At 39.8% G+C, this 57,671-nt stretch carries 59 protein-coding genes (2 of these 59 only partly in view); 18 read left to right on the top strand and 41 right to left on the bottom strand.

From position 1 onward, the window contains the following. On the bottom strand, positions 1-2,419 hold the 5' portion of the coding sequence (locus tag BLQ18_RS03285) for a M14 family metallopeptidase (protein ID WP_217630560.1). Its footprint begins 323 nt before the window's first position; 2,419 of the gene's 2,742 nt are visible here — the first part of the coding sequence; it begins with the start codon at positions 2,417-2,419; its stop codon lies beyond the left edge, outside the window. A 148-nt stretch (positions 2,420-2,567) separates the two neighbouring features. Here BLQ18_RS03285 and hflX point away from each other — a divergent pair, with 148 nt between their 5' ends. Beyond that, positions 2,568-3,779, top strand: coding sequence for a GTPase HflX (gene hflX, locus BLQ18_RS03280; RefSeq protein WP_090292570.1), 1,212 nt, complete (start codon positions 2,568-2,570; stop codon positions 3,777-3,779). Between the two features lie 275 nt (positions 3,780-4,054). Here the strand turns inward: hflX and BLQ18_RS03275 are convergent, their stop codons facing one another. Next, positions 4,055-4,987: a DUF3078 domain-containing protein gene (locus BLQ18_RS03275; protein WP_090292568.1), complete on the bottom strand. Its 933-nt coding sequence runs from the start codon at positions 4,985-4,987 to the stop codon at positions 4,055-4,057. Between the two features lie 393 nt (positions 4,988-5,380). Here BLQ18_RS03275 and BLQ18_RS03270 point away from each other — a divergent pair, with 393 nt between their 5' ends. Continuing rightward, positions 5,381-6,925 carry an IPT/TIG domain-containing protein gene (locus BLQ18_RS03270; protein WP_090292566.1) on the top strand — a complete coding sequence of 515 codons (1,545 nt, stop codon included), beginning with the start codon at positions 5,381-5,383 and terminating at the stop codon, positions 6,923-6,925. Between the two features lie 59 nt (positions 6,926-6,984). On the opposite strand, the gene BLQ18_RS03265 is transcribed toward BLQ18_RS03270, so the two are convergent. The 9 genes from BLQ18_RS03265 to BLQ18_RS03225 form a co-directional block, all read right to left on the bottom strand. After that, positions 6,985-7,491, bottom strand: coding sequence for a DUF2480 family protein (locus tag BLQ18_RS03265; protein WP_090292563.1), 507 nt, complete (start codon positions 7,489-7,491; stop codon positions 6,985-6,987). A 26-nt stretch (positions 7,492-7,517) separates the two neighbouring features. Beyond that, complete coding sequence (locus BLQ18_RS03260) at positions 7,518-7,889, bottom strand: four helix bundle protein (RefSeq protein ID WP_090292561.1); 372 nt, start codon at positions 7,887-7,889, stop codon at positions 7,518-7,520. An 89-nt stretch (positions 7,890-7,978) separates the two neighbouring features. Beyond that, entirely contained in the window at positions 7,979-8,308 is a 330-nt protein-coding gene (locus BLQ18_RS03255; protein ID WP_090292558.1) for an SUF system Fe-S cluster assembly protein, read from the bottom strand. A gap of 5 nt (positions 8,309-8,313) precedes the next feature. Beyond that, on the bottom strand, positions 8,314-8,739 hold the full coding sequence (locus BLQ18_RS03250) for a SufE family protein (protein ID WP_090292557.1): 426 nt from the start codon (positions 8,737-8,739) through the stop codon (positions 8,314-8,316). 73 nt (positions 8,740-8,812) lie between these two features. Then, entirely contained in the window at positions 8,813-10,039 is a 1,227-nt protein-coding gene (locus BLQ18_RS03245) for an aminotransferase class V-fold PLP-dependent enzyme (protein WP_090292554.1), read from the bottom strand. Between the two features lie 18 nt (positions 10,040-10,057). Further along, the gene (gene sufD, locus BLQ18_RS03240; RefSeq protein ID WP_090292551.1) at positions 10,058-11,374 is read right to left on the bottom strand and encodes a Fe-S cluster assembly protein SufD; all 1,317 of its coding nucleotides are present in this window, start codon (positions 11,372-11,374) and stop codon (positions 10,058-10,060) included. Positions 11,375-11,443: 69 nt separating this feature from the next. Next, positions 11,444-12,196 carry a Fe-S cluster assembly ATPase SufC gene (sufC, locus tag BLQ18_RS03235; protein WP_090292549.1) on the bottom strand — a complete coding sequence of 251 codons (753 nt, stop codon included), beginning with the start codon at positions 12,194-12,196 and terminating at the stop codon, positions 11,444-11,446. A gap of 41 nt (positions 12,197-12,237) precedes the next feature. Continuing rightward, entirely contained in the window at positions 12,238-13,683 is a 1,446-nt protein-coding gene (gene sufB / locus BLQ18_RS03230) for a Fe-S cluster assembly protein SufB (protein ID WP_090292547.1), read from the bottom strand. 46 nt (positions 13,684-13,729) lie between these two features. Beyond that, the gene (locus tag BLQ18_RS03225; protein ID WP_090292545.1) at positions 13,730-14,059 is read right to left on the bottom strand and encodes a HesB/IscA family protein; all 330 of its coding nucleotides are present in this window, start codon (positions 14,057-14,059) and stop codon (positions 13,730-13,732) included. Positions 14,060-14,306: 247 nt separating this feature from the next. Here BLQ18_RS03225 and thiL point away from each other — a divergent pair, with 247 nt between their 5' ends. Beyond that, a complete protein-coding gene (gene thiL, locus BLQ18_RS03220; protein WP_090292542.1) occupies positions 14,307-15,353 on the top strand; it encodes a thiamine-phosphate kinase in 1,047 nt (348 codons plus the stop codon). Positions 15,354-15,474: 121 nt separating this feature from the next. Here the strand turns inward: thiL and BLQ18_RS03215 are convergent, their stop codons facing one another. Continuing rightward, positions 15,475-15,729: a hypothetical protein gene (locus BLQ18_RS03215; protein WP_090292540.1), complete on the bottom strand. Its 255-nt coding sequence runs from the start codon at positions 15,727-15,729 to the stop codon at positions 15,475-15,477. A 266-nt stretch (positions 15,730-15,995) separates the two neighbouring features. On the opposite strand from BLQ18_RS03215, the gene brnQ reads away from it, so the two are divergent. Then, positions 15,996-17,279: a branched-chain amino acid transport system II carrier protein gene (gene brnQ / locus BLQ18_RS03210; protein WP_090292538.1), complete on the top strand. Its 1,284-nt coding sequence runs from the start codon at positions 15,996-15,998 to the stop codon at positions 17,277-17,279. A gap of 493 nt (positions 17,280-17,772) precedes the next feature. On the opposite strand, the gene BLQ18_RS16865 is transcribed toward brnQ, so the two are convergent. The 7 genes from BLQ18_RS16865 to BLQ18_RS03180 all read right to left on the bottom strand — a co-directional run bounded on the left by BLQ18_RS16865 (position 17,773) and on the right by BLQ18_RS03180 (position 24,230). After that, positions 17,773-19,227: an FISUMP domain-containing protein gene (locus BLQ18_RS16865; RefSeq protein ID WP_139150353.1), complete on the bottom strand. Its 1,455-nt coding sequence runs from the start codon at positions 19,225-19,227 to the stop codon at positions 17,773-17,775. A gap of 141 nt (positions 19,228-19,368) precedes the next feature. Beyond that, positions 19,369-19,977, bottom strand: a complete 609-nt coding sequence (locus BLQ18_RS03200) for a class I SAM-dependent methyltransferase (protein WP_090292536.1) — start codon at positions 19,975-19,977, stop codon at positions 19,369-19,371. Positions 19,978-19,988: 11 nt separating this feature from the next. Continuing rightward, positions 19,989-21,221 (bottom strand): alpha/beta fold hydrolase, encoded by a 1,233-nt coding sequence (locus BLQ18_RS03195; RefSeq protein WP_245668056.1) that lies wholly within the window; start codon positions 21,219-21,221, stop codon positions 19,989-19,991. 91 nt (positions 21,222-21,312) lie between these two features. Continuing rightward, positions 21,313-22,404, bottom strand: coding sequence for a serine hydrolase domain-containing protein (locus BLQ18_RS03190; protein ID WP_090292533.1), 1,092 nt, complete (start codon positions 22,402-22,404; stop codon positions 21,313-21,315). A gap of 59 nt (positions 22,405-22,463) precedes the next feature. Then, positions 22,464-22,733, bottom strand: a complete 270-nt coding sequence (locus BLQ18_RS03185; protein WP_090292531.1) for a hypothetical protein — start codon at positions 22,731-22,733, stop codon at positions 22,464-22,466. Between the two features lie 21 nt (positions 22,734-22,754). Then, positions 22,755-22,931, bottom strand: a complete 177-nt coding sequence (locus BLQ18_RS16960; RefSeq protein ID WP_175443709.1) for a hypothetical protein — start codon at positions 22,929-22,931, stop codon at positions 22,755-22,757. Between the two features lie 6 nt (positions 22,932-22,937). Continuing rightward, positions 22,938-24,230: an aminopeptidase P family protein gene (locus tag BLQ18_RS03180; RefSeq protein ID WP_090292529.1), complete on the bottom strand. Its 1,293-nt coding sequence runs from the start codon at positions 24,228-24,230 to the stop codon at positions 22,938-22,940. A gap of 79 nt (positions 24,231-24,309) precedes the next feature. On the opposite strand from BLQ18_RS03180, the gene BLQ18_RS03175 reads away from it, so the two are divergent. Continuing rightward, positions 24,310-24,699, top strand: coding sequence for a DUF2721 domain-containing protein (locus BLQ18_RS03175; protein WP_090292527.1), 390 nt, complete (start codon positions 24,310-24,312; stop codon positions 24,697-24,699). A gap of 11 nt (positions 24,700-24,710) precedes the next feature. Here the strand turns inward: BLQ18_RS03175 and BLQ18_RS03170 are convergent, their stop codons facing one another. Beyond that, positions 24,711-25,601: an ATP-grasp domain-containing protein gene (locus BLQ18_RS03170; RefSeq protein ID WP_090293655.1), complete on the bottom strand. Its 891-nt coding sequence runs from the start codon at positions 25,599-25,601 to the stop codon at positions 24,711-24,713. 218 nt (positions 25,602-25,819) lie between these two features. On the opposite strand from BLQ18_RS03170, the gene BLQ18_RS03165 reads away from it, so the two are divergent. The 4 genes from BLQ18_RS03165 (at position 25,820) to BLQ18_RS03150 (ending at position 29,797) form a co-directional block, all read left to right on the top strand. Next, entirely contained in the window at positions 25,820-26,488 is a 669-nt protein-coding gene (locus tag BLQ18_RS03165) for a succinate dehydrogenase cytochrome b subunit (protein WP_090292525.1), read from the top strand. Between the two features lie 2 nt (positions 26,489-26,490). After that, positions 26,491-28,494 (top strand): fumarate reductase/succinate dehydrogenase flavoprotein subunit, encoded by a 2,004-nt coding sequence (locus BLQ18_RS03160; protein ID WP_090292523.1) that lies wholly within the window; start codon positions 26,491-26,493, stop codon positions 28,492-28,494. A gap of 6 nt (positions 28,495-28,500) precedes the next feature. Continuing rightward, positions 28,501-29,247: a succinate dehydrogenase/fumarate reductase iron-sulfur subunit gene (locus BLQ18_RS03155; RefSeq protein WP_090292521.1), complete on the top strand. Its 747-nt coding sequence runs from the start codon at positions 28,501-28,503 to the stop codon at positions 29,245-29,247. Between the two features lie 70 nt (positions 29,248-29,317). Beyond that, entirely contained in the window at positions 29,318-29,797 is a 480-nt protein-coding gene (locus BLQ18_RS03150) for a very short patch repair endonuclease (protein WP_090292519.1), read from the top strand. Here the strand turns inward: BLQ18_RS03150 and BLQ18_RS03145 are convergent. Then, entirely contained in the window at positions 29,781-30,485 is a 705-nt protein-coding gene (locus BLQ18_RS03145) for an XRE family transcriptional regulator (RefSeq protein ID WP_090292517.1), read from the bottom strand. The genes BLQ18_RS03150 and BLQ18_RS03145 overlap by 17 nt on opposite strands. Before the next feature lie 141 nt (positions 30,486-30,626). On the opposite strand from BLQ18_RS03145, the gene BLQ18_RS03140 reads away from it, so the two are divergent. Further along, positions 30,627-30,953 carry a hypothetical protein gene (locus BLQ18_RS03140; RefSeq protein ID WP_090292515.1) on the top strand — a complete coding sequence of 109 codons (327 nt, stop codon included), beginning with the start codon at positions 30,627-30,629 and terminating at the stop codon, positions 30,951-30,953. On the opposite strand, the gene BLQ18_RS03135 is transcribed toward BLQ18_RS03140, so the two are convergent. From BLQ18_RS03135 to trhO, 8 genes are all read right to left on the bottom strand, one after another. Beyond that, positions 30,915-31,448, bottom strand: coding sequence for a GNAT family N-acetyltransferase (locus BLQ18_RS03135; protein WP_090292513.1), 534 nt, complete (start codon positions 31,446-31,448; stop codon positions 30,915-30,917). The genes BLQ18_RS03140 and BLQ18_RS03135 overlap by 39 nt on opposite strands. A 320-nt stretch (positions 31,449-31,768) precedes the next feature. Then, a complete protein-coding gene (locus BLQ18_RS03130) occupies positions 31,769-32,422 on the bottom strand; it encodes a 3-oxoacid CoA-transferase subunit B (RefSeq protein WP_090292511.1) in 654 nt (217 codons plus the stop codon). Positions 32,423-32,458: 36 nt separating this feature from the next. Continuing rightward, positions 32,459-32,815 (bottom strand): four helix bundle protein, encoded by a 357-nt coding sequence (locus tag BLQ18_RS03125; protein ID WP_090292509.1) that lies wholly within the window; start codon positions 32,813-32,815, stop codon positions 32,459-32,461. Between the two features lie 10 nt (positions 32,816-32,825). Further along, the gene (locus tag BLQ18_RS03120) at positions 32,826-33,533 is read right to left on the bottom strand and encodes a CoA transferase subunit A (protein WP_090292508.1); all 708 of its coding nucleotides are present in this window, start codon (positions 33,531-33,533) and stop codon (positions 32,826-32,828) included. A 100-nt stretch (positions 33,534-33,633) separates the two neighbouring features. Continuing rightward, positions 33,634-35,961, bottom strand: a complete 2,328-nt coding sequence (locus BLQ18_RS03115; protein WP_090292506.1) for a penicillin-binding protein 1A — start codon at positions 35,959-35,961, stop codon at positions 33,634-33,636. A 2-nt stretch (positions 35,962-35,963) separates the two neighbouring features. Further along, complete coding sequence (locus BLQ18_RS03110) at positions 35,964-36,452, bottom strand: gliding motility lipoprotein GldH (protein WP_090292505.1); 489 nt, start codon at positions 36,450-36,452, stop codon at positions 35,964-35,966. Then, complete coding sequence (locus BLQ18_RS03105) at positions 36,442-37,608, bottom strand: PSP1 domain-containing protein (RefSeq protein WP_090292503.1); 1,167 nt, start codon at positions 37,606-37,608, stop codon at positions 36,442-36,444. Before BLQ18_RS03105 ends, BLQ18_RS03110 begins: the two co-directional genes overlap by 11 nt. 195 nt (positions 37,609-37,803) lie before the next feature. Next, on the bottom strand, positions 37,804-38,835 hold the full coding sequence (trhO, locus tag BLQ18_RS03100; protein ID WP_090292501.1) for an oxygen-dependent tRNA uridine(34) hydroxylase TrhO: 1,032 nt from the start codon (positions 38,833-38,835) through the stop codon (positions 37,804-37,806). Positions 38,836-39,115: 280 nt separating this feature from the next. On the opposite strand from trhO, the gene recA reads away from it, so the two are divergent. The 5 genes from recA (at position 39,116) to BLQ18_RS03075 (ending at position 43,976) form a co-directional block, all read left to right on the top strand. Next, entirely contained in the window at positions 39,116-40,123 is a 1,008-nt protein-coding gene (gene recA, locus BLQ18_RS03095; protein WP_090292499.1) for a recombinase RecA, read from the top strand. A gap of 99 nt (positions 40,124-40,222) precedes the next feature. Further along, a complete protein-coding gene (locus BLQ18_RS03090; protein WP_090292497.1) occupies positions 40,223-40,657 on the top strand; it encodes a hypothetical protein in 435 nt (144 codons plus the stop codon). Between the two features lie 37 nt (positions 40,658-40,694). Further along, on the top strand, positions 40,695-41,225 hold the full coding sequence (locus tag BLQ18_RS03085; protein ID WP_090292496.1) for an RNA polymerase sigma factor: 531 nt from the start codon (positions 40,695-40,697) through the stop codon (positions 41,223-41,225). A gap of 10 nt (positions 41,226-41,235) precedes the next feature. Next, positions 41,236-42,663: an outer membrane beta-barrel protein gene (locus BLQ18_RS03080; RefSeq protein WP_139150352.1), complete on the top strand. Its 1,428-nt coding sequence runs from the start codon at positions 41,236-41,238 to the stop codon at positions 42,661-42,663. Between the two features lie 188 nt (positions 42,664-42,851). Then, entirely contained in the window at positions 42,852-43,976 is a 1,125-nt protein-coding gene (locus BLQ18_RS03075) for a histidine kinase (RefSeq protein ID WP_175443708.1), read from the top strand. On the opposite strand, the gene BLQ18_RS03070 is transcribed toward BLQ18_RS03075, so the two are convergent. Next, positions 43,973-44,740 carry a lysophospholipid acyltransferase family protein gene (locus BLQ18_RS03070; protein ID WP_090292490.1) on the bottom strand — a complete coding sequence of 256 codons (768 nt, stop codon included), beginning with the start codon at positions 44,738-44,740 and terminating at the stop codon, positions 43,973-43,975. The genes BLQ18_RS03075 and BLQ18_RS03070 overlap by 4 nt on opposite strands. A 179-nt stretch (positions 44,741-44,919) precedes the next feature. Here BLQ18_RS03070 and trpS point away from each other — a divergent pair, with 179 nt between their 5' ends. Further along, the gene (gene trpS, locus BLQ18_RS03065) at positions 44,920-45,888 is read left to right on the top strand and encodes a tryptophan--tRNA ligase (protein ID WP_090292487.1); all 969 of its coding nucleotides are present in this window, start codon (positions 44,920-44,922) and stop codon (positions 45,886-45,888) included. 258 nt (positions 45,889-46,146) lie between these two features. Here the strand turns inward: trpS and BLQ18_RS03060 are convergent, their stop codons facing one another. Together BLQ18_RS03060 and dprA are read right to left on the bottom strand one after the other, a co-directional pair. Next, entirely contained in the window at positions 46,147-46,449 is a 303-nt protein-coding gene (locus BLQ18_RS03060; RefSeq protein WP_090292485.1) for a GIY-YIG nuclease family protein, read from the bottom strand. Between the two features lie 184 nt (positions 46,450-46,633). Then, positions 46,634-47,740 (bottom strand): DNA-processing protein DprA, encoded by a 1,107-nt coding sequence (gene dprA, locus BLQ18_RS03055; protein WP_090292483.1) that lies wholly within the window; start codon positions 47,738-47,740, stop codon positions 46,634-46,636. A gap of 105 nt (positions 47,741-47,845) precedes the next feature. On the opposite strand from dprA, the gene BLQ18_RS03050 reads away from it, so the two are divergent. Together BLQ18_RS03050 and BLQ18_RS03045 are read left to right on the top strand one after the other, a co-directional pair. Then, positions 47,846-48,790 (top strand): HU domain-containing protein, encoded by a 945-nt coding sequence (locus BLQ18_RS03050; RefSeq protein WP_090292482.1) that lies wholly within the window; start codon positions 47,846-47,848, stop codon positions 48,788-48,790. A 57-nt stretch (positions 48,791-48,847) separates the two neighbouring features. Next, the gene (locus tag BLQ18_RS03045; protein ID WP_090292480.1) at positions 48,848-49,360 is read left to right on the top strand and encodes an acyl-CoA thioesterase; all 513 of its coding nucleotides are present in this window, start codon (positions 48,848-48,850) and stop codon (positions 49,358-49,360) included. A 104-nt stretch (positions 49,361-49,464) separates the two neighbouring features. Here BLQ18_RS03045 and BLQ18_RS03040 read toward each other — a convergent pair whose 3' ends face one another. From BLQ18_RS03040 to atpA, 9 genes are all read right to left on the bottom strand, one after another. Further along, on the bottom strand, positions 49,465-50,301 hold the full coding sequence (locus BLQ18_RS03040) for an aldo/keto reductase (RefSeq protein WP_090292478.1): 837 nt from the start codon (positions 50,299-50,301) through the stop codon (positions 49,465-49,467). Between the two features lie 3 nt (positions 50,302-50,304). Then, positions 50,305-51,495: a murein hydrolase activator EnvC family protein gene (locus tag BLQ18_RS03035; protein ID WP_090292476.1), complete on the bottom strand. Its 1,191-nt coding sequence runs from the start codon at positions 51,493-51,495 to the stop codon at positions 50,305-50,307. A 37-nt stretch (positions 51,496-51,532) separates the two neighbouring features. After that, positions 51,533-52,315 (bottom strand): lipoprotein insertase outer membrane protein LolB1, encoded by a 783-nt coding sequence (gene lolB1 / locus BLQ18_RS03030; RefSeq protein ID WP_090292474.1) that lies wholly within the window; start codon positions 52,313-52,315, stop codon positions 51,533-51,535. Beyond that, complete coding sequence (locus BLQ18_RS03025; protein ID WP_175443707.1) at positions 52,315-53,235, bottom strand: tetratricopeptide repeat protein; 921 nt, start codon at positions 53,233-53,235, stop codon at positions 52,315-52,317. The genes lolB1 and BLQ18_RS03025 overlap by 1 nt, the downstream gene beginning before the upstream one ends. A gap of 40 nt (positions 53,236-53,275) precedes the next feature. Further along, positions 53,276-54,292 (bottom strand): sugar phosphate nucleotidyltransferase, encoded by a 1,017-nt coding sequence (locus BLQ18_RS03020; RefSeq protein ID WP_090292469.1) that lies wholly within the window; start codon positions 54,290-54,292, stop codon positions 53,276-53,278. 80 nt (positions 54,293-54,372) lie between these two features. Continuing rightward, positions 54,373-54,807 (bottom strand): dUTP diphosphatase, encoded by a 435-nt coding sequence (gene dut / locus BLQ18_RS03015; protein ID WP_090292467.1) that lies wholly within the window; start codon positions 54,805-54,807, stop codon positions 54,373-54,375. Further along, entirely contained in the window at positions 54,797-56,266 is a 1,470-nt protein-coding gene (locus BLQ18_RS03010) for a lipopolysaccharide biosynthesis protein (RefSeq protein ID WP_090292465.1), read from the bottom strand. The genes dut and BLQ18_RS03010 overlap by 11 nt, the downstream gene beginning before the upstream one ends. 127 nt (positions 56,267-56,393) lie before the next feature. After that, a complete protein-coding gene (atpG, locus tag BLQ18_RS03005; RefSeq protein WP_090292463.1) occupies positions 56,394-57,251 on the bottom strand; it encodes an ATP synthase F1 subunit gamma in 858 nt (285 codons plus the stop codon). 81 nt (positions 57,252-57,332) lie between these two features. After that, positions 57,333-57,671, bottom strand: partial view of a F0F1 ATP synthase subunit alpha gene (atpA, locus tag BLQ18_RS03000; RefSeq protein WP_090292461.1) — the final stretch only. 1,242 nt of this gene lie beyond the right edge of the window; only the last 339 of its 1,581 coding nucleotides appear in the window; the start codon falls outside the window, past its right edge; the stop codon is at positions 57,333-57,335.

The following is a 57,671-nucleotide window of genomic DNA, read 5'->3' as shown; positions in this document are numbered from 1 at the left end:
GACTGTTATACACAAATACATTGGCTTTATCCATCATTCCCGCCATTACAGGATGACTTGGATTGGTGTTGACTTGCACAATAGATCCTCCAGTAAAGAATTTAGCCCTGCTTACTTTATCCACCACATTGGTTACTGGCAAATGCAAAGCTTTAATTGTATAATCGGAGCTGCGGTTCAAACTGATCAATGTTCCTCCTTCTTCCACAAAGTTATTTAGGTTTCTAGATCCAAGTTCACCCAATCCGCCTGTATATTCTGCAGGTGCAGAACCTGGTTCAATCCCATTTTCGATAGATCCTGGCCATTCAGAACCAAAAACAATCACATCAAAACGGTCTTTTAAGTTTCCTGATTTAAAATCAGTATCTCGAAGTGAGGCATAATCAAACCCAAAATTATCCAGTAACCAACGGGTCCAACCCATATCCATACTGGCTGTCCAAGGACGATACACACCAATTCGCGTTTTCACTTTTGCGGAATTTGATCCAGAACCTTGCACACCATTTATGGCATAATCTCTCACCCATTGTTGTTTCTTGGCAGTACTTGCGCCTTGGACCCCATATTTTTTGGTTTTGGCATCATAAACAACAGACATTCCAGCGGATTTTGTAGCCTCAGCCAATACACGGAAAATATTATTTTCAGCAGGATCTAACCATAACGTGCTACCTCCTCCTTTTAAAGTGCCAGGCAAAGGTTTGATTCCAGCAGCAGTGGCATCCGTATCAAATCCTACTCCTGGAGCAAAATCATTTTTGTTTAAATCTTCAGTTTCATCATCGGTGGTTTCCAGCGGTGTTCCCTCAACTGGTTTTAGTGCAGCTCTAAAATCATCCGACAAAGGCACCATTCCTGTTACCACATTCACCTCCATCTGAAAAGGGAGCGTCCAACCAGCCGCATCGTACGGTTGTTCCAAAGGTCCATCGGGAGATTCCCTTAAATCAGGATACACTTGCACATCCAACACCTGTCTTGCCATTTCCGCAAACTCTTGGTCCATCGGAATTACCCAAGTTCCTTTAGGATAGGTAACTCCGGAGTATGCCATCGGTTGGTCCAATTGCGCAATTTCAATCCCATTAAAAGCCAACCGCTTCAACAATTCAACAGGACGAACCGGATCTCGTTGCTTTTGTGGAATGATGTACGCATAAGGTGCTTCATTCTTATATTTTTCAATGGTGGTAATCGCTGCCTGATATTTATTGAAAAGCAGTGTTTCCTTATACTTAGCCGAATAATCCAACACAGCAATCGAAGCGGTTTGCATATACTGCATGGCATCACTTAATCGCCACCAGCCCCCTTTCCAAGGGCTGTTGTACAAAGATTCCACTCTTAAATCTCTTCGACTTTCTGGAAAATCCCGAATGGTATAAAAATAGGGCGTTGCATATCGGTACAATGCTGTTTCCGTCCAAAAAGATGGAATATTTTGCATGGCAGGCAAGTAATCAATGTATCCTGGATACCAAGCATCAAAGCCTTTTCCCATGTGAACTGCACCCGGCAACCCTTCCGATTCCAATTCTTGGGCCATTGCCATTCCGATCATGTTAGTTTCACGAGCAACGATCGGGGGCGTTTGTGGTGCAATAGGCTCCGCAAAGGGCGGCAACCAAATCCGAGTTGGGAATGGGGAGGACTGATGGTGCACATGGATCACATTAGGCTCCCACTCACGCCATGTTCTTCCAACAACACGAGATTCCAACATATTGAGCATGTAAGCATCCCTATTATTATCGTGTCCCACATATTTTTGATATAACCAAGGGGTTCTCGCCGTTTCATAAGGAGTTCCTACGTTGGACATATACCAATTGGCGATGATATCCTGACCATCAGGGTTTAAAGATGGCCATAGTACCAAAATCACATCATCCAAAATAGGTTTGAATTTTTTGGTATCGGCCTCACTGATAATTTGATGTGCCAAGGTTATAATATGTTGCGCTCCTGCCACTTCCGAAGCGTGCAATCCGCCACTTAAATCGACAATGGCCTTGCCCTCCTCAGCTAATTTTTTCGCTTCCTCTTTACTCAAACCTTTAGGATGGGCCAACTTTTGGGAAATTTCTTTGTAATGCTTAATCTTGGCCAGATTTTCTTTGGAAGAAATCAACACATAATACCATGTTCTCCCTTCGGAAGTTTTTCCAGTCTCTCGCATCTCTACCAAATCACTAGCAGCATCCAATTTTTTAAAATATTCGATGGATTGTTCGTAGGTAGCCAAATGAAAATCAGAACCCACTTCGAAACCAATGACATCTTCGGGTTTTGGAATAGTGGAATTTTGGGCTTGGAGTCCCAAACACATCAAACTAAAAAGGGATAAAAATCGAAGTTTCAAAAAGGAAAAACCACTAAGTTTTCCCTTGGGGGAGTTAGGTAAACGGAGCATTGTATTGAGTTAGGTTGAATTACGGCTTCAAGATAGGAAACAATCTGTTGTCATCGTACTGTTTTCCTGTGTTCATCGTGCTTTAAAAGGCAAAAAGCAGATTTTTGCTTGCAAAACATTGTGTAGATTTGCACTTTAAAACTTTTTGATGCTAGAAAAGAAGTCGATAGATTATGAAAAGGCGGTACTCATTGGGATCATCAACCAAGCGCAAGATGAAACCAAAGTTACTGAGTACTTGGATGAATTGGAATTTTTGACCTACACTGCAGGTGGCGAGGTGGAGAAACGATTTGTGCAACGTATTGATGTGCCCAATCCCAAAACCTATATCGGAAGTGGGAAGATGGAAGAGGTGCAGCAATATGTTAAAGAGAACGAAATTGGCTCCGTTATTTTTGATGATGAGCTTACGCCTGCCCAACAAAATAATATTGAAAAAATTCTTCGCTGCAAGATTCTGGATAGAACGGGGCTTATTTTGGACATTTTTGCCCAACGAGCCCAAACCAGTTATGCCCGTACCCAAGTTGAACTGGCGCAATATGAATATTTATTGCCTCGATTAACGGGTCTTTGGACGCACTTGGAGCGTCAACGAGGGGGTATTGGAATGCGTGGTCCTGGTGAAACGGAAATTGAAACGGATAGACGTATTGTTCGAGACCGAATTTCTTTGTTGAAAAAGAAATTGACCAAAATCGACCGTCAAATGGAAACCCAAAGGGGTAACCGTGGCGCATTGGTTCGCGTTGCCCTTGTCGGATATACCAACGTGGGAAAATCTACTTTGATGAATGTAATCAGTAAAAGCGAAGTGTTTGCTGAAAACAAGCTTTTTGCCACCCTAGACACTACAGTTCGAAAAGTGGTGATTGGAAATCTTCCTTTTTTGTTGAGTGATACGGTTGGGTTCATTCGCAAATTGCCCACTCAATTGGTGGAAAGTTTTAAAAGTACCTTGGACGAGGTGCGCGAAGCTGATTTATTGCTTCATGTGGTCGATATTTCACACCCGAATTTTGAAGAGCATATTGCTTCTGTGAATCAAATTTTGGATGAAATTGATAGTTCGGGTAAACCGTGTATTATGGTATTCAATAAAATTGATCAATACCAACCTGAAATTATCGAAGAAGATGATTTGGTGACCGAGAGAACAAGTGCCCATTTCACCTTAGAGGAATGGAAAAAAACATGGTTCAATAAAATAGGCGACAATGCTCTTTTCATCTCTGCTTTGAACAAGGAAAACATGGACGATTTTCGCAAGAAAGTTTACGATGCCGTTCGTGAAATTCATGTGACTCGATTCCCGTACAACAACTTTTTGTACCCAGAACACTTGGATGAATACTAGATAGCACTAGACAAAGTGTTCTCAATTTCCGATAAGATGTTTTCCTATTCAGACTTTACCACAATTTAAAGTAGGTTCACAACAAAAATTTAGGAAAAGACCACAGATGACCTAGATTCACATTGTTTTTAAGTCGTTTAGTGTCCAACCTCGATCTAACTGATCTTAACCTACTTTGGCCATGGTCTTAAAAACATTAGAAAATATTTTTCACCCCACAAAAACGCCCTCCAATTGAAGGGCGTTTTTTGTTTGTATTATAAATTGTAATTCTTTTAAAACTTATAACTCAATCCAAGAGTCCAATACGTCTGCAATTCATTATCAATATTATCAAAAGTAGCATTTGGGTCTGGAGTAGGAGCATTGTTCAAAACATAATTCAATGTTTCTTGTTTGTTGCTTCTCAACCCAAAATCAAAACCTACTCCGATCATTTTCCAAAGGGTGTAAGAGAATGAGTTCGTCCACGTCCAGTTGCTGTAATCACTGCTCTTGTAACTTTGGAACATGGAAAGGTTACTTTTAAAGCTGATGTCACCGAATTTCTTGGTGTAATCTGCTACAATTTTGGCACCCATGGAAGATTCAAAAATATCATCCCCACTGCTGAACACAAAGTTGTAGTTCAAAGGATGGATTACCACAACCAAATCTGGAATAGGGGTCCAGGTACCACCAACACCCAAATCAAGGTATCCAGGATCATTGAAGTTGTCCAAAATTGTGGTTCTATATTCACCAAGAGCGGAAATCGCGAAGCTTTCGGTCAATTTCCAGCCATAAAGCGAGGAAATATTGAAAACATCTGTAGTTGGTCTAAAGCTATCATCATCATTAGGGTCATCCTTATCATCCAGCTTTACCCAGGAAAGGTGAAGATTGGCTGCATTTCTCCAAAAGTATTTTTCCTCTTTAAGATTGGCATAAGCATTTACTGTAAAACCGAAGTTTCCTGATGAGTTGTTCGGGATTCCTTGAGAAAACCAATTGTTGAATTGGGAAAGACTACCCCCTATAGTTCCGAATGCACCGATTTTCCACCCTGGAAGTGCATCCAATTGGGCTTGTAAGGCGTCTACCCTTTTTTGAATAGCGGCGATGGAATCTTTCTTTGGCCCCATTTCGGCCTTGATTTCTTCTTCGGTCTGTGCCGAGGCAAAAGACCACACGAAAATGGCCATGGTGGCCAAAAGCAATTTTTTCATAGTATGGAGTTTACTGTTTAGAACCCCAAAAGTAAGAAATGTCACTGTGATGTTGATATTGGGCTAGCTTTTTGACCTCAATCTTGTTGAGATTCGCCTATTTTTCTGGTAAGGTTGATTCTTAGATTATTGGATTGTTGGATTTCTGGACGTCCCTTAAAACCGATTAAGAATAACTCGAAATAATATGCCTTATTTCCAATTGAGGAGCATAGCTACGATTGAGAAATCTCTTTTAGATGTTTTAGATTTCTCACCTCTGTTCGAAATGACATGGTCATTCTTGATTATAATACGCACCATCCGTCAACCCAAATAGGGCATTCATCAATTAGCTCACCCCATGCTCTACTTTTTCCCCTTACTTGATGCATAAACCAAATTTTACACATCATGAAAAGATTACTACTTAATGCTTTATGCATTTTAACTACTTGCCTATTGGTAATTTCCTGTGGTAAGGATGAAGAACAAACTCCTGTTGCTGGAGGGCCAAAAATGAATAGTTTTAGTCCTCTTTCTGGGTCTGTGGGGACAGAAATATGGATTACAGGACAAAACTTTGGGGCAACCAAAGCCGATAACATCGTTAAAATTGGATCTACCACGGCCCCAATCACAAGTGCTTCCACCACAGAAATCTTTGTAACCGTTCCCGAAGGGGCAACCACAGGAAAAGTAAGTGTCACTGTAGATGGAAAAACAATAACTGGTGGGACTTTTACTGTTTTGGAGGAAACTGAAAAAGCAGGTATAACCCTGAACAAAAGCACCTTTGATCTATTTAGCTTGGACAGCGAAACAATTACTGTCACGCTTACAGGAAATGTGAGTGCCGAAGATATTGTTTGGAGTTCGGACGATGAAAGTGTGGTGATTGTAGATGAAAATGGAATGATCACTGGGGTTTCGGAAGGAAGTACACTCGTAACTGCATTTATAAATGAAGAGGTTAGCACCAATTGTATAGTTAACGTAAGCCATAGTGTTTTTGCTGTTGGTTATGAGGAAATAAACGGAATCCCAGTGGCCAAAGTTTGGAAAAATGGTGTGGCTACCAATTTAACCGATGGTTCTTCTTTTGGAGCTGCAACATCTATATATGTTGATGGAACTGATATTTATGCATGTGGTATTGTAGACAAAGGTCTTCCTGCTGCTGTAGTTTGGAAAAATGGTGATATCCTTTACGAATTGACCGATGGCAGTAAATATGCCAATGCGCAATCTATTAATATATATAATGGTGATGTATATGTAATTGGAAATGAAGAGTTGGGCGTCGACAATATTTCAAACGCTACTATTTGGAAAAATGGGGATAGCTTTGCTACCCTTACCGATGGTTTAAATGTAAATGAAAGATCATCAGGCGAAGACATCTTTGTAAACGAAACTGGTATCTATGCGGTCGGTTATGAAGAAAGTGAACTACATATAAATGGAACCCCTAAATTATGGGAAAACAGCACACAAATTAATTTAACAGATGAAGCCTTTCACGGACGAGCATATTCCGTTTATGCCGTAGGTTCAGATGTATACGCAGCTGGTTATGAAGAAAATGAAAATGGAATTTGGGTGGCCAAGTATTGGGAAAATGGTGAGGTCACCAGCTTATCAGATGGTTTACAAAATGCCGAAGCACAATCCATATTTGTATTAGGCAATGATGTTTATGCAGCCGGTAGTTATTATGATGGACAAGGTGAATTGCAACAAGCCGTTGTTTGGAAAAATGGCACACCAACCAATCAGGCAGCTATGGGTTCTGGAGCTTCTTCAGTATATGTTGATGGTGGAGATGTTTATGTAGGTGGTTTAATTTCTGAAGGGGAATTGTCAAAAGCCACAGTCTGGAAAAATGGAGAGGCCATGAACCTAGAACTAACAGAAGGCGCTGGTAGTTCAGTAGTTTTCTCGATTTTTATAAAATAAAGGAAGAAAGTCTTTAAACAAAAAGCCCTGATTTTTAAAATCGGGGCTTTTCTTATTAATTATCTCTTCTTAAAAATCGGCACCGAAGAGCAGGCCTCGCCGTACATCACACTTTTGGCCACATGTTGAATCTTGGCAACAGCCATAATGTAAGCGTTTTCAGGAACAGGTTTGTTAGAACAACCTTTTATGATGACAGGTTTATCGGCAAACTCGGTAACATCCAATTGCCCCAAAATGGTTTGGTATAAAGAGGTTTCCAACGCCTCCAAGTCTCCCACCACCACTTTTTTAGCGTATGGTAATAATCTTGAAGACACCAACATATAGGCCCATCCCGGAATAATCGCATCTGAGGAACAATGTAAAGCCACAAAACAATCTTGGTAAGCAGACCAATCCTCTGCTTCTACATGGGCTCTAAACTCCTTTTCACGCAGGATAAAACCCTCGTACAGCCAATCTTTGATGTCCAATACTTTGCGTTCTCCTTTAGGATAATACTCCTCAAGGTCGAAAGTCATCAATTTACTTTGCGCTACTCTGTTTACGATTTCTTTTTCCATATTAGCTAGATATCAGTTTTCGGATTTCAGATATCAGATTGTTTCTTTTCAAGATGCTTAATTAATCCATGAATGGTTTTAGATATATCATCACAAAGAGAATAGAGCGTTTTAAAAATTTCTTCATCCAAATATTGAATATCTGTAGCCAAATATAATTGTGACTTAACTTCGTAACAAGATGCTTGGGCAACATTCAAAAAATAAACGAACTCTTTGCTGGATTTTCTTCCATATCCCTCGGCTATATTGGATGAAATTGAAATGGATGCTCTCCGAATTTGATCTCGCAAAGCAAAATCTCTTCTAAAACCCTTGTCCGATGTAACTTTATAAATTTCTTTGTTTAGCTGACGTGCTTTTTTCCACGAAACTATTTGTTCAAACCCCTTTTCCATACAATTATAGAGTTGGTATCGGGGGTTCGATACTGTATATAATTTAAAAATCTAACTGACTTCTGATATCAGAGGTCTGAAAACTTATTTTATAATAAACCAAGCTCCAACTTCGCCTCCTCGCTCATCAGTTCTTGGGTCCAAGGAGGATCAAAAGTGATTTCTACTTCCACATCTTTGAGCATGTCGATGGATTTTACTTTTTCCTCGACTTCCACTGGCAAAGTTTCGGCTACTGGGCAGTTTGGAGAGGTTAGTGTCATCAATATTTTGACTTCATTCTCCTCGTTTATGAACACATCGTAAATTAGTCCCAACTCGTAAATGTCCACTGGAATTTCTGGATCGTAGATGGTCTTTAAAACCTTTACTATTTTTTCGCCCAGTTCTTGTGTATCTATGGTAATTTCTTCGCTCATCGTTTCTATTTTAACTGTGTTTGATAGGCCACGGCGTACAATTTCAATTGTTTGATCATACTTACCAAGCCATTGGCTCGTGTCGGAGACAAATGCTCTTTCAAACCAATTTCATCAATAAATTCCGTATCGGCATCAATAATATCCTGTGGTTTTTGGTTGCTGAAAGCTCTGATCAAAATAGCAATGATTCCTTTGGTAATAATTGCATCACTATCCGCCGTAAAAACTAATTTGTCGTCCTCCAATTCGGCATGTACCCAAACCTTGCTTTGACATCCTTTAATAAGGTTGTCGTCGGTTTTGTATTGGTCGTCTATCAATGGAAGGGATTTTCCGAGCTCGATCATGTATTCGTACCGTTGCATCCAATCGTCGAACATGGAAAACTCGTCAATAATCTCTTCTTGTATATCTTTTATGCTAGCCATTCGTCAGTTTTATTCAAATGTACAACTCGGGATGTTGCGATTCAAGTCTTTAAGATAAAGATAACGGCTGGTACTATACAAGCATGTTTTTGGCCCTCTTTACCCCAGCTACCAAAACGTCAACTTCTTCTTTGGTGTTGTAAAAGCTAAAACTGGCCCTTACCGTTCCAGGAATTTTATAAAAATCCATGATGGGTTGTGCACAATGGTGCCCAGTTCTTACAGCGATTCCCAATTTGTCTAAAATGGTGCCTATATCGTAAGGGTGAATCCCCTCAATATTAAATGAAATTACCGAAGTTTTATTCTTGGCCGTCCCATAAATTCGTAACCCCTCAATGGAAAGCAATTGTTCAGTGGCGTATTGCATCAACCCGTCTTCGTAATGCGCGATGGCATCAAATCCGATGTTGTTCATGTAGTCCAAAGCTGCACCAAAGGCAATTCCTCCACAAATATTCGGTGTTCCTGCTTCAAATTTATGGGGCAAATCGGCATAGGTGGTCTTTTCAAAAGTCACCTCAGCAATCATTTCGCCACCACCTTGGTAGGGTGGCAATTTTTTCAGCCACTCCTGTTTTCCATACAGCATTCCCACACCAGTTGGGCCACACATTTTATGTGCAGATACGGTATAGAAGTCCACATCCAAAGCTTGCAAATCGGCTTTGATATGGGCTGCTGCTTGAGCGCCATCAATCAAAACCGCCGCACCTACTTTATGGGCCGCTTCAATAATTTCTTCAATGGGATTTACCGTACCCAATGCGTTTGAAACATGGTTGCAGAACACCAATTTGGTCTTATCAGAAAGCAAATCGTGATAAGCATCCATCACCAATTCGCCCTCCTGATTCATTGGAATTACTTTAAGGACAGCTCCTGTTCTTTCGCACAGCATTTGCCAAGGCACGATATTGGAATGGTGCTCCATGGCCGAAACTACGATCTCATCTCCTTTCTTGAGAAAGGAAGTAAATCCTGTGGCCACCAAATTGATACCATGGGTAGTTCCCGAAGTGAAAATCACTTCATAGGAATGAGCAATATTGAAATGCTTCTGGATTTTCTGGCGCGCAATTTCGTACGCATCTGTTGCCTCTTGTGAAAGCGTATGCACTCCCCGATGGATATTGGCATTGTACCCATGATAGTAATCCACAATAGTGTTTACTACCTGATCTGGTGTTTGCGAGGTTGCCGCATTATCCAAATACACCAAAGGCTGCCCATTGACCTGTCTTTGGAGAATGGGAAAGTCCTTTCGAATGGCCTGAATGTCCAATGAGGTTTCCATCATGGTTAATATAGTTCTTGATTAAAGGTCGAAACCTACGCGAACACCCAATTTATCGGCAATCAACTTATTGATTCTAGCTTTAAGCTCCGGAATGCGAACACTCTCCAAAACGTTGTTGGCAAAAGCATACATCAATAAGGCTTTGGCTTCTTTTTGAGGAATACCTCTTGATCTTAGGTAGAAAAGTGCATCCTCATCCAACTGACCAATGGTACAACCGTGTGAACATTTTACATCATCCGCAAAAATCTCCAACTGCGGCTTTGAGTTGATGGTCGCCTTATCGCTCAACAAAATATTGTTGTTCTGCTGGAAAGCATCGGTTTTTTGGGCAATCTTGTCCACAATGATCTTACCATTGAACACTCCTGTTGAACTATCCCCAAAAATACCTTTGTAATCTTGATGGCTCTCACAATTAGGCTGTGCATGGTGCACCAAGGTATGATGATCTACATGTTGTTTGTCACCCAAAATGGTAACTCCTTTTAAGGTAGAATCGATACGCTCCCCGTTTTGGTAAAAGTTCAGGTTGTTTCTGATCAATTTACCTCCTAGAGAGAATGTATGTACGCGAACTACGCTGCTATCTTTTTGTGAAATATACGTATTGTCCACCAAGGAAGCTGTTGAAGCATCGTTTTGCACTTTGTAGTAATCCACAATCGCATCCTTACCTGCAAAAATTTCGGTTACGGAATTGGTGAACACTTCATTATCGGTCAAACTTTGGTGGCGCTCTATAATCTGCACCTCGGCATTGTCCTCTGCCACCACCAAGTTTCTAGGCTGCAACATCAATGCTGCCTCATTGCCCGTTGCCAAATGCAAGATTTGAATGGGCTTTTTAGGCATTTTGTTCTTTGGAATGTAGATATAAGCACCCTCTTTACTGAAAGCGGTATTCAAAGAAGTCAAAGATTCATCTTTGGAAGCTGCTTTGTTGAAATACACCTCAATCACCTGACGGAACATGGGTTTGCTGAAAGCTGAGCTCATCAAACAAACATCCACACCATCGTGAGTGGTTTCGGAAAGGTAAGAGCTGTAGACTCCATCTACGAAAACAATTTTGTAGGTATCGATCTCATGAAGAAAATACTTCTTGATATCCTTGTATTCCAAAGCGGTTTCTTTCTTTGGGAAAATGCTGAAATCAACCTTTTGAATACTGTTTAGGGATGTATATTTCCAAGCTTCCTCTTTTTTGGATGGAAAGCCCTTTTCCTCAAAATTCTTAATGGCAGCCGATCTTACTTCATGCACTGGATTATCCAAATCCAAGCCATCTTCAAAAGCCAAAAAGGAGGAGACTAATTTTTCCTTTAAATCCATATTTTTTTCAGTTTTCAGTCGTCAGTTTTCAGTGCTCTGAAATCTGATATCTGAAGTCTTACATCTATTTTAAACTGTAGCTTCTTGCTTTAACCAATCGTACCCTTTCTCTTCCAACTCCAAAGCCAATTCCTTGGTGCCAGATTTTACGATTTTTCCATTGTACAATACATGTACATAATCAGGTACGATGTATTCCAATAATCTTTGGTAGTGAGTAATTACCACGATGGCATTATCCTTGTTTCGCAACTTATTCACACCATTGGCCACAATTCTTAGGGCATCGATATCCAAACCTGAATCGGTCTCATCCAAAATGGCCAATTTGGGTTCCATCATCGCCATTTGGAAAATCTCGTTACGCTTTTTCTCCCCACCAGAGAAGCCTTCGTTCAAGGAACGGGACAAAAACTTACGATCCATTTCCAACAATTCGGATTTTTCACGAATCATCTTCAACATTTCGTTGGCTGGCATATCTTCCAAACCTCTCGCTTTTCTGGATTCGTTGATGGCCGTTTTCACAAAATTGGTCACCGAAACACCAGGAATCTCAACAGGGTATTGGAACGAAAGGAAAATTCCTTTGTGTGCTCTTTCTTCTGGAGAAAGCTCTTCCAAGTCTTCACCTTCCAAAATAATGCTACCTTCTTCTACTTCAAATTCTTCCTTCCCTGCAATTACGGAAGCCAAGGTACTTTTACCTGAACCGTTGGGGCCCATAATGGCGTGCACCTCTCCTGCATTCACCTTAAGGTCGATTCCCTTTAGGATTTCTTTATCGTCTATGTTGGCGTGTAAGTTCTTTATTTCTAACATGCTGTTCTTTTTCAAATATTACTTTACGATGATGTTTTTTGTTATCCCACAGAGCCTTCAAGGCTGATTTCCAATAGTTTTTGTGCTTCTACGGCAAATTCCATTGGGAGTTTGTTCAATACTTCTTTACTAAAACCATTTACGATCAATGCAATGGCCTTTTCGGTATCTATCCCCCTTTGGTTGCAATAGAAAATCTGGTCCTCTCCAATTTTACTGGTGGTGGCCTCGTGCTCTATTTGTGCGGATTTGTTTTTTACTTCGATATATGGGAAGGTGTGTGCCCCACAACGGTTACCCATCAACAGGGAATCACATTGTGAAAAGTTTCTGGCATTGTCTGCCCTACTGCTTACCTGCACCAATCCTCGGTAACTGTTTTGTGACTGACCCGCAGAAATACCTTTGGAAATAATGGTACTCTTGGTGTTTTTACCCAAGTGAATCATTTTGGTTCCTGTATCGGCCTGCTGAAAGTTATTGGTTACTGCAATGGAATAAAATTCTCCGATAGAGTTATCCCCTTTCAACACACATGATGGATATTTCCAAGTTACGGCTGAACCTGTTTCTACCTGTGTCCAAGAAATTTTGGCGTTCTTTTCGCAAAGACCACGCTTGGTCACAAAGTTGAAAACTCCGCCTTTGCCCTCTTTATCTCCAGGGAACCAGTTTTGTACGGTTGAGTACTTGATCTCGGCATCATCCATGGCAATCAACTCTACCACTGCTGCGTGCAATTGGTTTTCATCACGGGATGGAGCGGTACAGCCTTCCAAATAACTTACATAACTGCCTTCATCGGCAACCACCAAAGTTCTTTCAAACTGACCTGTTCCTGCTTGGTTTATTCGGAAATAGGTGGAAAGCTCCATTGGGCAACGCACTCCTTTCGGAATGTAGCAGAACGACCCATCAGAAAAAACTGCTGAGTTCAAGGCTGCATAAAAGTTGTCTTTTTTAGGCACTACAGTTCCTAGATGCTTCTTCACCAATTCTGGATGTTCTTGAATCGCTTCAGAAATAGAGCAGAAAATGATTCCTTTTTCGGCCAAGGTTTTCTTGAACGTAGTGGCAACAGAAACGGAGTCCATTACTATATCCACGGCAACACCTGCCAATTTCTTTTGCTCATCGATGGAAATTCCCAACTTTTTGAACGTATCCAGCAATTCTGGATCTACCTCATCCAAGCTATTGTACTTGGGCTTTTTATTCGGTGCCGAGTAATAGGAAATATCTTGGAAGTTCGGTTTTTTGTAGGTCACATTCGCCCACTCGGGTTCCTCCATTTCTTGCCAAGCACGAAAAGCTTCCAATCGCCATTCCGTCATCCATTCCGGTTCGTTCTTCTTTTTGGAAATAGCGATCACGATATCCTCGTTCAACCCTTTGGGGAGGGTATCCGATTCAATATCCGTGTAGAAACCGTACTCGTACTCTTTGGTTTCCAGTTCTTTTTTTAATTCTTCTTCAGTATACGCCATACGTTCTCAATTTGTCAATCAACAATCATCAATCGACAGTTTTATTTTAAAGTGAAAAACTTTCTCCACATCCACAGGTTCTTTGGGCATTGGGGTTGTTAAAAACAAAACCCTTACCGTTTAAACCTCCTGAATATTCCAAAGTTGTTCCCACTAGGTACAGAAAACTCTTTTTATCTACTACAATGCGAACATTATTATCCTCAAAAAGTTTATCTGTATCCGCAACGGAATTGTCAAATTTCAACTCATAAGACAATCCACTGCATCCCCCGCTCTTTACGCCAACTCTAACAAAATCGGTAGTCGCATCAAAACCTTCTTCGGTCATGAGCGTCACTACTTTTTGCTTAGCAGTTTCCGAAACTTTAATCATCTTAATTGAATTTAATCTAAATAGCCCACAAATATACTGTATAAGAAGGGTTTTACCATAGCATCTAACATTATAATAACGAATGCCTCAATAGGAGAATCTTATGGAAAAACAGGACATTTTCCCAAAACACTTGAATAGCCTTAACTTTCAGAGATTATGCGACTTCGCCTAGGAAAATTTTAGTTGAAGAAATTTATCTCACTCCCTACCAAACAATTACAATTATCCTGTTTATTTTTGCAAAATGTTAGAAGACAAGAATCAACAACGCACCTCATTGGAAGCATTGGGCGAATTTGGCCTGATCGACCACCTTACCCAAAACTTTAAATTGAAACAGCCTTCATCCCTCGTTGGGGTGGGCGACGATGCCGCTGTAATGGATTACAAGGGCCAAAAAACTGTGGTTTCCACGGATATGTTGGTGGAAGGTGTTCATTTTGACTTGAGCTACATGCCCCTAAAGCATTTAGGGTACAAATCTGTGATGGTGAACCTTTCCGATATTTATGCCATGAACGCGATTGCTACCCAGGTGACGGTTTCGTTGGCAGTTTCGAACAGGTTTCCTTTGGAAGCTTTGGAGGAATTTTATGAAGGAGTTGCCCTTGCTTGTGAATTGTACAAGGTTGATTTGGTAGGTGGAGATACCACCTCTTCCAACAAGGGATTGATCATTAGCGTAACCGCAATCGGTGCTGCTGATGAAAATGATATTGTTTACCGAAAAGGAAGCAAACCCAATGATCTTTTGGTGGTTACTGGAGATGTGGGGGGAGCTTATCTGGGTCTTCAGGTTTTGGAGCGCGAGAAAGAAGTGTTCAAAGTGAATCCGAACAGTCAACCCGATCTAGAACCTTATTCTTATATCGTGGAGCGACAATTAAAGCCAGAATCTAGAAAAGATATGGTGGAATTGCTTCAAAAATTGGAAGTAAAACCAACTGCCATGATTGATATCAGTGATGGGCTTTCTTCCGAAATCTTGCACTTGTGCAAACAAAGTGAGGTGGGTTGCAATTTGTTTGAAGATAAAATTCCATTGGATCCCACAGTAATTTCTACTTGTGAGGAATTTAAAATGGACAGCACCATGGTGGCTTTAAGTGGCGGAGAGGATTATGAACTTTTATTCACGATAGATCAAGCTGATTTTCCAAAAATTAAAGCCAATCCGAATTTAACAGTAATTGGCCATATGACCCAACAAAGTGAGGGAGTTCATTTGATTACTCGTGCAGAAACCAAGATTCCGATTACGGCACAGGGTTGGAATTCGTTCAACGAATAAAAAAATCCCGAAAAAAAAGGGCATCCCTACTTCATGGTCTTGGGGCACGCGACCGATAGCTGCAGGCAATTACTTAAGTTTCCGGGATAAGATTTGGGTCTCTTAAAAACTAAATAAAGGGTTAGGCCACTTGGTGCACTACCCTACTTCTTCTTTTACGGTACATATCTTCCAATGTACTGTTAATGTCTTGCATTTGTGGAGTCAATGCGGATAGTTTACCGCTTACGTCCGTTGTTACTTGTTTTTGGCAATGAATACATTTGTATTCTTTAATGTGTTGTGTCACTTTCTTGGAAACCACATAATGGTGACCGAATAAATTGCAGAAAAAGGAAGTGAATTTGTTGCCATGGTGGATGGTAGAAGTCTTCATAGGCCAGTGTTGTTTTGATAATGCATCAGTACGATTTGGGGTATCGATAAATGCTGTAAATTGGTTGCTGTAATTTTTTGTTATACTCGAATCTTTTAGTTGTACGTTTTTTTAATGTGAACGGATGTTAATAACTTTTTATTTTCGGACATTCCATATTTTATTGTTTTTTCGATGAAATGCAGCATTATCGACAAAAAGTCACGTAAATCCGTTGAAAAGCTCTAGGGCAATATAGAACTTTAACAAGAAATTATCAACAACCCATGGATAAAAAATCGCTCTCGGTTACCGCTTTTGCCCTTTTTTCTCTCTTTTTTGGAGCTGGAAATTTGATTTTACCCCCACTTTTGGGATTCAATGCTGGAAATTTGTGGTGGTTGGTCGCGTTGGGATTTTGCCTATCTGGAGTTTTGATTCCTGTTTTAGGGATCTTGGCCCATGCAAAATTGCAGGGTACTATGTTCGATTTTGCCAAAAAAGTGTCTCCGATTTTTAGTACCATTTATTGTTTTGTGGTCTATGCTATTGCCATTGCATTACCGTCCCCTAGAACAGCATCGGTGACGCACGAAATGGCCATTCAGCCTAATTGGGATTCTTCCTATTTGCTCACGAGTTTTATCTATTTTGCATTGGTTTTTGTTTTCGTCATTAACCGATCAAAGGTGTTGGACATTCTGGGTAAGATTTTAACTCCTGCCATTTTGTTGATTTTATTGATGATCATTGCCACGGCAATTTTTACCTTGGATTTTAATTTTTCACCTTCCCAGATGACCAACCCGTTCAGTGCTGGGATTTTGGAAGGCTACCAAACCTTTGATGCCATTGGGGCTGTTGTAGTGGGTGCGGTGATCATTATTTCCATCAATTTAAAAGAAAAGAATGCCAGTTTTGAAGATAAACGAAAGCTCATTGTAAAAGCTGGTTTGTGGGCTGGACTTGGTCTCTTGTTGGTTTATGGCGGACTTATTTTAACAGGGGCTCTTTTTGCCGACACCTTTGATGCTGAAATTACAAGAACCGAATTATTGAGAGGCATCAGTACCCAAACTTTGGGAAGTACTGCTAACTTGTTTTTGAGCATTTTGGTAAGCTTGGCCTGTTTTACCACCGCGGTGGGTATTGTGACAGGAACTGCGGATTTTGTCCGAGGACAATACAGCGATTCCAATCTGGCCTATAAAATCACAGCTTTGCTGGGGTGTTCGTTGGGCGTATTAATGGGCCAGTTTAATGTCGGTTATATTATTGCCGTGGCATTACCTGCCTTAATGTTTATTTATCCCATCACCATTGTTTTGATTCTTTTAAATGTATCACCAGACAAATGGACCTCGCCCAAAGTATTCCGATGGGTGGTTGTGGCAACCATACTATTTAGTGTACCCGATTTTTTGGGAAGCATCGGGTTGGCCGAATCTTTAGATTGGTTTTTTAAATGGATACCCTTAAACCAACACCAACTGGGATGGGTGTTGCCTTCTTTGGTTACTTTTTTTGTCTCGAACCTATTATTAAAGCAAGATCTTAAGCGCGCTTCTTAAAACCATCTAACATCATGCTGAACTCGTTTCCGCATCTTATTAGGCTTGACTCAAATCTCGCGAATGGCTCGAATGGCGCAAACGATTCTTAGTCATTTCGAAATGAGGAACGGAGAGACGATTGAGAAATCTTGTTCTATTTTAAGATTTCTCACTTCGATTTCGACTACGCTCAATCTGACAGTTCGAAATGACAATTGGCTGTTTTCAATTCTGATATCAGATACCAGACTTCTGAACTCTGACTTCCAAAATTGATGAGATTCCGAAACGAATACGGAATGACGCATCCGAACCATCCAATCTCTAAGAGCTGACATCTCAATACTCTCTTCTAAAAAAAAGAGATTCCCTGCCTGACGGCAAGGCGGGCTCGTCGCTGCGCTCTGTCAGAATGACGTTAGGTATAAACCAAAAAACACCCCATAAAAAAAGCGGAGGCCATGGCCTCCGCTATCTATATATAAGTAAAATGTGTTGTGTTTATTGTTGACTAATCTTTTATAGCTCTTATATAAACATAGGCATCACCACCCTGAACGGATAAGCCTGATGATTGATTTTCAATACTAAAAAAATTAGCTGCATCATTTTCATTTTCATTAAGATGCCAGAGAGCAATTAAACCAATACCTCCATAAGGAGCATTAAAGTATCCTCCATAAAGCGCTTCAAATCCTGAAGAACCTCCTACTTTCATGGCGTCGCCAGCTACATCATAACCTCCCAGTTCGGCTGCCAGGGCATCAATTTCTGCAGGGGTGGGTAAATGCCAACCTTGCGGTACAGCATTTTGTTTGTATTCAATATCGTATATGGCACCATAGGTATCGCAATTGGCTGGGTCATCATCGTAACAATAGTAGATTACATCTTCACCTTGGTAGTTCAAATTTTCTGCAAACCAAATTTGGTCGCCGATCTTTGTCAATTTATAGGTTTGGCCATCGCGGTCGTCTATAAACGATGCCAAATTCTCTGCCAATACACCATAGGTGGTGGTACAATCATTGTCATCCTTAATGGTCACCGTATAGTTTTGTTGCTCCAAATCGGAGAAGGTGCCACTTTCTTGGAAGTTTTCACCATTAATGCTATAGGAATAAGGTGCCTTTCCTCCAGAACCCGTGGCCACAATTTCAAAAGCAGCTGCGGTTACGCTAAGCTCCAGGCCAGAGTCTTCACAGGTCACGGAAACGTCGGTGGTACTGGTACAACCATTGGCATCTTTTACGGTAACCGTATAATCTCCCATAACCTGACTGTCGAACACACCACTTTCTTGAAAATTGGTGCCATCTACACTATAAGTATAAGGGGCTGTTCCTTCCGAACCTACGGCGGTAATAACATAATTGGCTACCGTAACATCAACCTTTAACGTGCTACCCAAACATGGATCTACAATGGCAGCTACGGAAACCTCGGTCTCGGCTGTACAACCGTTTGCATCTTTAACGGTTACGGTATAGTCTCCCGCATCTTGGTCAGTAAACTCATTGCTCTCTTGGAAGTTGGTACCATCCAAACTATAGGTATAGGGTTCGGTACCTTCGGATGCGGTGGCGGTAATGGTATTACTTTCCGCAGTGGCTTCCACGGCCAAGGTGCTATCGGTACATGGATCCGCTACAGTTGCCTTGAGGAAATCGATACAATCGTTGGCGTCCTTAACGGTCACCGTGTACTCCTTTGGGTCCAAGTTAGAAAAGGTACCCGAGCTTTGAAAAGCACCATTATCCAATTGAAAGGTATATGGAGCCTCTCCGCCCGCTGCGGTAGCCGTAATGGTCGAACCTTGGATGGTCACCGCAATGGCCAACAAGGGCGTGGTATTACAAGGATCTATTGGGGTAGGTGGTGCATCATCTTTGCCACAGGAAATAACTCCGAGCAGGACAAAAAACAACATGCTTTTTCGAATAAGATTTGGGTGTAAAATTTTCATGATCAATAATTTAATTTTTTGAGAAAAATAAATTTGATCATTATTCGTGTTACTACCTTACCCTAATTGACGGATGCCCTATCTGAGTCCATGTATGCCTGTTTTAAATTGATACGATTTTTAAAAATGTGTAGAAATGCCTTAGTCTTTCTTCCTAAAACTGCAAAAAATAAAATTCTGTGTAGTGCCGAACGGCGTAGTGTGGTCCACAGTTTTGCATTCCAATTTTTGAAATGTTTTTTGGAAATTGGTTCCCATCTTTTCTTCGGAATATCGAGTGATGTCCAAACCACTACATTTTTTAGGTCCTTGTTCTGAGAATGTGCCCAAAACCAGAAAACCTTTTACCGCTTTTTCCGTCAATTTTACATAGTTGGAAATCTGTTCGGGTTCGGTAAGAAAATGAAAGGCAGCACGATCATGCCACAGTTCGTATTGTTCTGTGGGTTCAAATTGGGTTATGTCGCTCACCACCCAGTTGACTTTTTTAGCCTTTTCGCCCAATCGGGATTGGGCTCTTTCCAAAGCTTTGGCAGAAATATCGAGCACGGTGATGTTTTCAAAACCTTCCTCCAACAGAAAATCGACCAACGTGCTATCGCCACCACCAATATCAATGATATTGGCCCTCTTCTCTAAATTAAAGGAATGGATAAAATCCAGTGAGGTTTGTGGCTTTTCTTGTGTCCAACTTACCTCATCTGGATTTTTAGTATTATAAACGGTTTCCCAATGTTCTTTTCTATCCAAAAAATTGAATTTTAATAAAAAACAGAATCAAAAAAAGATTTCATTTCCTCGGCATAAGGAATACCATATTTGGCAAATGTGGCCCTGGTCTGTGCATCGGGTTTCCAATCGAAAAAGGCATGGCCCGCATCTTGTACTTCAAAATATTCAACGGTTTGTCCCTCTTTTTTTAGAACATCCACATAGGCTTGTACAATTTCCTTAGGAATTAAAGGGTCTTCTGTTCCCCTAACGATAAAGTGAGGAATCGCCCGATCCCCAATATTAGGCACATGTTTTATTGGAGATACGGCATCGTAATAGGCCTGATCGGTCTGTTTCATAAACTGCTTAAAGTTGGCTGCATCAACTGGTCCATAACTAGGTGCGGCCACTTTAATAGCATCCGTGATTTCCCGTTTTACGGTTTCAACCGTTTTTCCGTGAGGCATATAGGAAGGCATAAATTCGTAAACGCCATTGGTACCACTAAAACCTCTATCTCCGATCATAGTGCTCAGCAGAGCTGCAGATGCTGATAAATGTCCTCCAGCACTATCACCCGTTACAGCGATTTGTGTTGGGTCACCCCCATATTCGGCTGCATGTTCTTGAATGTGGGCGATAGCTCCAAAAACATCTTCAATTAAATTGTGCATGGAATTTGGGGTTTCATCTCCGTCCAAATTGTTCACCCATCTGTAATCAATGCTAAAAACAACATAGTGGTTATCGGTCAAAAGTTCACGAGCCAGACCCCTCATAATATCTTCGTTGTTGGAAGACCATCCACCTCCGTGAACGATGACAACAATAGGTAAATCTTTTGCTCCTTTGGGAGAATACACATCATACTTTAAAGGCTTAACACCTGGTTGGGCATATACTACATCGTGGGTCACATTAAGATTTTCAACCAAATTGCTTTCTACAAACACTGCTCCAACAGACATGTCCTTATCTACAGTTATTTTCATAGTTGGCGTAAAACCCTCAACGCTGGTTGTGCCCCACATTCCACCTTTAAAGGTGTAATAAACGGCATCCAAACTATAGCCTGAAGCTGGTGTTGCGGTAATGGTAATTTCTGTTCCTGCTGCTACCATTCCATCTTCGGGAATTTCTGGGGCAACAGTATATGAACCGTTTACAGGTGCAACGGTGGTAACTTTAAACATTTCTTGTGTTTTTTTGTGGGTAGTATTGGCCGAAGTTGCAGAAATGGCCAATAGCATCATAGCGAATACAATTGTCTTTTTAATCATGATTTATGTGCTTAGTTTGTGATTTTATCTTTTTGAAAGATAATAAGTAATTCGCTACTTGGAGTGCCTTTTTTGTTGTGGAAACAACTTTTTAGTTGCTGGAAACTTGGTCTGCCAAAACCAAATGGGCAATTTCCCTTGTAACTTGAGTGGGTGAATTGCAATCGCAATTACTTAATCCGATAACATAAATATCCTGTTCGGGCAAATAAACCCCCATGGATTTGAATCCAAAAATAGAGCCGCCGTGCTCATAGCCTTTCACATCATTTTCAGAGGTAATGTGCCAACCATATCCATAATTGATGGGATTTCCGTTGTTCAATTTATAGTTGGTAAAGATTTTTTGAGTGCTTGCTGCATTAATCAACGTGTGATTTTTAATGGCTTCATTCCATTTTAATAAGTCCTCGACAGTAGACATTAATGATCCTGAGGCATAGGGCAAGGAATAACTGATCTGCCTTGAGTTGATATAGCCATCCCTTTTATGATATCCAGATGCTCTATTTATTATCAACTTACTATGGCTTGCATATCTGGAAGAATTCATTCCCAATTTTTTAAAAATGTGCTGTTCTACATAATCAGCATAAGACATCCCAGATACTTTTTCAATAATATATCCCAATAGCACATACCCCGAATTGTTGTATTTAAACTGCTCTCCTGGAGCAAAATCCATGGGTTCCTTTTTAAAAAAATCTATGAGTTCCATGGGTTCCATATCCTTTGTGGCAATCTCATTTAGCCCTTTCACACTAGTAAAACTTTTGATGCCCGAAGTATGTGTCAATAAATGGTGGATCGTGATTTTATAACCTAGGGTTGGATAGTCTGGTATGTATTGGGTAATCTCATCATCCAAGTTGAGTTTATCTTCTTCCATCAACATTAAAATTGAAATGGCAGTAAACTGCTTGGTCATAGATCCTATTTCGAACACATTAGCTGTTCGCATGGGCACTTGAAGCTCCAAATTTGCCATCCCAAAGGCATTTTTATATAGAATTTCACCTTCTTTCGCCACAAGGAAAACAGCTCCTGGCCCACTTTCTTCAAAACTATCATTGATCTTTTCATCAATTAAGGACTCTAGACTTTGACCATAGACAAAAGTTTGAAGATTGAATGCAATGAGCGTTAAAAATAGGAGTGTCCTTAATTCTCTTTTAATGTTCATTTACCCAACGTTTTTTGATTTGTTAGGTAGGACGTAAGTTTGATAAAAGAGGTTACATTTTAGGCAAAATCCTTGACCATAAGATCAATTTTATCGAAGAGTTCTGCCACTCCCAAGGCGGTCCAAAGAATTAATAAAGCGAGAATTACTTTAATCCATATGGGAATTACAACACCTGTTTTTTTGGCCAAAAAATCGGTGGCTGGTTTAAAAAATACGGAAGACGCAAGGATGTCAAAAATACCATAGCCCGGGTCATTGCCCCAAAAGGTATTGATCAGGCCAATGGCCAAAATCAACAAGGCAAATATCCAACCAGCTATTCTCATTGTCTTTCTATTTTAAATTCATTATTCCGAACCTCGTCGTTTTTTATTGTAATGATAAATGGCATAAGCAATGCCTGCCAAGACCACAAAAGGCAAGTAACTCCCGATCACCACCCCTATTTCGTAGGCGCTATCGGGAGCTTCTTGAATCTTTTTTTCAATGTTGGATTGTTGAACTAAGAAAATTAAAAGTTTCATTCAATTTTATTTATTCATCAACTCCTCTATCTCTTCAATTTCAATTGGAATGTTGCGCATCAAATTAAAGGGTTCTCCTTTTTCTTGGATCACAACATCATCCTCCAAACGAATTCCCATGCCTTCTGCTGGAATATAAATTCCAGGTTCAACGGTAAAAACCATGTTCGCTTTCATCGGAGTTTTTAACTCGCCATAATCGTGGGTGTTCAAACCAATGTGGTGACTGGTTCCGTGCATGAAGTATTTTTTGTACGCAGGCCAATCTGGGTTTTCATTTTGAACATCGGCTTTATCCAACAATCCCAAACCTAATAACTCAGAGGTCATTATTTTACCCACTTCTTTGTGATATTCGGCCCAAATAGTTCCGGGAACCAACATTTTTGTGGCTTCATCCTTAACACGAAGTACTGCACTGTACACCTCTTTTTGTCTTGCGGTGAATTTTCCATTACCAGGAATGGTTCGGGTCATGTCGCTGGAATAATTGGCGTATTCGGCAGCCAAATCCAACAAAATCATGTCACCATCCTTAACTTCCTTATTGTTTTCCAAATAGTGGAGTACATTGGCATTGTTTCCTGAAGCGATGATAGGGCTATATGCGTAACCTTTAGAACGGTTTCGAACAAATTCGTGCAAAAATTCAGCTTCAATTTCATACTCCCAAACGCCCGGCTGCACAAATTCCAAGATTCTTCTAAAACCTTTTTCAGTAATATCACAGGCCGTTTGCATCAACGCAATTTCTTCAGGCTCTTTTACCCCGCGAATATTTTGTAGGATAGGATTGCTCTTAGCCCATTGATGTGCGGGATATTCCTTTTTTACCTTTTCAATAAAACGAGCCTCTCTAGTTTGGGTTTCCACCGCTTGGCGATAATGTTCGTTGGTATTGAAATAGATCGTTTCCGCCTCCGTCATCAAATCAAAGAAAATCTTATCGAAATCTGTTAGCCAATAAATGGTCTGAATCCCAGAAACCTCAGTTGCTTTTTCTTTCGTCAATTTAGCTCCCTCCCAAACTGCAATATGGTCGTTGGTTTCCCGTACAAACAAAATTTCACGGTGTTTGGCATCCATGGCATCTGGAAACAACAATAAAATGGTTTCTTCCTGATCGGCACCACTCAAATAAAAAATATCGCGGTCCTGTTCAAAAGGTAATGTGCTGTCCGCACCAATGGGATAAATATCGTTGGAGTTGAAAACGGCAATACTTTTCGGCCTCATATAGGCCATAAATTTCTTGCGGTTTTTTACAAAAAGATTGCTGTCTATCTGCGTGTACTTCATATATCAATTTGATTTGTTTCAAAAGTAGTTAATTGCGTTAGCGATGACAAATGATTACCTTCCATATTAAATTGAAATCATGCAACTCACCCTAGGTATTCCCGCACTACTTTTCCCTGCCATTTCGTTGACCATGTTGGCCTATAACGCAAGATATTTGGCCATTGCCGCTTTGATCCGACAATTGCACAAACAGTTTGAAGAAACTTCTGCCCAACCTTTAAAACAACAGATCAACCAATTGCGCACCCGATTGGGCATCATCAAAAATATGCAGGCATCCGCGATTGTGAGTTTTTTATTGGCGGCCGTGACCATGTTTTTGATCTATGTGGAAATGAATGTTTGGGCCAATGCCATTTTTGGCATCAGTTTGGTTTTTTTGATGATTTCTTTGATTCTGTCCCTTTTGGAAGTACAACTCTCTACCAAGGCATTGGGAATCCAATTGGAAAATATGGAAAAGTAGATTTTGATGATCTATTTGATAGGGCGAAGCGCATTTTTTTCCACAAACTGAACAATGTGTCCTGCCACATTGATGCCTGTTGCCGCTTCAATTCCTTTTAAGCCAGGAGAAGCATTTACTTCAATCAACAAAGGACCATTTTTGGAACGAATCAAATCCACTCCAGCCACACCAAGTCCCAAATGTTTAGTCGCATTTAGAGCGATAAATTTTTCTCGAGGGGTCAGTTCCACGGCTTCAACATCGGCACCGCGATGCACATTGGATCTAAAATCATCCAATCCACTCGTACGTTTCATGGCGGCTACAATTTTATTGCCCACTACGATGATGCGAAGGTCTTCTCCATTGGCCTCAGTAATATATTCCTGCAACAAAATGCTGGTATTCATATTATACAGCGTATCGATCACCGATTTAGCCGATTTTTTGCTTTCCGCCAAGATCACACCCTTTCCCTGGGTGCCTTCTTGCAATTTGATAATTACGGGAGCTCCGCCCAAAAGCTCAATTTGATCCTCCACATTGTAGGGGTTGATGGAAAAAACGGTTTTAGGAATTGGGATTCCTTTTTTGGACATCAATTGTAAAGTCGAAACTTTATTTCTTGCGCGAAGAATGCCTTGTGATTTTGCCGTGCTGAAGACATGGTTCAATTCAAACTGTTTTACAATGGCAACACCATGTCGCGTAACGGTCGTGCCAATTCTGGGAACAATGGCATCAAACTCGTCGGTAATATCGTCTGTTCCAAAAAAAATACGTGGTTTGTCGGCACCCAACTGAACGGAACATTTAGTGTGATCTATATGCTCCACATAATGTCCTGCTTTTTCAAATTCCTCTGCAATTCGCGCCGTTGAATATACATTTAGGCTCACAGATAAAACGGCAATATCCATTTTAAAGGGTTGGTTAGAATTCTTCTCCAATATCGGGTAAATTTCCCAAAATCAGGCTTGGGCAATTCTAATTCTTTCAAAAGCCTCCCTTTGTCTTAAATTATCAAATACATAATTATATGGGGTAGCTTATAATGAATCTAAATAAACAGCTTTCCAATGTTGAAAGCTTGTTAAAAACTTGCCCGTACCTTAAATTTGTCTCAAAACCAGCGCTAATGAGTGGATTGATTAAATCTTCGCTTGCCCGAAAATATGTCATGGCACTTTCGGGTCTTTTTTTGGTCATTTTCTTAATACTTCACGTGACCATTAACCTTGCTTCGGTATTCTCACCGGATTTCTTTAATGAAGCATCCCATTTTATGGGATACAACCCCCTAGTTCAATTCATAATGCAGCCAATCCTTATTGTTGGTGTAATTGTGCATTTTGTTATGGGATTTGTTTTGGAAATTCAGAATAAGAAAGCCAGAAGCATCTCTTATGTAAAATACAAGGGCAGTGCCAATGCTCCTTGGGTATCCAGAAACATGATTTATTCCGGATTGGTGATTTTGGCCTTTTTGGCTCTTCACTTTTACGATTTTTGGGTACATGAAATTACATACAAGTATGTTGAGGCCAGTCCAGAAAACCCAACTCGATACTATTTTGAAACCGTAGAAAAGTTCGCTCCATTTTGGAGAACCATTCTTTATGTGGTTTCCTTTGGTCTTCTTGGATTGCACTTGTGGCATGGATTCGCTTCTTCATTACAATCTATGGGAGCAAACAATAAGTACACAGTAGGCTTCAAAAAATTTGCAAAAATATTCGCAGTTGTGGTGCCATTGGCATTTGCATTCATTGCTTTGTACCACCACTTTAACCCAATAATTCATTAAATATGGGCATATTGGATTCAAAAATTCCATCTGGGCCATTGGCCGACAAATGGACCAAACATAAAAATGACATTAACCTTGTTAACCCTGCCAATAAACGAAACATCGATGTTATCGTGGTAGGTACTGGACTTGCTGGTGGAGCTGCTGCAGCTACCTTGGCCGAGTTGGGATACAACGTTAAGACATTCTGTTATCAAGATTCTCCACGAAGAGCACACTCTATTGCAGCTCAAGGAGGTATCAACGCAGCTAAAAATTATCAAGGGGATGGTGATAGTAATTACCGTCTTTTCTACGATACGATCAAAGGGGGTGACTACCGTTCCCGTGAAGCCAACGTGTACCGTTTGGCAGAAGTTTCAGGAAACATTATCGACCAATGTGTGGCTCAAGGAGTTCCTTTTGCCCGTGAATATGGCGGTATGTTGGACAACCGTTCCTTTGGAGGGGTTTTAGTTTCCAGAACTTTCTACGCTAAAGGACAAACAGGTCAGCAGTTACTTTTGGGAGCTTATGCTGCCATGAACCGACAAATCAACCGTGGAAAGATTCAGTCATATACCCGTCATGAAATGATGGATTTGGTATTGGTCGATGGAAAAGCACGTGGAATTATTGCCCGTAACTTGGTTACCGGAGAAATCGAAAGACATAGCGGTCACGCCGTAGTTTTGGCCACTGGAGGATACGGAAACGTTTTCTTCCTTTCTACCAATGCCATGGGAAGTAATGTGATGGCAGCTTGGAGAGCACACCGTAAAGGAGCTTTCTTCGCAAACCCTTGTTATACGCAAATTCACCCAACCTGTATTCCAGTTTCTGGTGAGCATCAATCCAAATTGACATTGATGTCCGAATCACTTCGTAATGATGGACGCATTTGGGTGCCCAAGAAAATGGAAGATGCCGTTGCCATCCGTGAGGGCAAATTGAAACCAACTCAGCTTGCCGAAGAAGATCGTGACTACTATTTGGAAAGAAGATATCCTGCGTTCGGTAACCTTGTACCTCGTGATGTGGCATCCAGAGCAGCCAAAGAACGTTGTGATGCTGGTTTTGGTGTAAACAAAACAGGAGAAGCTGTTTTCTTGGATTTTGCTTCAGCCATTAAGCGATACGGAAAAGAAAAAGCACTGACTTCTGGACTTAAAAATCCAGATGAAGCGACCATCATAAAATTGGGAGAGGAAGTTATCGAAGCAAAATACGGTAACCTTTTCCAAATGTATGAAAAAATTGTGGATGAGAATCCATATAAAACCCCAATGATGATTTATCCAGCGGTGCACTACACCATGGGAGGTCTTTGGGTAGATTACAACTTGCAAACCACTATTCCTGGTTGCTACGCAGCTGGAGAAGCCAACTTTAGCGACCACGGTGCAAACCGTTTGGGAGCTTCTGCATTGATGCAAGGTTTGGCCGATGGGTATTTTGTATTGCCTTACACCATTGGGGATTATCTTTCCGATGATATCCGTACAGGTAAAATCCCAACTGATTCACCAGAATTTGAGGAAGCAGAAAAGCAAGTTCGTGATCGTATGGCAAAATTGACTTCTGGTTCTGGCATCCACTCCGTAGATTATTACCACAAGAAATTAGGTAAGATCATGTGGAACAAGTGTGGTATGGCCCGTAACGCAAAAGAATTGGAAGAAGCCATCAAAGAAATCTCTGACCTTAGAAAAGATTTCTGGGAAAATGTAAAAGTTACAGGAACCATCGATTCTAAAAATCAGGAATTGGAAAAAGCTGGTCGAGTGGCCGACTTCTTAGAATTGGGTGAGCTTTTTGCCAAAGATGCATTGCACAGAAACGAATCTTGTGGAGGTCACTTTAGAGAAGAGTACCAAACTGAGGAAGGTGAAGCACTTAGAGATGACAAAAACTTTAAGTACGTAGCCGCTTGGGAATACAAAGGAGAACCCAAAGATGCTGAATTGCACAAAGAAGATTTGGTTTACGAAAACATTGAATTGAAGACAAGATCCTACAAATAAGAAGCTATGAAATTATATCTAAAAATATGGCGTCAAAAAGACGCATCTTCACCAGGTAAAATAGTTGATTATACCCTTGATGGTGTAGAAGGTGATATGTCTTTCTTGGAAATGTTGGACATTTTGAACGAAGAGTTGGTCTCCAAAGGAGAAGAGCCTGTGGAGTTTGACCACGATTGTAGGGAAGGTATCTGCGGAACTTGTTCCTTACAGATCAACGGAGAGCCTCATGGTCCAGACCGTTTGGTTACTACGTGCCAATTGCACATGCGTAAGTTCAATGATGGAGACACCATTGTAATTGAGCCTTTCCGTGCCACTGCATTTCCTGTCATAAAGGATTTGATTGTGGATAGAAGTGCTTTTGAACGCATTCAGCAAGCTGGCGGATATATTTCCGTGAACACTTCTGGTAACACAGTTGATGCCAACAGTATTCCAATTAACAAACACGATGCGGATGAGGCAATGGACGCTGCCACCTGTATTGGTTGTGGCGCCTGTGTTGCCGCTTGTAAAAATGCCAGTGCCATGTTGTTTACCTCAGCAAAAGTTTCCCAATTTGCTTTGTTGCCACAAGGTAAGGTGGAAGCTGTAGAACGTGTTCAAAACATGGTTCGCCAAATGGACTTGGAAGGTTTTGGTAACTGTACCAACACTGGAGCTTGCGAAGTGGAATGTCCTAAAGGTATTTCCTTAACGAATATCGCACGTATGAACCGCGAATATTTATCTGCTACTTTAAAGGGATAAAACGCTATCCAAAAACTATATTAAGAACCCAAACTTCGAGAGGAGTTTGGGTTTTTTGTTATCTTATCGTATGCCCAAAGAATATTCACAGGAACGTATTAAAGTACCCCGATTTAACGAGGAAAGTGGATTTTACACCACTCCCGAACGTTCCAAGATCATGGGAAAGATTCGAGGTAAAAACACGAAACCAGAACTTGCCTTTAGAAAAGCGTTATGGCAAGAAGGGTATCGTTACCGCATAGATTACAAAAAACTCATTGGAAAGCCCGATATCGCCCTTAAAAAGTATAAGACCGTTATTTTTATTGATGGTGAATTCTGGCATGGTTATAATTGGGTAGAACGCAAGGAAAAGATAAAAACCAATCGTGAATTCTGGATTCCTAAAATTGAACGCAATATTCAAAGAGATGAAGAGGTAAACCTAGCATTGGATGAAATGGGATACAAAGTGTTCCGTTTTTGGGAAACAGAAGTGAAGAAAAACCTCCACGATTGTCTTGAACAGGTTCTAGACCATTTAAATGAAATTAAATCTGTTTCTTAACCAATTTGAAGACTTGGAGTACTTCTTCTAAAGGCAATTCAAAATCTTGATATTCTGGTGATGTATTTAAATTATGGCAAGTAAGCGTTTTTTTCTTCTTGTTATATCCTGTAAGGCACTTACAGATAACGCGATTCGCAGTTACAATCACATAGGGCAAATTCCAAGATGTTTCATTACTTCGGACAAAACTTTCTTTTTTTATTTCCAACCCTAAAACAAAAGTGCCATTTGGAATGGCATCAATTTTTCCATCATTCATGGAATCACCAGAAACTTCAAATATTCTGTGGGGATTATCTGCTAAAAAATCAATCACAAATCCAGCTTGAAAGGGATTGGAAATTTTATCCTCCTTTACATTTTGAATATACTTTTCTTGATGTTCCACCAAAACCAAAGGCGCCATAACTAGGTGTTTTCCTTGATCTAGTGGATAAAATACGCTGTTGTGTTTGGTAAAAGGTTGCCTTTTGGTATAGGCCTCGCCCATATCGTTTACCTCACGCATATAAAGTTCGGCAATTGTGAGTCCAAAAAACTCAGCTATCTTGGTAAGGTTCTTTATGGGAATATTGGCGTCTTTTCTTTCGTAGAGCTGAATGGTCCTCAAACTCACACCGATTTGTTCGCCCAATTCAGTTTGACTAATATTTTTTTTACGCCTTAATTGCTTTATTGTATACATTAATTATTATATTGTGTAATATTGTTACGCAATACACGCTTTCCGCAGCAATTTCCTTAGTTTTCTGTAATTGGGTTACAACCCAAATATAGAAAATAGGATCTGACCCCAACATATAAATCTTTAAATACCAATTATTTTATGGGATCAATCAAAGGAATGCCCCCCGAAATCAACGTTGCACTTATTTTTTCCAAAGAGGATTATGGAAGTCCAATTAGCGAACGACTCTCTGAAGTACTTCGAAGAAACTTGACCAAAAACGACTTTGCCAACGTGGCCATTCGCAGTGGAATTAGTTTTTCCACCATTCGCGATGTGGTGTACCGCACAAACAGTTTAACCAAATCGAATGCCACTGCAATTTCTCTATTGATGCATGCAGCATTTGAAAATTCGATAGCCTATAAGTTTCGAGCTGAGGGTGATCTAATGTTCTTGGGGAAAATCCTTGAGCCTTATTCGTAGTAACCAATCCGTTTGTTTGTCATCCCCAATAAAATAGGGATGCTCATCAAACTTTTGAAATCCATGTCGTTGGTAAAACCGAATGGCATTGGTATTGTGTTCCCATACCCCTAACCAAATGAATGTTTTTTCCATTTTATGGGCAAGGGAAATGATTTCTTGAAGCATCCAGGCTCCTATTTTTTTGCCTTGATGCTCCTTTAACACATAAATACGTTCTATTTCCAATGCAGTAGGGTCATGAACATCGGTTTGGGCGCTTTCTGTATTCAACTTAAAATAGCCAACTAGAGTATTATCATCAAATACGAAATAAAAATGACTGTTTGGGTTCTTTAATTCTGTTGTTATTTTTTTAATGGAAAAGGCTTGCTGAATGTAATTCTGAAAGTCAACAGGATTGTTATCCTTTTCAAAGGCATCGATAAATGTTTCTTTGGAAACTTTGGTCAAAATTTCCAAGTCCGAAATTGTACATTTCCTGTAGGAAAGCATTTGATAGTTTTTCTTAAATCTAGGTCAAAAAAAAGAGCCTCACAATGTGTTGGCTCCAATTTTTTAAGGGGGATTTAATTTGGTCTAAAGCATGAAAAGCTTTTTGATCAATAGCATAAATCCTGTGAAAAAGTCGTTTCTGTAAACTTGAACATTTTCGTCCATAGTTGTGTTAGATTTAAGTGCCATGGTGAATTCTATTTAAGTGGTTAATTTGGGTAAAAAATTCGATATAACCAAATGTAAATTCGATGAATGGCAAATAAAAACTTATGTTGTGAATTGCTTTTATTTTGTTGTAAAAAAACGTCCAATAATTATTAAATATTCATTTCTGGAATTTCCCCTTCAACCAAAAGCGTTCCTTCAGTCGCTCCTACAATATCTTGCACAGAAACACCAGGGGCTCTTTCCAACAATTTAAAGCCTTCGGAAGTTACCTCTATTACTGCCATGTTGGTCACAATCTTTTTGACGCAACCGACTCCTGTCAATGGCAGGGTACATCGCTTCAATAATTTTGATTCACCTGCCCTATTGGTATGCATCATGGCAACGATTATATTTTCTGCAGAAGCCACCAAGTCCATCGCGCCTCCCATTCCTTTCACCATTTTACCTGGAATCTTCCAATTAGCTATATCACCATTTTCAGCGACTTCCATCGCTCCCAAAATAGTTAGATCCACGTGCTTGCCCCTAATCATCCCAAAGCTTGTTGCTGAATCAAAAAAAGAAGCCCCAGGTAGGGTGGTTATGGTTTGTTTACCAGCATTGATGATATCGGCATCCTCTTCGCCTTCAAAAGGAAAAGGACCCATGCCCAAAACGCCATTCTCACTTTGAAATTCCACACTTATATCGTCACGCACAAAATTCGCAACTAAAGTCGGGATTCCTATCCCAAGGTTTACGTAGTAACCGTCTTTTACTTCTTTTGCGATGCGTTTTGCAATTCCGTTCTTATCTAACATAAAATAATTTACTAATGTGTTTAATACAGCAATGAATCAATTTTTTAGATTCCTTTTGCTTGTACTTATAATCTTATACATGATTAGTCCTAATTCATTTATACTATCCCTTAATCTGGCTTCAAATGGATAACTTTCTGCTTTTTCACAAAGGGTCAACCAATATTTTGCTTCTTCAAGTTCTTTTAGCGCAATTTTTACTTTATGAATAAAATCCGCTCTGCTTTCTGCATTTTGTGCTTCATGAATATTAGCCCCAATACTTGTTCCAGATTTAAGTAATTGATTGGCGACCACAAATTTGCGTTCCTTCTCTAGAGTTTCACAAAAATCAATTATCATTAAGGCAAAATCTACGGATTTGGTAACGATTACATTTTCCCTTTTTATCATTGATTAATTTTTACATTGATTCCAATTTTCGAACAGTTCTTTGTTCAATTCGCTTCTCATATTTTTCTCCTTGGAAAATTCGACTCACAAATATTCCTGGAATATGAATTTCATTGGGATCTAAACTTCCAGCTGGAAGCAACTCCTCTACCTCAGCCACTGTAATGGTAGCCGCCCCACACATACAGGGATTAAAATTGCGTGCTGTGCCCTTAAAAATTAAATTGCCTGCCTCATCTCCCTTCCATGCTTTTACAAAAGCGAAATCGGCCTTAAAAGCAGGTTCCAAAACATACATTTTACCATCGAACTCCCTCGTTTCTTTTCCTTCTGAAACTTCGGTACCATAGCCTGCAGGAGTATAAAAAGCAGGAAACCCAGCTTGTGCAGCTCTGCACTTTTCTGCCAAAGTGCCTTGAGGGGTAAGTTCCACCTCCAATTCACCACTTAGCATTTGCCTTTCAAACTCTTCGTTTTCCCCAACATAGGAGGAAATCATTTTTTTTATCTGATGTTTTTGAAGCAACAAGCCCAATCCAAAATCATCTACTCCCGCATTGTTTGAAATACAGGTAATATCCTTAATGCCCAATCGCACCAATTCGGCAATAGCATTTTCAGGAATACCGCAAAGACCAAAACCACCTAACATAAAAGTCATCCCGTCCTTAACTCCATCTACCGCTTCTTGGACATTTGCAACTGTTTTTCTAATCATTATTTCTTATTTATGATTGACTGAAATTACGATATTAATAAAAAAGCCCCAAGCAAATTTCGATATGCTTGGGGCTTTATTTAATCGTTTTAGAATTGAATTAGAAATCCAAATCGTCCAAATCATCTTCCGTTTCTATTTTTTCCTCTTCAGCCTGTTGCGTACAATCTAAGTTAATAGACATATCTTCAGGCACTTCAAATGCATCTTTAGAAACTCCAATTTCTTCATTCGCATAGTTCTTTTTCATGTACGTTCCCCAAATAGGTAACGCCATGGCTGCACCTTGACCTTCTGTTATACTGCGAAAGTGAATGGAACGATCTTCTCCACCGACCCAAACACCTGTAACCAAGTTGGGCACCATACCCATAAACCAACCATCACTTTGGTTTTGTGTGGTTCCTGTTTTTCCTGCAATTGGATTGGTAAAGTTGTATGGATAACCTGTTATTACTCTTTTATAAAAAGCATTGTTCTTATTATAGTCGTTTCGTAATCGGACACCCGAACCCGATAGTGTCACCCCTTCCAAAAGATTGACCATGGCATAGGCCACCTCCTTACTCAACACATCTTTGGTTTCTGGAGTGTATTCATAAAGCACACTTCCATTTTTGTCTTCGATTCGGGTTACCATAACTGGTTTTACATACACCCCTTGATTGGCATAGGTACCAAAAGCCCCAACCATATCATAAACACTTACATCTGCCACACCCAATGCGATAGAGGGCACTGCTGGGATTTCCTTTTTAATGCCCATGTTTTTTGCCAATGCAACTACAGCTCCAGGTCCAACGCGATCTATTAGCTGCGCTGTGATGGTATTTACCGAATTAGCCAATGCATTTTTCAAGGTCATATTTTCACCTGAATATTCACCTACTGAATTTTTTGGGGTCCAGGCCTCCATATTCCCATGTTTTCCAGGTTCAATACTGTATTGGTTGTCTGGTAATGTAAAGCAAGGGGAATACCGCAATTGATCAATAGCCGCAGCATAAACAAATGGCTTGAATAAAGATCCTGCCTGACGCGCTCCCTGAATTACATTATCGTATTGAAAATGTTTATAATCGATTCCCCCGACCCATGCTTTTACATGTCCTGTTTGGGGTTCCATTGACATCATAGACGTTCTAAGGAAAGTTTTATAGTAACGGATGGAATCCATCGGGGTCATGATGGTGTCCTTCTCATAAGAATCACTGTTCCAATCGAACACGGTCATTTCCGTTTTTTTGTGAAAAGTAGCTTCAATATCCTTTTCTGATAATCCTTCACGTTTTAATACTCGCCATCTAGGAGATGCTTTCATCGCGCGTTCCATGATGGTATCAATTGCGCCCCTGGAAATATCCAAAAAGGGTGCTGTAGCATTTTGCTTGGGTGTATTTTGTCTGAAAAACTCCGCTTGGAGGTTCTTCATATGTTCTTGCACTGCTTCTTCTGCATTTTTCTGCATTCTGGAATCCACCGTAGTGTACACCTTTAGTCCGTCCAAGTAAATATTATAGTTTTCACCATCTGGTTTTGGATTTTCCTTCACCCAATTGTTCAACCAGCGTTGCATGTACATCCTAAAATAGGTGGCCAAACCTTCTCTGTGTGATTCTGGATTAAAATTGATCTTCATCTCCAAAGCCTGCAAAGAGTCCTTTTCTTGTTCTGTGATGTAATCGTACTTTGCCATTTGCCCAAGAACGGTGTTTCTTCGATTGAACACCAACTCTTCCCTGCGCATTGGATTGTAATAAGAAGAATTCTTCAGCATGCCCACCAAAACTGCAGATTCTTCTGTCCGAAGTTCATGTGGTTCTTTTCCGAAATAAATTCTTGCTGCAGAACGAATACCATCGGCATTGTAATTGAAATCATAAATGTTCAAATACATGGAAATGATTTCCTCCTTGGTATAATTACGTTCCAAACGAGTGGCAATCACCCATTCCTGGATTTTTTGAAGAATGGCATTGGTTGTACTTTCTTTATCCCTTACACCAATAAACAATTGTCTGGCCAGCTGTTGCGAAATGGTACTTGCTCCACCTCTTTTTCCCAAATAGGCCAAAGCTCTTATAAATCCTCTTGCATCAATTCCTGAATGGTCGTAATATCTGGCATCTTCGGTTGCTACCAAAGCATCAACCAGATTTTGGGGCAATTCATCGTAGGAAACTGGAGTTCGGTTATCGTCCAAATATAATTTACCCAAAGTTTCACCATCCGAAGAGATAAATTCGGTAGCTAGATTGGTTTCTGGGTTTTCCAATCGTTCGAATGTGGGCATTTCGCCAAACATGCCCCACGAGGCCAATAAAAAAACGAGCACTGCACCAAGTACTCCTGTTCCGAATAAAATCCAGAACCATTTAATAAACGGGGTAAAATTTTGCTGCTGTTTTTTTTGAACTTTTTTTGCCATTATTAATTGGGGACTTTTTCAATTTCCAAACCAACATCTGTTATTCCTTCCAAAATGTGAAGGCCTTCCACTTCGCCATTTTTACGCATGGCGTGCGAAACATTTACCTTATATACGCCAGAATCTTTAAAATCGATGTTTTCCTTGAACCACAATTTGTTTTCCTTTACTCCTCCCGTACCTTTTCCAAGCCATTCACCAGTCGGTTCTGCCATCTTATATTCCAAAGTATCCTTTATGGTATTTCCTTCAGGATATTCTAACTCCGTAATTAAAAATAAATTGCTGAACTGGAAAGAATCGTCATTCCGAACGTTGATAAACATGTTGTAAGTGGCTGTTGAATCCAGTCCTGAAAATTCGAAATGAACAGGATTATCAATTTCCCATTTTCCATCTGTAATGGGTTCATATTCTGAATAGATCAACAAATCGTTACAAGATGCCAACGTAAACACGGCAGCCAGTAGGATTAAAAAACTATTTCGCATTGGAAGATGCTTTAGGATTTGGCTTTCTACGTTTTTTGTTCCTTCTTTTTTTCTTTTTGGGACGATCAAATCGGGTAAGGCTATCTTGACCCACCACATTTTCAAATGCCATTTTCTCCTCATCCACATCCACATTGTCAGAGGCATATTCCTCTAGGCTTTCTATTTTTTCATTTTTCTTGTTCAACTCCAAAATTTCCAGCACTTGGTCTTTGGTCAATGTGTGCCAATTGGCTGGTTCATCTTTGTATGAAAACCAAAGAGTTTCCTTGAAAATATCTGCCTTTTGGCAAAAAGCAATTCCTTTTTTGGTTTTGAGTTTGCTGTCTGATGGAGGAAAGTTTTTCAAAGCCTCCATGTACATATCGAGCTCATAGTTGAGGCAACATTTTAATTTACCACATTGCCCAGCTAATTTTTGAGGATTCAAAGCCAATTGTTGGTAACGGGCCGAAGCTGTGCTTACCGATCTAAAATCGGTCAACCAAGTAGAACAACACAATTCACGTCCACAGGAACCAATTCCTCCCAAACGTTGGGCTTCTTGACGATATCCGATTTGGCGCATTTCTATTCGGATGCCGAAAGCTTTGGCCATATCCTTGATCAATTGCCTAAAATCAACGCGATCTTCCGCAGTGTAGTAAAAGGTTGCTTTGGATCCATCACCTTGAAATTCAACATCGCTCAATTTCATTTCGAGTTTAAGTGAAATGGCAATCTCCCGGGAACGTTTTTTGATTTCCTCTTCGCGATCACGGCATTTTTGCCAGATATCAATATCACGTTGGGTCGCTTTTCGGTAAATTTTTGGAAGTTCCTTATCGTCTGGAGAAACTTTCTTTCGCTTCATTTGAATGCGAACCAACTCTCCAGTAAGCGTAACCATGCCCACGTCGTGACCTGATTTGGCTTGCACGGCCACTACATCACCGATGGATAAGGATAATCCTTCCGCATTTCTATAAAATTCCTTTCTGCTATTTTTGAAACGTACCTCAACACAATCAAAAGTTTTTTGACCGTTGGGCAACGACATATTGGAAAGCCAGTCAAAGACTGTCAGCTTGTTACAACCATCAGTGCCGCAAGTACCATTGTTCTTGCAACCACGCGGTTGTCCATCCTTGCCGGTTGAACAACTGCTACACGCCATATTTCGTATCTTGATTGAGATTCTTCAAAAGATGATGTCAGTTCGAGCGCAGTCGAGAACATCTGAATCTTAATGCACATCTCGACTGCGCTCGATGTGACAATTAAAAATCTTTATCTTTTTGAAAATTACCTCAATAGGGTTCATAAATAATTCTTAGGTAAATATAGTACAATTTAAAGCAGCATAGAAATGCTACTTCTTGTATTTCAATACAGGAGATCTACCCTTTTTGAATATTTTATTGCTGGCACCCTTCCCTTTTCTTAATGCTTTTTGCTCTTCGTATGGCAAGGCATTGGTTTCTTGACACTCAACGGAACAACAATTATCCATGGCCTGTGCACATTCGTCACATTGGATAAACAATAAATGACAGGCTTCGTTAGCACAATTTACATGGGTGTCGCAAGGCTTTCCACATTGATGGCAATGCGCAATTACTTCTTCTGAAATTCGCTCACCTCTTCGGTGGTCGAAAACAAAGTTTTTGCCCTTGAATTTGTTTTCAAGATTTTGCTCTCGCACTTGTCGAGTGTATTCAATAATTCCACCTTCTAGCTGAAATACATTTTTAAACCCCTTGTGCTTGTAATAGGCACTGGCTTTTTCGCAACGGATTCCTCCTGTGCAGTACATCACCAATTTTTTATCCTCTTTGTGTTCGGCCAAATCTTGCTCGATAATATCCAAAGAGTCACGAAAGGTATCCACATCAGGAGTGATGGCATTTTTAAAATGGCCAATCTCACTTTCGTAATGGTTTCTCATATCCACTAAAACAGTGTCTGGATCTTCAATCAGCTCGTTGAACCTTAAAGCGTTCACATGAACACCCTTGTTGGTCACATCGAAAGTGTCATCGTTCAATCCATCTGCGACGATTTTATCGCGAACTTTTACCTTTAGTTTTAGAAAGGATTTATTGTCTTGTTCAATGGCTATGTTTAACCTCACATTCTCCAAAAAGGAAATACTGTCCAAATGGGTTTTGAACTTTTCAAAATTTTCTGCTGGAACGGAAAGTTGTGCGTTGATGCCTTCTTTGGCGACATAAATTCTACCCAATACTTCCATTTCATTCCAAGTAATGAACAAATGATCTCTCAGTATTCTCGGGTTACCTATATGTGCATATGCATAGAAAGAGATGGTCAACCGGTCTTTTCCGGCTTCCTCAATAAGTTTTTCCCTTTCTTTGGCACTTAGCGTATTGTACAGTTGCATGCTATATCAATATTTAAGTTTAAGAATGGTATGCTGTAAAATGTGGGCAAAGATACAATTAAAAAAAGAGGGCAAATAAAAAGGGCTTCTTTAAAGAAACCCTTCTTAATCCATTAAAACATTAACATAGCGTATTTTCTTCCCTCCTTAGCAAATTCGAGCTTAAAAGCTCTATGTATATGAGTTAGTACCCTTTAGATACATTGTTATTAAAAAGGTTGCGTGCCTTTTGTCGCATGTAGAAAGAAATGGTATTTTAGCCTTCCTAACGATTTTTACTATGAGCAACGAAAAAGAAGCAAAATTAAAAGCCCTTAAACTTACCCTGGATAAATTGGACAAGACTTACGGTAAAGGTGCCGTAATGAAAATGGGCGATAGTGTTGTTGAAGATGTAGAGGTAATTTCTTCTGGATCGTTGGGACTGGATATTGCATTAGGCGTTGGAGGTTATCCTAGAGGAAGGGTGATTGAAATTTACGGACCTGAATCTTCGGGTAAAACTACTTTGACCTTGCATGCGATTGCCGAGGCACAAAAAGCAGGAGGTATAGCAGCCTTTATTGATGCTGAACATGCTTTTGATCGCTTTTATGCCAAAAAATTGGGTGTGGATATCGATAACTTGATCATATCTCAACCCGATCACGGTGAGCAAGCTTTGGAAATTGCGGATAACTTGATTCGCTCTGGGGCTATCGACATTGTAATTGTCGATTCTGTTGCCGCGCTTACTCCAAAAAGTGAGATCGAAGGGGAAATGGGCGATTCCAAAATGGGATTGCACGCTCGTTTGATGTCGCAAGCTTTGCGAAAATTGACCTCAACCATAAGCAAAACCAATTGTACCGTAATCTTTATTAACCAGCTACGGGAAAAAATTGGTGTAATGTTCGGAAACCCTGAAACCACTACTGGGGGTAATGCCCTTAAATTCTATGCTTCGGTTCGATTGGACATCAGACGTTCCACACAAATTAAAAATACCGATGGCGATGTTCAAGGAAACAAGACCCGAGTAAAAGTGGTGAAAAACAAGGTTGCACCTCCATTTAAAACTGCCGAATTCGACATTATGTATGGAGAAGGCATCTCAAAAATTGGAGAAATCTTGGATTTAGGTGTTGCTTATGAGATTGTTAAAAAGAGCGGTTCTTGGTTCAGTTATGGAGATACCAAACTGGGACAAGGTAGAGACGCCGTCAAAGCTTTGCTTTTGGACAATCCTGAACTTTCGGAAGAATTAGAAGGCAAAATCAGAGAAGCCATTGCCGCGGTGAACGAATAACATTTCATCGTTTTTTTGGGCAGATTAACTTTTGGTTGGCAAAATCCCACGCAACCCTTACTATTACAGTACATCTAGGGAATAAAAGGATTTTTGATTATGAAAAAAGTTTTTATGTCCATTATGTATGTAGTGGCATTCTCATGGTTCGTTTCTTGTAGTTCGGATGATGACTCCCCCAATTTTTACTTTACTACCTTAGATGTTATTGAGGCTGATATGCCCGAATTTTTTGAGCTCGGGAAGACCTACGATATCGATGTTTTGTTTTACAGACCCAACGGTTGCACCTATTTTGAAGGTTTTGATGTAACCAAGACTACACAAACAGGAAGGGATGTTGTAGTTATTGGCTCTGTTTTGACAGATCAGGATGTAGCATGCACCGAAGCAATTGAAGAAGTAACGGCTACATTGCGGTTTAGTGTAATCTATACCGATGAGTACAATTTTAGGTTTTATGCAGGGGATGATGCAAACGGCAATCCACAATTTATTGAATACACTGTACCTGTTGAAGGAACAAATCCATAAGAAAAAGAACTTTACATAATCCAAAATTGACCAACATTTGGATCTTGATGAACTGATACATAATTGCAAAAAAGGGGAACGGCAAGCGCAGGCTGAACTGTACAGAAGATATTCAAGTGTACTTTTCGGAATGTGTCTAAAGTATTCCAAGAATAAGGCGGAGGCTGAAGACAACCTCCATGATAGCTTTATGACCATTTTTGACAAAATAGACCAGTTTCAATTTAAAGGCTCCTTTGAAGGTTGGATCAAGCGGATCACCGTAAATACGGTACTACAAAAATACCGTAAAGACCAATTCCTGAATGTAGTTACCGATAATATGGAAGAAAGCCATGAGGTGGAAACAGAAGGGACAGATATTAGCTTATCAACATTATTACAACATATTCAAGAGTTACCCAACAAATATAGGATAACCTTTAACCTATATGTTTTGGATGGCTTTAGTCACAAAGAAATCAGTGAGATGTTGGGAACATCCACAGGAACATCAAAATCGAACTTGGCAAGGGCCAAATCAATTTTGAGAGAAAAAATAGAAAAGACCAAAATCAACATTGCTTAAACAGATGACCATGGGGAAAAAGAATTTAGAGCAATTGTTCAAGGAAACCTTTCAAGGTTTTGAAGAAGTTCCAGACCCAAAAGTTTGGAACAACATTGAAGCCTCATTGAACAAAAAGAAACAAAAAAGGCTCATCATTCCAATATGGTGGCAGCTTGGTGGCGTGGCCGCAGCATTAGCCATTGCATTATGGACAATAAACCCATTTGCTGAAGATGAGATATTGGATACACCAACAATTTCTGACATTGAAAATACATCAAATCCATCAAGAAAGAGTAAATCTTTCAAGGAGGGTACAGATTCAAAGGAAATCGAGACCGTTTCCTCAGAAAGTTTGGCCAATTCTGATAACGCCATTGATAAAAATGATGCAGCAACAAAATCTTACAATTCAGCATTAAAATCTAACCAAAACGGAACCTCTGTTAGCAAAACAGAGCAACCAGCATTAGCTTCCAATTTGGACAACACGGAGGAAGATGATTTAACTTCTACCAAAACTTACGAAGCTGTCGATTCAGCTTCTGAAAAGGAAAGTACAATTGCGCAAACCAATCCAGCATCAAAAAACAATGTCGCAAAAACAACTTCAAAAGAGGAAGCTATCATAGCTGAAAACAATGAGGAAGAACAGAAAAAGAAATCGATTTACGAAGCTATTGATGAGCAAAAAGAATTAGAGTCCGAGATAGTAGAAAACAAAGCGGACAAATGGTCCTTTGGCCCTACAGTAGCTCCAGTTTATTTTAATGGCAGTGGTAGTGGTTCTCCTATTCATCCCGATTTTGAAACCAACTCCAAATCAGGAAACTTCAATATGAGTTATGGTGTAGGCGTTGCCTATGAAATTGGAAGCCGACTTAAAATACGATCAGGGGTACACAAGGTAAACTATGGTTACGACACCGAGGATATTATTTTCTCTTCTACCCTTCGCACTTCGGCCAATGAAAAAATAGCTAACATTAATTATTCCAATACAGGAGAAAATATTATAGTGCAAAGCAGAAACTCTGGTAAGAGTATTTCTAATGTAGATAGCAAAGAAATTGCATTGGCAACTGCCCCAGCCCTGGATGGGAAAATGGTACAACAATTGGGCTATATAGAGGTGCCCTTGGAACTAAATTATGCCCTTGTCGACAAAAAGTTTGGGGTAGACGTAATTGGTGGGGTAAGTTCACTTTTTCTTGTTGACAATTCGGTATTACTGGAATCCAATGAAATGGTAACCGAAGTTGGCGAAGCCAACAATGTAAATGCATTAAACTTTAGTGCCAATTTTGGAATGGGTGTCAACTACGATTTTACATCAAAAATACAATTGAATATTGAACCTGTTTTTAAATATCAGTTAAACACATTTTCCAATACTTCAGGTAATTTCCGCCCCTATTCCATTGGGGTTTATAGCGGACTAAGCTTTAAGTTTTAGGAAACAAAACGTTGGTTAGGAAGATTGCTCCTTTAAGCAATCAATTAGGCGCCCAATCTCCATATAGGGCGCTTTTTTTGTTCACTTATTTTCAATTATTTTCTTACATTGAACTTTAATCCCTAACCATAATCATCTTGAAATCAGGTCAATTTGAAGATATTCTTATCTATTTTACTAAATCCTTGATGGACAAAACAAATGAGGAGGATATTTTATGGAGTGTTGCCAAAAACTGCTTTTCAAAATTAGGACATGTTGATTCTGTTGTTTACATGATAGATGACAGCGGTAAAAAACTCATTCAAAAAGCAGCACACGGACCAAAAAGCTTGAATGAAAAACTAATAAAAGACCCCATAGAAATTCCCATTGGTTCGGGTATCACAGGAACTGTTGCCTCAACTGGTGTATACGAATTAATTAATGACACCTCTAAGGAACCTCGTTACCTTGAAGACACTTCAAACAAGATCAATAATAGCAGCGAAAGACTTTCAGAAATTTGCGTACCCATTAGTCAAGACAATCAAATTTATGGGGTTCTGAACTGTGAACATCCCGAAAAAGACTTTTTTACCGAACAGCATGTAAAAATGCTATCCGTTATCGCCTCTATTTGTGCTTTGAAAATTAAAAGTATAAGAGATGGGGAAGCACTTTTAGAAAAGCAAGAAAACCTAATTAAAATAAGGGAAGAAATGGTTGAGTTAAGGCTCAAAGTATTGAACACCCAACTCCATCCGCATTTCGTTTTCAACGCTTTAAATTCAATTCAATATTTTATCTATCAAGAAAATAAACGATTGGCATTAGATTACCTTTCTACTTTCAGCAAGCTCATTCGGTTTTATTTGAATCAATTGGATAAGGACACCATTCCATTGAAGGATGAAATCGAAATGCTGAACAGGTACCTTAAACTGCAACGCTTACGTTATGAAGGGATTTTTGAATTTTCTATTAAAATAGATAGTGGTGAAGAACACTTGAATGATGCCGTCATCCCCTCATTTGTGATTCAATCACTATTGGACAATATTGTAGAAAGCAGTGTCTATTTTGCCAAAAACAAGCAATTTCTGACTGTTAACTTCAATTTATCAAACTCAAAAGTTGATATCACTATCCAAGATCAAAAATGTGATGGTTCCAGTGAAGAAAAGTTTAAAAAAGATGTAGAACCCTGGAAAGAACAGGTTGAAATCCTCAATTCAGTGAAACAATACAATATCGATAAAGAACTTTCATTTGTTAAAGAACCTGAATCATGTATTAGAAAGATTTCACTTCAACTACCAAACTTACATTAAGCCACCGATATCTCGGAGTTGGATTTATCTGAATTTAAAAGTTCTTTGAGCATAATCTCTCGCACTTCTTCCCGCAACGTGGAGGTGTCACTAGGTGCAAGAATTCCCGTTTCAAAAAAAGGATGCACTTTCACTCGAATTCTTCCAGGACCACCACTCAAAAAAGTAAATGAAAACCGTTTTTTATTGTCTAGAAAGGTCATCGGAACTACTGGAATTTTATGGGCAATGGCCATTTTAAAGGCCCCATCTTTAAATTGATCTAAAAGAATATCCTCGTCAGGCACACCGCCCTCTGGAAAAATACAAATGCTCAACCCTTGGTCCAATCTCCTTTGGGCGCGGCGATAGACGCCTGTTCGGCTACGAACATCATCACGATCCACCATTATACAAACCCGTTTATAGAAAAACCCAAACAAGGGAATTTTAACTAGTTCCTTTTTACCTACAAACACAAATGGGTTTCTACTCACAACCAACATCAGCATAATATCCAACATACTGGTATGGTTAGAAACCAGCATATAACTCTTGCCTTTTTCCATGCGCTGCTCCCTTACAATTTTTGGAAAGCAACCCATCCCATATAATATGGGTCTAGCCCAAAAGTTTCTGGCCATCCAGAAAAACTGAGGGTAGGTGCTTTCAGAAAAAGTCAATGCCAATAAAATGGGAAAGAAAATAAGTATGGGCACTGCAACCAGTATATAAAACCATATTCTGTACAAAACATGCCCAATGTTTTTAATCAGTCCAAGCATGTGTCAAAAGTAGAATTTTTGAACATCTTTAAAAGACTTACACAGAAATCTTCAAATTTCGGAGTCAAAATAAGCTAGTTGACTCATAGTAATACAAGAGTTTTTAAAATTTGAACAAGTAACTTTTGCCGCTTTTTTTATCTCCTTGGGATGCGTACTTTTACGGGCAAAATTTAAGCATGGCCCGAATTCTGACTGGCATACAAAGTACAGGTGTACCTCATTTAGGAAATATTTTGGGGGCAATTATGCCTGCCATTGAAATGGCACAAGACCCCAAAAATGATTCTTATCTTTTTATTGCCGATATGCATTCCCTCACCCAAATCAAAGATGGTGAGTTATTGAGAAACAATACTCATGCCATTGCAGCAGCATGGTTGGCATTTGGCCTTGATATTGAAAAGACGGTTTTTTATAGACAAAGCGATATTCCCCAAACCGCTGAATTAGCTTGGTATTTGAGCTGCTTTTTTCCCTACCAAAGATTAACATTGGCCCACTCTTTTAAGGATAAGGCCGATCGATTGGAAGATGTAAATGCAGGCTTGTTTACCTATCCCATGCTGATGGCTGCCGATATTTTATTGTATGATGCCGATATTGTTCCCGTTGGAAAAGACCAATTGCAACATTTGGAAATGACAAGGGATGTGGCCTCAAGATTCCACAACCAAATGGGCGAGACCTTTGTGATGCCTGAAGCTAAAGTTCATGAGGATACTATGTATGTACCAGGAACCGATGGTGAAAAAATGAGCAAAAGCCGCGGCAATTTGATTAATTTGTTTCAACCAGATAAAAAGTTGCGCAAACAAGTTATGGGCATTATAACCGACAGTACCCCCATGGAGGACCCAAAAGACCCAACCAACGATAATGTGTTTGCACTGTATAAATTGTTGGCTTCACAAGAACAGATTGAAGAAATGAGTGCCAATTATTTGGCTGGAAATTATGGCTACGGTCATGCCAAACAAGCACTTTATGAGGTGATCATGGAAAGGTTTTCCGAACCTCGGGAAAAATTCGACTACTACATGAACCACTTAAACGAAGTGGACGAAGCTTTGGCCATCGGAGCGGAAAAAGCTAGAAAAGTAGCCAATGAAGTGTTAGGCCGTGTTCGTGAGAAGTTGGGGTATTAGCACTTCATCGGAAATTCGAATTTAAACTTCTTTGATTTTCAATTTGAAAAGTTGACAAGAATCCCAGTCTTAGGGCTAAAATCAACCTAAATTCCGATTTATGCGACCAAATTTCGGTTGAATTACATCTGAAAACAGGGTAACTGTTCTGTTATGTAGCCCATCGTTGAGTGGTTGTCATTCTGAATAAAGCGAAGCCGTAATGAAGAATTTCTTTTCAATAATATTGAGATTCTTCGCTATGCTCAGAATGACATTCTAAATATTTATAAAGCCATCTTCTAAAAATTCAAAATTTGGATTTGTAGTCTTTATCAGTTTGACTTTTTTGGCTCTTACCCACCCTTTTATTTCCTTTTCTCGACTTATGGCTTCTTGAACCCAGTCATATTCTTCATAGTAAACCAGGTGTTTACACTTATATTTTGCGGCAAATGTCTTTTTATTGTTTTTAATGCACTCAATATGTTCTATTAATCTTCTTGATAAATCATTGGTTATGCCCGTGTATAGTACAGATTTATTCCTGTTTGTCAAAATATAGACGCAATATTTATCCATAGCTTCAGAATTAATATTTAGCGAGATGTTTCACTTTGTTCAGCATGACGATTGATTGACAATATTTTGTCATTCTGAATGAGGTTGAGCCGAAATGAAGAATCTCCCGTCAAATACATTAGATTCTTCGCTTCGCTCAGAATGACACGTAATTGATCATTGTTTATTGGTAATTGTCCATTGATTAAATCGCTTCAAACATTTTACCTGGCAGTGGTCGGATCACGCCTTTCATTTCCATGGTCAATAAAGTGGACGAAGTTTTAAAAATGGGCAGATTGCACTCCAAAGCAACGGTATCCAGCAATTGTTTACCGTTCAACTGCAAGTAGGAATAGATAGACTGTTCTGTGTCATTTAACTCGATGAACAGCTGCTTTTGCAAAGTTGGAACCTCCTTTTTAGGCTCTATATCCCATCCTAAAAGGTAAATTAACTCAGCAGCAGAGGTTAATAAGTGCGCTTTTTGAAATTTAATAAGGTCATTACATCCCTTGCTCCATTTATCCGTAGCCCGACCAGGCACCGCAAATACTTCTCGGTTATAGTCGTGGGCCAAATCCGCTGTGACCAGGCTCCCTCCTTTTTCTGCTGATTCAATAACAATCGTTGCTTCACTTATTCCAGCAACAATTCGATTCCTTTTTAAAAAATTTTCACGGTCGGGATTACTCGTACTCCAAAATTCCGTTATAAAACCCCCATTTTGCTCCAATTTCGAAGCATACTTTTTATGGGCTTTTGGATATATCTGGTTCAATCCGTGGGCCAAGCAGGCGATAGTTTGTAAACCATGATCCATTGCCGCCTTTTGTATAGCAATATCCACGCCGTAAGCCAATCCGCTCACAATTATGGGATCTAATAGAGCAATTTCTTCAATAAATCGTTCACAAAACGCAGTTCCATAGCTGGTAATGTTCCTTGTTCCCACCACGCTGATGATTTTCTTCCCCTCAAATTCCATATTCCCTCGTTGAAAAAGTACAATAGGGCCATCAACACAATGTTTCAACCGAGATGGGTAGGTTTCATCCATGAAATAGGAAAAAGCAATGTCATTTTTGAGTATAAATTCATACTCCTTTTTAGCTTCTTCCAAATAAATAGCATCAAAAAGACCATTTATGGTGAACCTGCCAATGCCATCAATCTTTAAAAGGTGTTGTGGTTTGTCCTCAAAAACTGCTGTTGGACTTCCGCAATGGGAAATTAATTTTTTAGCAGTAACATCTCCAATATTGGGTATGTTTTGCAGCCGAAGGGCCGCAATAATTTCAGGTTCAGTCATTTGATTTGGGTGGTTAAGTTGTCCACAAAATACAGATTTTCAAATGTTAATAAAAAGTTATCCAGCATATTTTGTACTGTCCCATTTTTTGCAATATTTGTGGCAATGAGGATTGATTCTTACATAGAGAAATTACTGTATGATTACAATTGTGTCGTGATTCCAGGTTTTGGGGCGTTTTTGGCACATAGTACATCTGCAGCAATTGATGCTACTTCCAATACATTGCTCCCACCGAGCAAATCCATTTCTTTTAATGCCCAATTATCCAAAAATGATGGCCTTTTGGTTTCCCATATTGCCAAGGATAAGAATTTAGGGTATGAAGAAATGCTTCAGGAAGTGGAAGAAGTTGCTCAAAATTGGATGAATCGTCTTAACCAAGGTGAAACTGTTGAATTATTTTCTATCGGTAAACTTTGGTACAATTCAGAAAAGCGAATCCAGTTTCAACCTGAAAATAGAATCAACTTCTTGACCTCATCTTTTGGACTTTCCAGTTTTGCTGCCACTCCGATTCACAGAGAGGTGCTAAAAGAAGAAGTGGTTGAGTTGGAAGAAAAAATACCGTTCATTATAACTCCAGAAAAAAGAGAAGAAACCTCCTTTAGACCTTGGTTAAAATATGCTGCGGTAATTCTGTTGGCGGTTTCCATTGGGTTTACTGGGTACAACACCTACGACAACCATCAAAAAAAGGAATTTGCCGCTCAACAAGAAGCTCAAACCGAAGTTTCCAAATTGATTCAGGAAGCTACCTTTTTTGAAAGTGCTCCATTGGAACTTCCAGCCATTAACATTAGCGTTACCAAAAAGCAATTGGGCAAACACCATGTAATTGCAGGTGCTTTTCGTGAAGAAAACAATGCTGACAAACGTGTGGCCCAACTCAAGGATAAAGGGTACAATGCTTTTTATTTGGGTGTGAACAAATATGGGTTGCACCAAGTAGCTTACGATAGTTTTGAAGACCCTAAAGAAGCACTTGCATTTCTTAAAGAGGTAAAAACCACAGAGTCAAGGGATGCTTGGTTGCTATCCGAGAAATAGTCTACTTTCTTTTAAAACCATTCCCTACTTCAATATCTTTGCGCAAAAATTCAAGGTATGCGCGCAAAAACTCCAAGTGAATCCCGTACAGTAATGACCGATTTGGTATTACCCAGCGAAACCAATCCACTCAACAACCTTTTTGGTGGTGAATTGTTGGCTCGAATGGATCGTGCAGCAAGTATTTCGGCCCGTAGACATAGTAGAAGAATTACAGTTACGGCATCGGTTAACCACGTAGCGTTTAATCGTGCTGTGCCACTAGGTAGTGTTGTTACTGTGGAAGCCGCTGTTTCTAGAGCGTTTAAAACTTCAATGGAGATATTTATCGATGTTTGGATAGAGGATCGTTTTACGGGCGAACGTACCAAGGCCAATGAGGCCATTTATACGTTTGTAGCTGTTGATGACACTGGAAAACCTACAGAAGTACCTCCTTTGGAGCCAGAAACCGATTTGGAAAAAGAGCGTTTTGCTGCTGCTCTTCGCAGAAAGCAATTGAGTTTGGTGCTGGCAGGTAAAATGAAACCTGCTGAGGCGACAGAGCTTAAAGCGTTATTTACTTCCTAACTAATTTTGAGTTAAATAGTTGTCACCTCGAGCGCAGTCGAGAGGTTATTCCATTTTTATTCCTAAATGCGGTCTCGACTGCGCTCGACCTGACATTTATAGCATTAAAAATTGAAGTTATCGGGGTCTGGGCCAAAGCGTTTGCCTTTATCCAGTCCATCAAGTAATTGCATGTCTTCTTGAAATAGTTCAAAATCGAATAGGTCTGAATTGGCAATGATTCGTTCTTTTTTGGATGATTTTGGAATGGTAACCACCCCTTTTTGAAGATCCCAGCGCAACACAATTTGCGCAATGGTCTTGTTGTATTTTGCGGCCAGTACTTTCATAATGTCCAATTCGAAGATATTTCCCTGCATCAACGGCGACCAAGCTTCGTATTGAATTCCCTTTGCGGCACAAAAATCAACCAAATCTTGTTGTACCAAATACGGATGGAACTCCATTTGGTTTACCATAGGCACAATTTCAGCAGTGGTCAGTAAATCTTCCAAATGATGTTGCAAAAAGTTACTCACTCCAATAGCGCGCACTCTTTTTTCTTTGTACAATTTTTCAATAGCTCGCCAAGTTTCCTTACTCAACTCTCCTTTTGGCCAATGAATCAAATATAAATCGAGATAATCAGTACCCAATCGCTCCAAACTGGCATCAAAGGCCTTTAAAGTAGATTCATACCCTTGATCGGTGTTCCAAACTTTACTTACCAAAAATACATCTTCACGAGCCACATTGCTTTCACGGATACCTTTTCCAACGCCTTCTTCGTTGTTATAAACTGCGGCGGTATCAATATGTCGATAACCATGGTTCAATGCATCCTTTACCGCATTGATTACTTCGCTACCATCTTTGGAAAGATAAACACCCAACCCAAAATAGGGCATTTGGACCCCATTGTGCAATTCAAAGGTTCCTTGTAAATCTGTTATTGGTTTCATAAGCTAAAGTTGATAGATCCACTCCTCGGGATTGAGACGATTGGCATCTTTATAAAGATAAAACTTCAATTTGGTAGTACCGTCAAACCGATTGGTATTAATATCGCCCAGCACTTCTTTTGCAGCCACTTTATCCCCTTTTTTTACATATAAGGTGGAAAGGTTATAGTAGGTACTGATATAATTTCCGTGTTTAATCTGAACGCCTTTGTTACCGCCAGGAACGGTCAAAATAGCTATGACCTCGCCCTCAAAAATCGCTCTAGCCTTGCTCCCTTTATCCGTGGTAATGGTTACTCCATTGTTTCGATGCTTAATTCCAGGATACAGCTTGTCTGCATACACTCCATAACCTTGGCTTTTTACTCCTTTTTCCACAGGCCATATAAGTCTTCCTTTGTTGGAAGAGAAATTATCCGCAACCAATTTAGCTTCAGGAGTAAGGGCAAAAGTGGCACTACTTGTAGATTTTCCAGAACTCTTGTTTGAACTCGCAATGGCACTCTTGATCAATCGTTCAATTTCGTTGTCAATTTTACGGGCCTCTCGTTGCTTTTCAGCAATGGCAGCGGTGTATTTGGCCTCATTTTGTTTAATGCTCGTTAAAAGGCTCCTTTGTGTTGCTATTTCCTTATCCAGCTCCACCTTTGCTGCTTGGTTTTCGGCCAGCAATTGTTCTTTCTCCCTTCGTTGGCGAACTAAATCTTGATTCAATTGGGTTAGCTCCTCCGTTTTGGCAACTATTCCTTCTCCTTGCTTTTTTCTATGCTTTGCATATTGCTGCATATACTGGAGCCTTTTGAGGCCTTGAAAGAAATTCTCCGCGGACAACAAGAACATGAGTCGATTGCTCTGAGATTTATTTTGATAGGTTTTTTGGATCAAGTTGGCGTAGTCTTCTTTTAGGATCTCTAAATCCTCCCGAAGCTTACTGATGTTTCTTATGTTGACATTGATTTGACGATTGAGCAAATTGGATTGTTGGTTGGTCACCCGAATCAACTGCTGACGCACATTGATTTTGTTGTCCAAGGCTTCCATTTGGTCTAGAATAGTTCCCTTTTCTTTACGTTCCGCAAAGAGCAGTCGGTTGATTTCCTTAATTTCTTCTTGAAGTCTTTCTCTTTTAGCTTCTAAGGCTTTTTGTTCACTGGTTTGGCCAAAAGATGAACTAGAAACCAAAAAGGTAACCATCAGTAAATAAAAACAATAAGTGAATTTATTTTTCAAATTACTTTAATGTTATTTTATCATACCCTTTTGGTACCTTATAAGGGAAATTCATGGGTTTGTCCAATTCCAAGTTACGAAAACTAAGTTCAATGGTGGTAAAATCGCCTTCTTCTTCAGCAACAATATTGATTTGGTCTGGCAATACCTTTCCTGAAATATCCTGATAGGTATAATTCGCTTTTAATTGTCTTGCCTGTTCGGGTTGTGAAATTTCTTGGGATGCTATTTTAAAGTTTTTGGGCTCTACTTGAAAGATGATTTTAAAAAGTTCCCTAGCCTTTTTTGGGGTCAATTGGTAATTGCCTTCATAAACACCAGAATTGAATTTCTCCCTTCTTAAATCCAAAACAGCATTCCCCAACAATAAATTCTGAACTTTTTCAAAATCCAACTCGGTGCCCAATAAATTGCTTAAGTAGCTGAAATCCCCATCGAAATACTCATTGTTTAACTTGTTATAGAAAGAAACTTTTTCTGGAGTGATATGGGCCTTAACAACGCCTAGGGGTGCGCTCATCCAAATCACCTTGTCCTTTTCCATTCGTAAACTCACATTAACACCCTGTGAATCCTCGCCATCGGTATAATCAATTTTTACCTTGCCACTCAAAGTCTTGAATTCTGATTGATTAGAATAATGGTTTTTGATGATGCTATTCGTAGACATCCGTGCATCCACTTCGCCACCCGTGATTGCTTTGGTGCCTTTACATGCTCCCAAAGTGAGCACTGCAATAAGCACAAAGCTAATTTTAGTTACTATGCTTCTATATCGTTGCATTATAATCCTGAATTGATTTTGTTTAAATACTCATTCGCCTTTTGGGTGTTCCCCAACTTGGAATAGGCCTTTGAAAGTTCTTCATAAAACGCATTGGTCAACTTGGCGTCGTCCAAAATATAATCCAAACCGCTTTCCATAACCTCTACGGCCTTGTTTGCATTGGATGTATTGCTTAATGCCTTGCCGTATGCCAAATAGAAATAAGGTTGAAGTGGATAATTGTCCAAAGCATCTTTAGATGCTTCCAACAGTTTTTTATACTCCCCATTTGTCATTAAGATATCCATTTCAGACTTTAATTGCCTTACGGGGTCATTGGGAGTGTTTTCTTCCTTTGGTTCTGTTTTAGCAACAACCTCCTCTTTGTCTTGTTGCAAAGAATCATTGATTTTAAGGGTGAGATCATTTGCCAATTTCGAACCTTTGAGCTCCTTGGTAACTATTAGTGCCTCTTTAAACTTTTTCTTTTTGAAGAATGACAGCGCCATGTTTTCTTTGAGCTTTTGATTGTCATAAGGAATTTGCTGCTGCACAGTTTCAATTTGGCTTCCTTGCTTCTCCAAAATGGTCAGTAGATTGTCCAAATACCAAAAATCGGTGGGTTCGGATATAAGTGCCTCAATTGCATATTCTTGGGCTTGCACATATTTTTTGTCGAGAAGATAGGCTTTGCCCAATTCATAATCCACGACACTATTCTTGGGCTCCAATTCCTTGCACTTCAGCAACAGGTCAATAGCCCTATCATAGTTTTGAATGCCTTTTTGCTTTAAGGCCTCAAAAAAGTTTTCTTGAAACTCATCGGTATATTCTTCGAGATAGACTTCGGCGCTTTCTTGTTCTTCTTGGGCAATGGCAATGCTCTGTGTTGAAATAAACACAGCTAAAACCAACCAAAAAGTAAACATCTTTATCATAACATCCTAAATCCCCTTCAAACCGAAAACCATCCTAAAGTTATTCCAAAACGGAATAATCTCCAATGCTAATGGATTCAAAATTACCATCATACACTACAAAATTACCAATCATTGCGTTGTCTAAATTGGCATTGGATATTTTACTATTGCTTTGGATCAAACTGTTCTTAATGGTTGAATTTTCCAAAACCGTATTCGAACCTACCGAAACATAAGGTCCAACCGTGGTATTTTTAAGCACAACGTTCTCTCCAATGAAACAAGGTTCGATAATATTGGCATTTTCTTGTTGCACGGAATTAGCAATTAAATTCTCCCCCTCATTTTCCAAAAATCCTAACATTCGTTGGTTGGTTTCCACGGTAACGTTTTTGTTGCCGCAATCCATCCATTCATCCACCTTACCTGGAACAAATTTCATGCCCTTTTCCATCATGCGTTTAATGCCATCATTGATTTGATATTCACCACCGTGGGTAATGTTATTCTCCAATACGTGTTGAAGCTCATTTTTAAGCACACCTACGTCCTTAAAATAGTAAATGCCGATAACAGCCAGGTCAGAAACAAACTCTTTGGGCTTTTCTACCAATTCCACTATTTCATTACTAGTATTGAGTTGCACCACACCATATGCTTCTGGATGTTCCACTTGCTTTACCCAAATCACACTATCTGCCGTTCTATCCAAGTCGAAATCGGCACGAATCAAGGTGTCGGCATATGCAATCACAGCTGGTCCGTTTAGAGACTCCTTGGCACTCATAATGGCATGTCCAGTACCTAAAGGTTGATCCTGACGGTAAATGGAACCCTTAGCGCCTAAACTCTCGGCTAGATCCATCAAACTTTCCACCACATCATCACCAAAAAAAGCAGGGTCGCCCAAAATAAAGGCAACTTCCTCGATAGGTTCGCCCAAAACCTTGGCAATATCCTCCACCAAACGGTGCACGATAGGTTTGCCCGCTACAGGAATCAAAGGTTTGGGAATGGTCAATGTATGTGGTCTTAAACGGGATCCTCTTCCCGCCATCGGTACGATTATTTTCATATTCACACACCTGCGGAGGCAGGTATTTTTTTAAATTTAATTTATAGAGGTCTCGACAACGCTCGACCTGACATTCTTCGTTATTTGGTTCCAGTGCTGCCAAAACCACCAGCTCCCCTATCTGTTTCTGAAAGGGAATCTACTTCTACCCATTCGGCACGTTCGTGTTTGGCAATCACCATTTGGGCAATTCGCTCACCGTTTTCAACAGTAAACTCTTCAGAGGATAAATTGGCTAAAATTACCCCAACTTCGCCTCTATAATCCGCATCAATGGTTCCGGGAGCGTTTAAAACTGTAATGCCTTTTTTTGCCGCCAATCCACTTCTAGGTCGAACTTGGGCTTCCACTCCAATAGGCAGTTCCATAAAAATTCCCGTAGGAACAATGGCTCTTTCCAATGGTTTTAGCACAATGGGTGATTCAATATTGGCCCTTAGGTCCATTCCTGCCGAGGCAAGGGTTTCGTAATGTGGCAATGCATGCCCTGATTTGTTAATGACTTTAATCTCCACGCTTTAAAAATATGCTTCTTAAATTATCTCCTTCCATCTTATACACTAACCCCAAAAATAACAAAAGTAGTACGCTGCCTGCTATTAAATTTCTATTAAAAACATAGAACGAAAGGGCTGAAAACAGGATTGATACACCCAAATAGAACGTTATTTTTCGCATGTTATAGGGTACTGGGTAGTATTTACGACCAAAGTAATAGGAAAGGACCATCATACTGCCATAAGCGGCCAAAGTGGCCAATGCGGATGCCATATATCCTATTTTAGGAATGAACCAAATATTGATAATCAAAGTAAGTAAAGCTCCAAAAGAAGAAATGTAAGCCCCAAATTTGGTTTGATCGGTGACCTTGTACCAAACGGATAGGTTGTGATAGATTCCCAAACAGAAACTTCCCAATAAAATAATAGGCACTACATCCAAGGCTTCCCAATAGACAGGATTATGTAAGAGCAATTTTCCCAATACATCTATAAACACCACAACACCCAACAAAATAATGCTTCCCATAATTACAAAGTAATTGGTAATCTGAGCATAGGTTTTTTGTGGCTTTTCTGTTTTGGCATGACTGAAAAAGAAAGGTTCCACTCCCATTCGAAATGCAGTGCCAAACAATGTCATGAACAAGGCCAATTTGTAACAAGCGCCATATTTTCCAACTTCAGATTCAGCGATATCACTGGGCAATAATTCTGTTAAAAGGATTTTATCGAGCACCTCATTAATAGTAAAAGCAACACCAGCTAACATCACTGGACCTGCGTACTTGAGCATTTGCTTCCAAAGTGCTGCATCGAAACTATACGAAGCTTTAAAGTAGCTTGGCACTAAAATCAACAAAGTAATAGCACTGGCAATCACATTGGAAATTAAAACGTAGTGGATTTCCCAATTCGGTTTATGCAAGGAGTTCCAAAGTCCTGTATCTGCTTCTTGGGCCAGATTGGGCAATATCAACAAGAAAAAGACATTAAACCCAAGATTGATAGCTACATTAATGGTTTTAAGCACCGCATAGCGCATTGGTTTTTCATTCGCTCGCAATAACGCAAATGGGATGATGACCAAAGCATCCAACACCAGAATATAGGTGGTAAACTTTAGGTAATCCACATTGATGTTGGTCACATCGGACAGCCATTGTTTGATGGAAAGCGCCAAAATCAAAAACAACAATGAAGATGCCATCAAAGAAATCAATGATGTGGAAATTACCTTTGCCTTATCTTGACTTTTATGGTAAAAACGGAAAAAAGCTGTTTCCATCCCGTAGGCCAAAAAGACATTAAAGATGGCTATCCATGCGTAAATATTGGTGTATTGTCCGTAACCCGAAGCATTTTCGAAAACTGCAGTATAGAGGGGCAGTAAAAAGAAAGAAATGACCCGCGGCATTACCGTGGCCAAACCGTATATAAAAGTCTGCTTAAAAAGCCTCTTTAGCGGATTCAATAGATGCGTGTTCTTTAAAAACCTTGATTAGGTGGCTACAAGTTACACAAAAGCCCTAACCCGTGATACTAAGAAAAACAAAAAGGTCACCAACTTGGTGACCTTTCTATATGGAATATGTTTTATTCTAGTTGTTCAACGCCTCTGCTCCACCAACGATCTCCAAAATTTCGTTGGTAATGGCAGCCTGACGTGCTTTGTTGTAGGTAAGTGTTAACTCGTTCTTCAACTCACCAGCGTTATCGGTTGCTTTGTGCATAGCTGTCATACGGGCACCGTGCTCACTTGCAAAAGAATCACGGATCGCCTTGTACAATTGTGTTTTTAATGATTTTGGAATCAACTGCTCCACGATCTCAGCCTTGGATGGCTCAAAAATATAATCGGAAGCTCCATTGGTTTCACCTTCCACAGAAATTGGCAAGAACTTCTCAGTCATTACAATTTGAGTTGCAGCATTCTTGAACTTGTTGTACACCAAATCAATTTTATCATATTGACCTGAGGTAAACTGCTCCATCAAAAACTCAGCAATTTCAGCTACGTTGTCAAAAGTCAAATCATCATAAACCTCACTGTGGTTGGCCACAATGGTGTTCTTTTTACGAAGAATATCGTTTCCTTTTTTACCAATGGTCAAGAAATCTACCTGTTTTCCAGCGTAGGTTTCAGCAACCAACAGATTACTTTGCTTGATAATGTTCGAGTTGAACGCCCCACAAAGTCCTCTGTTTGATGTAATGGAAACAACCAAAACTTTATTCACTGGTCTGCTGATGGCGTACTCACTACCTCCATCGCCCTCCAAGCTGGCACTTAGGCCTTGCAAAAGTTCTGTAAGCTTGTCCGAATAGGGACGCATAGCTGTAATCGCATCCTGAGCTTTTTTCAACTTTGCAGCAGAAACCATTTTCATGGCACTGGTAATCTGCATGGTCGATGCAATGGATGAGATCCTGTTTCGTATTTCCTTTAGATTTGCCATACTATTGTTTAGTATTGAGATTCTAGTATTGGGTATTGAGTACGTTTAAATTACTCAATACTAACTACTGAATACTTTGGACTAATTTTTATACTTACTTGAAAGATCTTTACAAACAGCAGTCAAGGTTTCGGTTACTTCGTCGGTTAATTTACCTGCTTTAAGCGTATCCAAAACATCTCTGTGCTTAGCGTTCAAGAACTCCAAGAAATCTTTTTCAAATTCCTTTACCTTGTTTACAGGAACATCACGCAACAAGTTCTTGGAACCTGCAAAGATGATAGCTACCTGATCTTCTACGGTAAATGGATCGTTCTGACCTTGTTTCAAGATCTCCACGTTTCTACGACCTTTTTCAATAACGTTCAAGGTAGCAGCATCCAAATCGGAACCGAACTTGGCGAAAGCTTCCAATTCACG

It is taken from the genome of Flagellimonas zhangzhouensis (assembly GCF_900102925.1).
In the GTDB taxonomy this organism is placed as follows: Bacteria; Bacteroidota; Bacteroidia; order Flavobacteriales; family Flavobacteriaceae; genus Flagellimonas; species Flagellimonas zhangzhouensis.
Note: the sequence above shows the minus strand (reverse complement) of the source record. Positions and strands in the feature narration are given on the sequence as shown.

Coding starts and splice junctions, on each gene's coding strand:
- trhO (WP_090292501.1), bottom strand. CDS start 38,835: ATGCAACTGTACAATACGCTAAGTGCCAAAGAAAGGGAAAAACTTATT.
- BLQ18_RS03260 (WP_090292561.1), bottom strand. CDS start 7,889: ATGGAAAAGGGGTTTGAACAAATAGTTTCGTGGAAAAAAGCACGTCAG.
- BLQ18_RS03105 (WP_090292503.1), bottom strand. CDS start 37,608: ATGGCGTGTAGCAGTTGTTCAACCGGCAAGGATGGACAACCGCGTGGT.
- BLQ18_RS03185 (WP_090292531.1), bottom strand. CDS start 22,733: ATGAGAATAGCTGGTTGGATATTTGCCTTGTTGATTTTGGCCATTGGC.
- BLQ18_RS03080 (WP_139150352.1), top strand. CDS start 41,236: ATGGGGAAAAAGAATTTAGAGCAATTGTTCAAGGAAACCTTTCAAGGT.
- BLQ18_RS03020 (WP_090292469.1), bottom strand. CDS start 54,292: ATGAAAATAATCGTACCGATGGCGGGAAGAGGATCCCGTTTAAGACCA.
- sufC (WP_090292549.1), bottom strand. CDS start 12,196: ATGTTAGAAATAAAGAACTTACACGCCAACATAGACGATAAAGAAATC.
- BLQ18_RS03150 (WP_090292519.1), top strand. CDS start 29,318: ATGCCCAAAGAATATTCACAGGAACGTATTAAAGTACCCCGATTTAAC.
- dprA (WP_090292483.1), bottom strand. CDS start 47,740: ATGACTGAACCTGAAATTATTGCGGCCCTTCGGCTGCAAAACATACCC.
- atpG (WP_090292463.1), bottom strand. CDS start 57,251: ATGGCAAATCTAAAGGAAATACGAAACAGGATCTCATCCATTGCATCG.
- BLQ18_RS03145 (WP_090292517.1), bottom strand. CDS start 30,485: ATGTATACAATAAAGCAATTAAGGCGTAAAAAAAATATTAGTCAAACT.
- BLQ18_RS03175 (WP_090292527.1), top strand. CDS start 24,310: ATGCAACTCACCCTAGGTATTCCCGCACTACTTTTCCCTGCCATTTCG.
- BLQ18_RS03270 (WP_090292566.1), top strand. CDS start 5,381: ATGAAAAGATTACTACTTAATGCTTTATGCATTTTAACTACTTGCCTA.
- BLQ18_RS03075 (WP_175443708.1), top strand. CDS start 42,852: ATGGACAAAACAAATGAGGAGGATATTTTATGGAGTGTTGCCAAAAAC.
- BLQ18_RS03140 (WP_090292515.1), top strand. CDS start 30,627: ATGGGATCAATCAAAGGAATGCCCCCCGAAATCAACGTTGCACTTATT.
- thiL (WP_090292542.1), top strand. CDS start 14,307: ATGTTAGAAGACAAGAATCAACAACGCACCTCATTGGAAGCATTGGGC.
- BLQ18_RS03060 (WP_090292485.1), bottom strand. CDS start 46,449: ATGGATAAATATTGCGTCTATATTTTGACAAACAGGAATAAATCTGTA.
- BLQ18_RS03035 (WP_090292476.1), bottom strand. CDS start 51,495: ATGGTTACCTTTTTGGTTTCTAGTTCATCTTTTGGCCAAACCAGTGAA.
- BLQ18_RS16960 (WP_175443709.1), bottom strand. CDS start 22,931: ATGAAACTTTTAATTTTCTTAGTTCAACAATCCAACATTGAAAAAAAG.
- sufD (WP_090292551.1), bottom strand. CDS start 11,374: ATGGATTTAAAGGAAAAATTAGTCTCCTCCTTTTTGGCTTTTGAAGAT.
- recA (WP_090292499.1), top strand. CDS start 39,116: ATGAGCAACGAAAAAGAAGCAAAATTAAAAGCCCTTAAACTTACCCTG.
- BLQ18_RS03165 (WP_090292525.1), top strand. CDS start 25,820: ATGAGTGGATTGATTAAATCTTCGCTTGCCCGAAAATATGTCATGGCA.
- BLQ18_RS03125 (WP_090292509.1), bottom strand. CDS start 32,815: ATGATAAAAAGGGAAAATGTAATCGTTACCAAATCCGTAGATTTTGCC.
- BLQ18_RS03110 (WP_090292505.1), bottom strand. CDS start 36,452: ATGCGAAATAGTTTTTTAATCCTACTGGCTGCCGTGTTTACGTTGGCA.
- BLQ18_RS03090 (WP_090292497.1), top strand. CDS start 40,223: ATGAAAAAAGTTTTTATGTCCATTATGTATGTAGTGGCATTCTCATGG.
- BLQ18_RS03250 (WP_090292557.1), bottom strand. CDS start 8,739: ATGGCTAGCATAAAAGATATACAAGAAGAGATTATTGACGAGTTTTCC.
- sufB (WP_090292547.1), bottom strand. CDS start 13,683: ATGGCGTATACTGAAGAAGAATTAAAAAAAGAACTGGAAACCAAAGAG.
- BLQ18_RS03130 (WP_090292511.1), bottom strand. CDS start 32,422: ATGTTAGATAAGAACGGAATTGCAAAACGCATCGCAAAAGAAGTAAAA.
- BLQ18_RS03135 (WP_090292513.1), bottom strand. CDS start 31,448: ATGCTTTCCTACAGGAAATGTACAATTTCGGACTTGGAAATTTTGACC.
- BLQ18_RS03050 (WP_090292482.1), top strand. CDS start 47,846: ATGAGGATTGATTCTTACATAGAGAAATTACTGTATGATTACAATTGT.
- BLQ18_RS03070 (WP_090292490.1), bottom strand. CDS start 44,740: ATGCTTGGACTGATTAAAAACATTGGGCATGTTTTGTACAGAATATGG.
- BLQ18_RS03190 (WP_090292533.1), bottom strand. CDS start 22,404: ATGAACATTAAAAGAGAATTAAGGACACTCCTATTTTTAACGCTCATT.
- brnQ (WP_090292538.1), top strand. CDS start 15,996: ATGGATAAAAAATCGCTCTCGGTTACCGCTTTTGCCCTTTTTTCTCTC.
- BLQ18_RS03195 (WP_245668056.1), bottom strand. CDS start 21,221: ATGATTAAAAAGACAATTGTATTCGCTATGATGCTATTGGCCATTTCT.
- BLQ18_RS03265 (WP_090292563.1), bottom strand. CDS start 7,491: ATGGAAAAAGAAATCGTAAACAGAGTAGCGCAAAGTAAATTGATGACT.
- BLQ18_RS03120 (WP_090292508.1), bottom strand. CDS start 33,533: ATGATTAGAAAAACAGTTGCAAATGTCCAAGAAGCGGTAGATGGAGTT.
- BLQ18_RS03115 (WP_090292506.1), bottom strand. CDS start 35,961: ATGGCAAAAAAAGTTCAAAAAAAACAGCAGCAAAATTTTACCCCGTTT.
- BLQ18_RS16865 (WP_139150353.1), bottom strand. CDS start 19,227: ATGAAAATTTTACACCCAAATCTTATTCGAAAAAGCATGTTGTTTTTT.
- hflX (WP_090292570.1), top strand. CDS start 2,568: ATGCTAGAAAAGAAGTCGATAGATTATGAAAAGGCGGTACTCATTGGG.
- BLQ18_RS03225 (WP_090292545.1), bottom strand. CDS start 14,059: ATGATTAAAGTTTCGGAAACTGCTAAGCAAAAAGTAGTGACGCTCATG.
- lolB1 (WP_090292474.1), bottom strand. CDS start 52,315: ATGCAACGATATAGAAGCATAGTAACTAAAATTAGCTTTGTGCTTATT.
- BLQ18_RS03245 (WP_090292554.1), bottom strand. CDS start 10,039: ATGATGGAAACCTCATTGGACATTCAGGCCATTCGAAAGGACTTTCCC.
- BLQ18_RS03160 (WP_090292523.1), top strand. CDS start 26,491: ATGGGCATATTGGATTCAAAAATTCCATCTGGGCCATTGGCCGACAAA.
- BLQ18_RS03275 (WP_090292568.1), bottom strand. CDS start 4,987: ATGAAAAAATTGCTTTTGGCCACCATGGCCATTTTCGTGTGGTCTTTT.
- BLQ18_RS03025 (WP_175443707.1), bottom strand. CDS start 53,235: ATGATAAAGATGTTTACTTTTTGGTTGGTTTTAGCTGTGTTTATTTCA.
- BLQ18_RS03040 (WP_090292478.1), bottom strand. CDS start 50,301: ATGAAACCAATAACAGATTTACAAGGAACCTTTGAATTGCACAATGGG.
- BLQ18_RS03155 (WP_090292521.1), top strand. CDS start 28,501: ATGAAATTATATCTAAAAATATGGCGTCAAAAAGACGCATCTTCACCA.
- trpS (WP_090292487.1), top strand. CDS start 44,920: ATGGCCCGAATTCTGACTGGCATACAAAGTACAGGTGTACCTCATTTA.
- BLQ18_RS03170 (WP_090293655.1), bottom strand. CDS start 25,601: ATGGATATTGCCGTTTTATCTGTGAGCCTAAATGTATATTCAACGGCG.
- BLQ18_RS03045 (WP_090292480.1), top strand. CDS start 48,848: ATGCGCGCAAAAACTCCAAGTGAATCCCGTACAGTAATGACCGATTTG.
- BLQ18_RS03255 (WP_090292558.1), bottom strand. CDS start 8,308: ATGAGCGAAGAAATTACCATAGATACACAAGAACTGGGCGAAAAAATA.
- BLQ18_RS03215 (WP_090292540.1), bottom strand. CDS start 15,729: ATGAAGACTTCTACCATCCACCATGGCAACAAATTCACTTCCTTTTTC.
- BLQ18_RS03180 (WP_090292529.1), bottom strand. CDS start 24,230: ATGAAGTACACGCAGATAGACAGCAATCTTTTTGTAAAAAACCGCAAG.